The following is a 56,190-nucleotide window of genomic DNA, read 5'->3' on the forward strand; positions in this document are numbered from 1 at the left end:
AGCCTTCATCGCACAGAAGCCCGCGACGGCGGCCTCCGAGATGCTAGCCTCCGTACCGCCGGCGACGGCGACGTCCGCCTTGCCGATCTCGATGGCGCGGAACGCATGACCGATGCAGTCCGTACCCGTTGCGCAGGCCGTCACGATGCACGCTGAAGGACCGTGCAGGCCATAAGTGATGGCGACCTGTCCAGCTGCCATGTTCGCAATCATCATCGGAATGAAAAACGGGCTGATCTTCGACGGTCCCTTGTCGAAAAGTTTCTGGTACTGGCTGTGCATCGTCTCGATGCCGCCGATGCCGGCGCCAATGAACGTACCGATGCGCTCCCTGTCCTCTTTTTCGAGATCGAGCTTCGCATCCTCGATGGCGAGCTTCGCCGCTGCAACAGCGAACTGCGTATAGCGATCCATACGCTTCGCTTCCTTCTTGTCGATGTACGCGGCAGGATCGAAGTCCGTGACCTCGCCCGCAATCTGCGCGTGGCAGCCCGATGCATCGAAATGCGTGATCTTATCGATGCCGTTCTTTCCTGCAAGAAGCGCCTGCCAGAAGGCTTCCTTGCCGATGCCGATCGGCGTGATCGCACCCAGACCCGTTATGACTACACGATTGCTCAAGCTATGACACCTCACTCTGTCTTTCCATAAAAACTATTTCCTCTGTCTCATGAAACTTCCTAACCGATGGCCGCAACCTCGGCGGTCAACCGGTGGAAGATCTCCTTGACCGAAAGGATCTCCTTGATGCGGGAGATGTACTCGCCCGTGAATACGAGTCCTGTTTCCACATCGCCTTGTTCGGCACGAATGAGCGCACGAATGATGCAGAAATTGTGCGCACATTCCTTGAGACAGTTGTCGCACTTCTTGGGCGGCACATTGCCCTTGAGGATGCGCTCCGCGAAAGGATTGCGGACAGCTCGCCCCGGCAGCCCCACGGGGCTGTGGATGAGGACGACGTCCTCGGGCTGCGCCTTCAAGTAAAACTCCTTCAATGCGGGAGCCGCATTCGATTCCTCGCTCGCGGCGAAGCGCGACCCCATCTGCACGCCGTTGGCGCCCATCTTTATGAGATCAACAATGTCCTGACCCGTGAGAACGCCGCCCGCCGCTATGACGGGGATGTCTACGGCTTTGCGGACGTCGGGTATCAGTTCGCGCACGGAGGTGTCCGTACCGAGGTGACCGCCGGCTTCCTTGCCTTCGACGACGATCGCCGAGGCGCCAAGACGCTGTGAAATTTTCGCAAGTTTAACAGAGGAGACAATGGGCACGATCGGCGTTCCCGACTCCTTGCCCAGACCGAACACGTCGCGCGAAAAGCCTGCGCCCGCCACGACGAGGTCGATGCCCTCGCTGATTGCCGTCTTCACAACTCGGGCGAATTCCCGCGCCGCCACCATGATGTTAATGCCGATGACGCCCTTCGTCAAAGAGCGCGCCAGTCGGATCTCATAGCGCAGTTCTTCATCGCTCAAGCCCGAAGCGGCGATGAGGCCGATGCCCCCCTGACTGGCCACAGCGGCCGCCAGTTTTGCCGTCGATAGGCGAATCGCCATGCCACCTTGGATGATGGGAATCTTTGCTATCTTTTCGCCAATTTTCAGCTCCGGAAGCTTCAACTTCACTCCTCCAATCGAGGGAAGGTCTGATATCTGAGCTTCCCTAGAATATTTCTCTTTCTTGCGGAAGCTCCGATAAATTCAGCCACCCATCTTCGCACATCTGCACTATTCTCTCGTCGTCGACAAATCTTCGACGTAGCACCGCTACGCCTGCGGTTTGTCTCCTCGATAGATACAGCGCATCTGTGCAAATCTGGGCGACCTCATTTTATCATCGCTTCCTTGAGAAAATCCCGTGAAGAAACTTCACGGGATTTTCTTCAAGAAAGGCAAGACGAGCATAAGAATTTACTTGCCCTCGTCTTCTTTGTGCTGGTCAATGTAAGTTACGACATCCTGAACGGTCTTGATCTTTTCCGCTGCCTCGTCCGGAATCTCGATCCCGAACTCCTCCTCGAATGCCATGATGAGCTCAACGATGTCAAGGGAATCTGCTCCCAGATCGTCAATAAAAGTAGAATCGATGGAAACCTCATCCGCCTCAACGCCGAGCTGCTCCACAACGATATCTTTCACTTTATCAAAAGTCGCCACTACAATTCACCTCCCTCCGTTGCCTCTTCTCGGGATTCACTGCCTTTTTCAATGTTTCCCTCTATATTTATATCACATGACCATGCCGCCGTCTACATTGACGACCTGTCCCGTGATATAGGACGCTTGATCCGATGCGAGGAAAAGGACGGCACTCGCCACATCCTCCGGCTCTCCCATTCTGCCGAGCGGGATGTCCGTGAGCATCTTCTCCTTGACGGATTCCGGCAATCCCGCCGTCATATCCGTACCGATGAAGCCCGGCGCGACGACGTTGACCGTGATACCGCGCGACGCGAGTTCCTTCGCCGCCGACTTCGAGAAGCCGATGACACCAGCCTTTGCTGCCGCATAGTTCGTCTGTCCAGCGTTGCCCACGAGGCCGACGACGGACGCCATGTTGACGATGCGGCCCGAACGCTTCTTCATCATGAGCTTTGAGATCGCCTTCGTGCAGTAGAACACACCCTTGAGATTCGTATCCAGAACCTTCGCGAAGTCCTCATCCTTCATGCGCATGAGCAAGGTGTCGCGCGTGATACCAGCATTGTTCACAAGGATGTCGATCGTGCCGAATTCCTTGACCACATTGGCGACCATCGCCTCGACAGCCGCGCTGTCTGCAATATCCGCCTGGCAAAGGATCGCCGTGCCGCCCGCCGCCTCGATTGCAGCCTTGACTTCCTCGGCGGCCTTGACATTACCCGCATAGTTGATGGCAACGCGTGCGCCCTCAGCCGCGAGGCAGAGGGCGATAGCGCGTCCGATGCCGCGCGACGCGCCCGTCACGAGCGCCGTCTTGCCGTCTAAAAGCATATTAGCGAACCTCCCTGAAATAGTCAAGCGTTTTTTGCAAAGTTTCCAGATTTTCGACGTTCATGCTCGTGAGTTTGCGGTCGATACGCTTGTTGAAGCCACAGAGCGTCTTGCCGGGGCCCGCCTCGATAAAGGTGTCCGCGCCGAATTCCTTCATCTTCAAGACGCAGTCCTCCCACTTCACGGGGCTTGCCGCCTGCTTGACAAGACTCTCCTTGATGTCCGCCGCCTTCGTGAGGATCTCAGCCGAGACATTGGCGACGACGGGAATCTTCGCATCGCGAATCTCGACCTTGTCAAGTTCTGCGGCAAGCTTTTCCGCCGCCGGCTGCATCAAGGTGCTGTGGAACGGCGCGCTGACGGGCAGGATCACGCTCTTCTTCGCGCCCGCCTCGCCCAAGAGAGCCGCCGCCTTCTCGACGCCCGCCATCGTTCCCGCGATGACGATCTGCCCGGGGCAGTTGAAGTTGACCGCCTGCACGGCGCCGACGTCCGCCGAGACCTTCTCGCAGACCTCGACGATCTTTTCGCGCTCAAGCCCCATGACGGCTGCCATGCCGCCCTCGCCGACCGGGACGGCTTCCTGCATGAAGGAGCCGCGCTTATGGACGAGGAGTACGGCATCGGAGAAGTCGAGCACGTCGGCTGCGACGAGCGCCGAGTATTCGCCAAGGCTGTGTCCGCCCGTGATCTCGGGCTGGATTCCATGCTCCTTGAGGATCTCGTTCGCGATCACGCTGACGGTGAGGATCGCCGGCTGCGTGTTCGCCGTCAGGCGCAGATCCCCTTCCGGGCCATTGAAGCACATCTCCATGATGGAATAGCCGAGCGCCTCGTCCGCCTCGCGAAACAATTTCTTCGCTACATCATACTTCTCGTAGAAATCCTTGCCCATGCCGACCTGCTGGGCGCCCTGCCCCGGGAATACGAATGCGAGCTTGTTCATCGAACCGACCTCTCTTTCCTTTAGGAATGGCTGATACATTCAGCCAGCCACCTTCACGCACCTGCGCAAATCTGGGCGGCTTCATTTTATCAGCACTTCCTTAGCTGAACACCTCTTCTTTGCCTTTATTTGCAATGCGCCTCGGCGCTTTTGACGGCACCGGGCAACCCCTCCACGATGTTATGGATGATGTCTGCGACGGGCAAAATATCATTGAGCATGCCCGAAATCTGTCCGATCATCACGGAGCCGTTCTCGACGTCGCCCTTGTGCGTCGCGAGGTTGAGCTTGCCTACACCGAGCTTGTCGAGCTCTTCCGTCGAAGCGCCTCTTCGTTCCATCTCTTCGAACTCGCGCGTGAGCTTATTCGCAAGGACGCGCACGGGATGCCCCGTCGAGCGCCCCGTGACGACCGTCGAGCGATCGCGCGCCTTCAGGACGAACTTCTTGTAGTTTTCGTGCGCGATACACTCCTTCGACAGTACGAAGCGCGTGCCCATCTGCACGCCCCATGCGCCGAGGGCGAACGCCGCCGCCATGCCGCGCGAATCACCGATGCCGCCCGCCGCGATGACAGGAACATCGACGGCGTCGACGACCTGCGGCACGAGCGCCATCGTCGTGATCTCGCCGACGTGCCCGCCCGACTCCGTCCCCTCAGCAATGAGCGCGTCAACCCCCGTCCTGACGAGGCGTTTGGCAAGCGCGACGGAAGCGACGACGGGGATGACCTTGCTGCCGATCTCCTTGAGCGCCGGGATGTACTCACCGGGGTTGCCCGCTCCCGTCGTCACGACGGGCACGCGTTCATCGACGACGACCTGCATGACCTCCTTGACGAAGGGCGACATGAGCATGATGTTGACGCCGAACGGCTTCTCGGTCCAGCCCTTGCACTTTTGAATTTCCGCGCGCAGGACGTCGGGCGGCATGTGTCCGGCGCCGATGATGCCAAGCCCCCCGGCGTTCGAGACGGCAGAAGCAAGCTCCGCCGTGCCGATCCAAGCCATGCCTCCCTGGAAGATTGGATACTTTATCCGCAGCATCTGACAAATACGATTTTCTTCAAACATCCCTGATCCTCCTATACACCCATCTCACGACCGGACGGCTTCTGCGGCCGGCCCTTCCCCGTTCGCCGCAGGACACTTCCCACCGTCGTCCAAAGCCTCTTCACGTGCCAGATTCTCCTTGATATGAGCGAGGACGTCGCTCTCCACGTAGTCCTTGGCGACACGTATGGCGCTTGCGATGGACTTCGCGTTGGACGAGCCATGCGCGATGAGGCAGCAGCCGCGCACGCCAAGAAGCGGCGCACCGCCGTATTCCGACACGTCGATCGTCTTGCCGAGCTTCTTCAGCGCCGGCAGCAATAGGAACGCGCCGAGCCTCGCGAGAATCCCGCCGTTCTTCACGGCATCCTTCGCGAGACGCACGAGCGTCTTCGCCAACCCCTCCGCAAATTTTAGCACAACATTACCGACAAATCCATCACAAACGACGACGTCGAAATTCCCCTTGGGAATGTCGCGCCCTTCCGCGTTGCCGCAGAAGTTCACCGTCGTCATGGACTTCAATAGCGGGTACGTCGCCTGCGCCTGCTCATTTCCCTTCGTCTCTTCCTCGCCGATGTTCAAAAGACCGACGCGCGGCTTCGCTATGCCGAAGACATGCTCGGCGTAAAGCGCGCCCATGATGGCGCCCTGCACGAGATGCTTGGGCTTGCTGTCGACGTTCGCTCCCGAATCGAGGAGGAGCGTCACGCCCTTTGGCGTCGGCATCGGCGTCGCGATTGTCGGGCGATCCGCGCCAGCAATGCGTCCGAGAATAAACTGCGCTGCCGCCACTGCGCCGCCTGTCGAGCCAGCGGAAAGCACGGCGTCGCAGACGCCTTCCTTGACGAGCCGCGTCGCGACGACGACGGAGGAGTCCTTCTTTTTGCGCACGGCAGTGACGGGATGCTCGCCCATCTCTATGACCTCGCTCGCGTGCAGCACAGAAATGCCCAAGTTCTGCCAGCCTTCCTCTTTGGCAAGGACTCGCATGATCTTCTTCTCATCCCCGACAAGAACGATCTCGCAGCCATATTCCTTCGCAGCCCGAACTGCACCGAAGACAATTTGCTCCGGCGCATAATCCCCGCCCATGGCATCCACTGCAATCTTCACGAACGATCTTTCCTCCCCAGACACATGCCTCATTCTAGTATCTTCGCTGTATTTGCGATAATTCCTTTTAAGAATATAAAATAAAAGAATGAGCAGGACATAATCACTTACATCCTGCTCACCCCAAATTTCTTACTCGTCCGCAGCAACGACTTCTCTGCCATCGTAGTAACCGCACTCGGGGCAAACACGATGGGGCATCTTCGGCTCATGACATTGCGGGCACGAAACGAAGCCGGGAGCTGTGAGCTTCCAATTCGCACGGCGCGAATCGCGGCGGGCTTTCGACATCTTACGCTTAGGTACTGCCATTCGGGAAACACCTCCTTACTGTGTGCATCAAATCTTCTGCTTCTTCAAAAGCTGCTCCAAAGCCGCAAGCCTCGGATCAGGCACAGCACGGTCACAGCCGCACTCACCCTCATTGAGGTTTGCACCACATTTTGGGCAAAGCCCGAGACAATCCGGCCGACAAACATTGTGAATCGGCTGAGCAGCAAGAAGCGTATCCCGAATCAGCGGCGAAATGTCCATCTTGTCGTCAACGATAGAAAGACCGCTTTCGTCGTCCGTTCGTCGGACTTCTTCATCAAACGCATAACTCTCCTTAGCGGAGAAATGCTCAAGGCATCGATCGCAGACGGCGTTTCTTTTGCAGCGCACACAGCCCGTGAGCCGGTAGGCCTCGCCCGTGCAGAGAATTTCGCCCGTGATCTCGACAGGCCCTTCTATGCGGCAATCCTCCGGCTCGGCGTCAAGCGCTTCTGCCGTCGTGACAAACGAAAAAGAAACGCCCCTGCCCATCGCGGCGTTTGCATCAGCAATACAAACCATCATCATTCTGCATCGACCTCAAGGTATTATAGCAAGGCGTATTTTATTTGTCAAGAAAATGCCGGGAGACCTTCCGCTTTCCACTCCTGCGGATGCCTGCCGCTCATTCTTCCTCAATCTCGCGACTCGTCAGCAGATACTCGACCTTGACATCTGTGCGCAGGTTGAGATCCATAAACTCGCCATCCATCGTCTGCACGACGGGAAGTGCCGCGAGGCGTGACTCGTCGATGTAAATGATCTTGCCCGCTTCGCCATTCGAAAGCTTGACCCAATTTCCGTTCAAGGAATGGCAGACGCGGCGAATGAAACGGAAGCCGAATTCCGTGTCGAGCTGCCCATTCATGATGTCGTCCGACAAAATGTTAAACACTTCGAAAGGCGAGCGTTTCTTCGCGTAGGAGCGGTCCGACGCCATCGCATCGTACATGTCCATGATGGCGAGGACGCGTGCGAATTTGCCGATCTCTTCCTTGACGAGACCTCTCGGATAGCCCGAACCATCACCTCTCTCATGATATTGCAGCACAGCCTCGGCGATCTCCTTGTCCTCGCCCAAGCCTCCCGCCATGATCAGCTCATGTCCGAACTTCGGATGTTCCTGCATGATCTTGCGCTCATCAGGCGTCAAGACGCCCTCCTTGTCGAGCATCGCCTGCTCGATGCGCAAATTGCCAATAAGGATGAGAGAGCCCGCCGTAATGAGGCGCAGCTGATCTTTCTGCGGCATCTTGAGCCACTTGCCCATAAGCCCTGCCAAAATAGCCACATGGAGGCTATGATGGATGGTGTACTCGCCTTTCGCCGTCATGTTGTGGATGTGCGCGACAGCTTTCGCACCCGAACAAAGCGGTAGGATATTCTGTGCCAGAGTTTCTGCTGAATCTTTGTCGACAGAGCCGTGCGCCTTCGTGACTTCAAAGAGAGATTTCAGCTCGATGAAGCAATCGCCATAGTCCTTGACGTACCCTTCGTCGAGAATCGGCTCCTTCAGCGGAATGATTTTCGCGGCTGCCCCCTGCACTCCCTGCGGCTTCTGAGGCATGGGAGATGGACCTTCTTCCTCTCCTTCTTCCCGAATTTCCACGGAGACAATGTTCCTCTCAGACAAGGAGTCAATCATCTGCTGATTGAGCACCGTACCCTCTCCCAAGAGGACAGACATATCTTCCTTATAGACTGCCTGTCCGACGACCATGCCTTCCTTGAGCTGGTCTACCGCATACTTCTTCAGCATTCCGCCTGCACTCCTTCGCTTGAAAACCAATTCTTACATCCCTAGGTTCGCAGTCCCAATTATAACATAAAAATTTTTCTAATGCTACAAATCCTTCATAGATTATGAAAAAATTCCGTGTGCAAGTATCCTTAATATGATTCATTTGCAGTCTCCTATGCAATCTGCTATGATGAGGGCATAAGTATAGATCCTGCAAGCGAAGGAGGCCATTCTCCATGAAGATGCGAACAAAACTCCTGCTCTTCTCTCTCGTGCTGCTCGTAGCGGGGAGCGGCGCGTACCTCTATCATGCGCACGAATCCGCCATGCAGCACGAACGTGCAGCACACCTCAAGCTCTCAGGCAACGTCGACATCCGCGAGGTCACGCTCGCTTTCCGTCCGAGCGAACGCATCTCCGAAATCCTCGTGGACGAAGGCGACTCCGTCGAAGAAGGCCAACTTCTCGCACGGCTCGACTCGGCGGAACTTGCACTGAACCTGCAAAAAGCAAAGGCGCAGACTAAGGCGCAGGAGGCCGTCTTGGAGAAGCTGAAAAACGGCACGCGCAGTGAAGAGATCCTCCAGGCGCAGGAAAACGTGCGCGCCGCAGCGGCCGCTTCCGCCAACGCCAGGGGCATCTACGCACGCATGTTGGAAATCTACGAGACGAGCGAGGGCATCAGCCTGCAGGAGCTTGACAACGCGCGCGCCGCAGCCGATTCCGCCGAAGCGAAGACGAGAGCCGCCGAAGCTGCACTCGAAGAAGCGCGTACAGGCGCACGAGGCGAGGACATCCAACAGGCGGAAGCGACGCTTGCCGCACTCCGCGCAGAAGAGGAGCGCCTCGCCCACCTGCTCACACAGTACGAGCTTCGTGCGCCGTCGGCGGGCGTCATCCGCTCGCGCCTCCTCGAAGTCGGCGACATGGCTTCGCCCGCCATGCCTGTCTTCAAGCTCTCCCTCATCGAGCGCAAGCAGGTGCGCGTCTATGTGTCGGAAGCCGATCTCAGCCGCATCCACGAAGGACAAAAGGCGCTCATCACGACGACGAGTGAAGCCGACAAGCCGCTCACCGGGACGGTCGGCTTCATTGCCTCAACGGCGGAGTTCACGCCCAAGACAGTCGAGACCGAGGATCTTCGGACATCTCTCGTCTACGAAGTGCGCATCTCGGTCGACGATCCCGACAACCGCCTGCGCCTCGGCATGCCCGTGAATGCGCGGATAGACCTATGAGGGGCAAAACTGCACCCGCCGTAGAGGCCACGGCACTCGTCAAGACCTTCACGCCGAAGAACGCCCGCACCGTCACGGCGCTCAGAGGTCTTGACTTCTCGGTGTCCGCAGGCGAGCTCACGGCGCTCGTCGGCCCAGACGGCGCGGGCAAGACGACACTGCTGCGGCTCATCGCGGGGCTGCTCGACAAGACGGCAGGAAACCTTCTCGTCCTCGGACACGATGTCGCAAAAGAGCCGCAGAAGGTTCAGAGCCGCCTCAGTTACATGCCGCAGAAGTTCGGTCTCTACGAAGATCTGACCGTCAAGGAAAACATGCAGCTCTACGCCGATCTGCATGGCATAGCGCAAGAGGAGCGGCTCACGCGCTTCCCGCGCCTCCTGCACATGACGGGGCTCGCTCCGTTCACCGGTCGGCTCGCGGGCAATCTTTCGGGCGGCATGAAGCAGAAGCTCGGACTCCTCTGCACCCTCGTGCGCTCGCCCGACCTCCTGCTGCTCGACGAGCCGACCGCCGGCGTCGACCCCCTGTCGAGGCGCGAACTGTGGGAAATCCTCCAAGAGCAGGCGAGAGAAGCCCGCCTTTCCGTTCTCTGCGCGACCGCCTACATGTCGGAGGCGGCTCTTTGTCAGAAGGTCATCCTCCTCGATCGCGGGCGCATCCTCGCCGCCGGGACTCCCGACGAGGTGCGCCGCCCCCTGCACAGCATATTCGGCACATCGCCGACAAGCGTGGCACAGGCGCAGTTCGAAGACACCGCTTCGGGAGAAAAGCGCTCCGCCATCATCGAGGTGCGCGACCTCGTAAAAAAATTCGGCGACTTCACGGCCGTCAACAACACCTCGTTCCAAGTGTATCAAGGAGAAGTCTTCGGCCTCCTCGGACCGAACGGCGCAGGCAAGACCACGACCTTCCGCATGCTTTGCGGCCTCTTGCCCGCGACATCGGGCAAACTGCGCGTGGCGGGCGTCGACCTCGCGTGCGCACGCACGGAAGCTCGCGCACAGATCGGCTACGTCGCGCAGAAGTTCTCCCTCTACCAGAACCTCACGGCACTCGAAAACCTGCGCTTCTTCGGCGGCATCTACGGGCTTCGTCCCAAGGCTCTTGCCGCACGCATCGAAGCCGTCCTCGCCGAATTCGATCTGAAAGAGCGCAAGAACGACCGCGCAGGCGATCTTCCCGGCGGCTACAAGCAGCGGCTCGCCATGGCGGCGGCGCTCCTGCACGAGCCGCCGCTCCTCTTCCTCGACGAGCCGACGAGCGGCATCGACCCGCGTGCGCGCCGCCTCTTCTGGCAGAAGATCGACGCGCTTTCAAAGAGGGGCACGACGGTCATCATCACGACGCACTTCATGGAAGAAGCCGAATACTGCACGCGCATCCTCATCCAAGATCACGGCACGATGCTCGTCCTCGGCAGCCCCGCTGAGATACGCGCGCGCATGAAGATGCCCGCTGCCGACATGAACGATGTCTTCATCAGCATCGTCGAAGAAGCGCGCAAACGGGAGGAGGCAATAAGATGAATTTCCGTGCTTTTCTTCGGCGGCTCTTCGCCCTCACGCGCAAGGAATTTCAGCAGATGAAACGCGACCGCGGCAGCATCCTGCTCGGCGTCGTCCTGCCGCTCGCCCTCATCCTCATCATCGGCTATGGCCTGTCGCTCGACGTGAAAAACGTGCGTACCGCCGTCGCCTTGGAAGACAGCTCGCCCACGGCGCGCGCCGCCGTCCAGTTTCTTGACGGCAGCGACTATTTCGCCCCTGCCTACGTTCACTCGAAACAGGAAGCGGAAGCGATGATGCGGCGCGGCGAAGTCGACGCCGTCCTCATCATCCCCACGGATTTCAGCCGAAATCTTCCTCGCGGCACGGCCAGAATCGAGCTGCTGCTGAACGGCATCGAGGCGACGACTGCCGCCTCGGCGCAGGGCTACTTCGAGTCGGTCGTGCTGAAAAAAGCGGCAGAAAGCTCCTTGGCGAAACAAAACGTCGGGCGCGCCGAAATCGTCAGCCGCGTCTGGTTCAACGACGCCAACACGAGCACATGGTTTTTCGTTCCAGGCCTCTTAATGCTCGTCCTGACCATCGTCGGCGTCTTTCTCACCTCCGTCGTCATGGCGCGCGAATGGGAGCGCGGCACGTTCGAATCGCTCTTCGTCACGCCTGTACAGCGCCTCGAACTCATTCTCGCCAAGATGATTCCCTACTTCCTCGTTGCCATGACGGGCATGATCCTGTGCCTGATCACAGGACACCTGCTCTACGAGCTTCCTATGCGCGGCTCCCTCATCTTGATTCTCGGCACGACGATGCTTTACCTCGTCATGGCGCTCGGTCTCGGACTCGTGATTTCCGCCATGACGAAGAATCAATTTCTCGCATGCCAGATGGCGCTTCTTCTAAGTTTCCTGCCCACGATCATGTTGTCGGGCTTCCTCTACGATCTGCATACGGCACCGCTCGGCATCCGCATCATCAGCCGTTTCCTGCCCATGCCCTACTTCCTGCAAATGTTGAAGTCCCTGCTGCTCACGGGAAACTATTGGCCGCTCATCATCAAAAACACAGCCGTGCTTGCGAGCTTTGCCGCACTCTTCGTCGGCGCTGCCTTTCATCTGACGCGAAAGAAGGTAGGAGAATGAACATGCAGCGCATCCGCATCTTCTTCACACATCTCTACTACCTCGGGCACAAGGAGCTTCTGGCCATTTTGAAAGATCCGCGCATGCGCATCGCTCTGATCGTGCCCGTCTTCACCCAGGGGCTGCTCTTCGGCTACGTCGCCAACTACAATCTCGACTCCGTACCCTACGCCGTCGTCGACGCTTCGAGAAGTGAAGCCTCGCAGAGCCTGCTCGCGCACTTCGACGGCTCGCCCGCATTTTCGCGCACGGCGACGCTTGCCGTCCCTGCCGAGATTGAGCCTTTGATCAACTCCGAGACCATTCTCATGGCACTCATCATCCCCGCAGACTTTGAAGCGCGTCTCGCTCGCGGCGAAACCGCCCCCGTCGAGATTATCACCGACGGCCGCAACGCGCTCACATCGACGCTCGCCACAGGCTATGCAGCAGCCATCATCGCGCGCTGGAACGCAGAGAGACTGCATGCCGCGCCCGCCATCACACTGACGAGCCGCACATGGTATAACGCGAACCAGATCACGCGCTGGACCTTCCTGCCGAGCATCATCGCCATGATCTCCTTCGTGCAAGTCATCATGCTCGCCGGACTCTCCATCGCCCGAGAGCGCGAACAAGGCACCTTCGATCAGCTTCTCGTCACGCCGCTTGCCCCCGTGGAGATCCTCATCGGCAAGGCGCTTCCGCCCATGCTCATCGGACTTGTGCAGAGCACGCTTCTCCTGCTCATTTCCCTCTTTTGGTTCGAGATTCCGTTTGCCGGCTCCTTCCTTACGCTCTATCTGACGCTCTTCCTCTTCATCCTCAGCTCGACGGGCATCGGGCTGTGCGTCTCCGCCATCGCACGCAGCATGCAGCAAGTCCTCGTCTACCTCTTCGTCCTCCTGCTGCCGCTTGCCCTTCTCTCAGGGATCGCAACGCCCGTCGCCAACATGCCGCGCATCCTGCAGATCCTCACCTACATCGACCCTCTGCGCTTCGCCGTCGAGGCCGTGCGGCGCGTCTACTTGGAGGGCGCCGTCGCCGCCGACCTCATCGGCGACTACATCCCCCTGCTCCTCATCGCCGGCGTCACTCTGCCCTTTGCCATGTGGCTGTTTCGGAACAAGACAATGTAAGCTGCGTACCAGCCTCCACCTACGGTCATTATGCGTACAGCTTACAGCAAGCAAAATATTGTGCGCGCGGATCCTTCTCATCGTCTTCCAGTTCAATGTCGCTGTACTTCCTGCGGCCGATGTACTTCTCTGCACCTCGGTCGGCAGGGCGCGCTGCCTTGATCTGCGCTTTCTGCTTAATGTACAATGGAATGACCAAAAGCCAGCGAAGATGCTATAATATGAACAGCAAGAGGAGACATGGCAAGCGCAGGGTCGCCTGCCACAGGAAAGGAGCGTCGTCATGAAATACATATCAGGACTTCATGCGCTCAATATTCCCTGCCGTTTGGAAACTGTGCGAGACAGCACACTGGACAGACATCGACCGATTCATGGAAAAAGAGTATCGAATGAAGTGGGGTCTTTTCAGAAAGGAGCAGGAAGCGAATGGATGCCGCACAAATGCGCCATATAGGATCGATAAGGACGCATTGGCAGGACTTTATCTGAATATGTTCGAGAAGCTGGATCTTCTCTATTCGGAGGAGGAAGCAGAAACTCTTTCCGTAAAGGAAAATGTCGCAAAAAAAGAAAACGATGACCAAGAAGAATGAAGCCGCTGAGACCGGCGGGCAGAAGATTTCCTGTCGCGCTTCTGTACGACGGCCGCCCCATCGAAGGCGATACGCTCAAAGAACTGCAGGCATTGATCGAAAAGTGTCGCTGGGAGGGCGGCCTTCATCTGCAGTTCGACGCAAACATCCCGCATGACACCTGGTCATAACGCAAACGAAACACTCCCCCGCCTGCGGCAAAAGCCTGTCGGGGGAGTTTTCTCGTTTATTTTTGCTACACCGCTTACGCCTTTTCGGGCTGCAGCGCGCCGTAGTGGAAGGAAGCCGTCGCGCCGCCGTCGATGAGAAAGGTCGCGCCCGTGATGAACCGGGCGCGCTCAGGCAAGGGAAGCGCTGATAAAATGAATTCTCCCAGATTTGCACAGATGCGCTGTGCCTATCTAGGAGACAAACCGGAGGCGTAGCGGTGCTACGTCGAGGATTTGTCGACGACGAGAGGACAGTGCAGATGTGTGAAGATGGGCGGCTGAATTTATCAGTGATTCCCAAGATTCCGCTTCGCCCAAGCGGCGACTGCTTCTTCCGACTGCGCGGCTTCCGCGCCCTTGACGGCAAGCCCCTCGCCGACTGTCGCGCCCTCGCAGTAGCTTTGAAGCGCCGAGGCGCTGCCGGCCAGCCCCGAGCCTTCGTGCGTCATGACGGGGAACACGCGCTTGCCATGAAAATCGAGCGCTTTTAGCTGCGTGACGACCGCCATCGGATAGGTGCCCCACCAGCAAGGTCCCGCCACGACGATGTTGTCATACGTTGCGATGGAATCGAGCATACGCACGAGCTCCGGCAAAGCGTGCGCCTTGAGCTCCTCCTTCGCCTCCCGCGTACATTCATTGTAGTCCGCCGCATACGCTTTCTTCGTCTCGATCTCGAAGATGTCGGCGTCCACCGCCTTTTGAATAAATTCGGCGACGATCTCGGTATTGCCCTTCGTCAGCTTTTCAATCCTGCCGTTGACATAATTCTCGCCCTTGCGCGAGTAGTAGATAACGAGTGTCTTTACCATTTCCAATTTCCTCCCACAGTTCCCTCGGTTTGCTTCTGCAAACCTCTGTCTTTCATTTTATTTCTTGAAGTCAACTTCAAGTCAATGCGTATGGAGTCAAACTTTCTCAGGCGAGCGTTTTGTCGAGCAGCGCGGCGAGGAAGTCCGGCTCTTCCTCGAAGCCCTGCGCGTACCAGTCCGCTTTCAGCTGATAGAGTCCACCGATAAGGAACGATTTCATCAGATCGAACTCACGCTCGGAAAGCGCCGCGAAATGCGGGCGCAGGATGTCGAGCTTCTCGCGCATGATTTCTCCGTAGCGCGCGATGAGCCACGATTCGACGTGCCCTTCGCAAACGATGCGCAAAAAATCCGCATTCTCGCGCCAGAAGGAGAGATACGTCGCAAAGATCTCGCGGCGCGTCGGCTGCTGCAAGCTTTGCAGACGCTCGGTCACGCCGTCGGCGATCCTCTGCAGCATGGCGGCAAGGATCTCGTCCTTCGAGCGAAAATGGCGGTAGAATGTCTGACGCGACACGTCCGCCTCCTGCACGATGCGCAGGATCGTGATCTCGCCGTAGGGCGTCGTGCGCGTGAGCGCGGCGAAGGCGTCGAGAATCATCCGACGGTAGCGCAGCGCGATGGGATTGGCGGTTTCCTGCATAAATCCACTCCTTTCCTATCCTCCATTATAAGCCTTCTTTCAACATGTTACAAGAGTAACACTCCGCACAAGCCCATCTGTGACAAAGCGCCGCCTTTGTATCACTTGCTCGCATACCATTGACACATGTAACACCTTGCCGCTATAATAAAGTCAAGATGTTACATGTGTAACACGAACGAAGGAGGATTCCCATGCTGACATTGCTGACGCTCGCATTCGGTTTCTATTGGAGCTCGCGCAGGTCGAGCATGACCTGCTTGAAGCGCGCACTGTATACCGCACGGTCAAGCGCATCTTTCTGCTGAACGGCGACGCCTTTTCGCTGGGCTTTTCGCGGCTTGAGGCCATCGGCAAGAAGATCATCGAGATCTTCCCCGAGGTCGAGACGATCGCTTCCTATGCCTCCATCGAGAGCATCGCGCGCAAGACGGACGAGGAACTGCAGGAGCTTCGCCGCCTGCGCTTCAACGGCATGAACGTCGGCCTCGAATCGGGACATGCGGAAACGCTCACGCTCCTCGGCAAGAACTACACGCTCGAGAAAGCGGAGCGCGAACTTCTGCGTGAGGACTTCCTCGCCGCACGTCCCAAGCGCGGCATGGAAGGACGCTACATTTTTTAAGAACTCACGGATACATTCAACGCTTCCTATAGAAAGGAGTTTCTCCATGGATTTTCAAAGCGTTTTGGAAAAGCGCCGCAGCATACGAAAGTTCGATACGCGCCCCATCCCGAAGGAGATCGTCGAGGCGATCCTCGAAGCTGGCAGGCGCGCCCCCTCGGGCGGCAACATCCAGCCTTGACACTACGTCGTCGTCGAGGACGAAGCCGTGCGAAAGCGGCTCAAGGAAGCCTCGCCGCTCTCCTTCTTCGCCGAAGCGCCGCTCCTCATTCTCGCATGCTTCGACCGCGAGGCGATCAAGAAAATGCCCGAACGCTTCGCCGAACTTACAGCGTCCGACGCCTTCGAGGACGTTACAATGGACGCGGGCAAGGTGGAAGCCCTGCGCGCTCAGCGCGCCAACGACGAAGTGGAAAAGGCGTCCTACGCCGTCTACAACACGGCGATCTCCGTGACGCACATGGATCTTACCGCCGTTGCGCACGGCCTCGGCACATGCTGGATCGGCATGTTCGACAAGGAAAAAGTGCGTGAAATCCTCGGCATCGACGCGCGCTTCGGCATCGTCTGCGCCCTGCAGATCGGCTACGCCCTGCAGTCCCCGCCGCCGCGCCCGCGCCTTTCGATGGATGACATCATTTTGCAGCGTTTCTGATGCGCTGTATTTATAAGTACCTCACAGCAGCAAGAAAGAAAGATTTCCATGACAGAATCCATCAAGACCCCCATGCCCGATACGGCGGAGTGGAACGCCTTTTTCCCCTCGCCCTACTCCCTGTCCGTCTACACCGCCGCAAAGACCGACTTCGACGGCGCAAAGTACGATTCGCGCTACGGCGGCAAGAAGAAGGTGCTTGTCATTCTTTCGGATGAGCGCTACCTTGCGATGGAAAACGGCAAGCTTTTTTCGACCGGCAACCACCCCGTCGAAACGCTTCTGCCGATGATGCACCTCGCGGCGGCGGGCTTCTCGTTCGATATCGCGACGCTTTCGGGCAGGCGCGCCAAATTCGAGCAATGGGCGATGCCCTTGGGCGACGACGCCGTCATGGCCTTCTACGAAGAAGTCCTGCCGCAGATGGAAGAACCGCAGAAGCTTGAAGAAACGCTCAAAGCCATGACGGAAGCGGCGGACGTTCCCTACGCTGCCGTCTTTATTCCCGGCGGTCACGGCGTGCTCAACGCCATCCCCGAAAGCCGCGAGGTGCATGACGTCCTGCACTGGGCGTTCGCCAACGAGGTGTTCATTATCAGTCTCTGCCACGGCCCCGCCTCGCTTCTCGCGGCGAACGATGCGAAGGGCTTCCCCTTCGTCGGCTACGAGCTCTGCGTCTTCCCCGACAGCCTCGACGAAGGCGCGAACATCGCCATCGGCTACATGCCGGGGCGCTTGAAGAAGCTCGTCGGCAAAAATCTCGCGGCGCTCGGCGTGAAGATCCTCAACTCCGACATCACCGGCAAGGTGCATCGCGACCGCACGCTCCTGACGGGAGACAGCCCGCTCGCCTCCAATGCCCTCGGCAAACTGGCAGCAGAAACTCTGCTTGCGGAAGTCAAGTAGATACATCGAAAGAAAGAGGCGATACCCATGAAAGCTGTTTTGATCGGCGCGACGGGCGCGGTCGGCAAAGACTTGCTGCAGGCGCTTCTCGAGGATGCGCGCTATACGGAGGTCGTCGCCTTTGCGCGGCGCGCGCTCGGCGTACAGCACGAAAAGCTCCGGGAGCATACGATCGACTTCGACGCGCCCGCGACGTGGCAGGAGCTTGTCAAAGGCGACGTCCTCTTTTCGACGCTCGGCACCTCGCTCAAGCAGGCAGGCTCCAAGGAAGCGCAGCGCCATATCGACTACGATTACCAGCTCACCTTCGCGAAAGCCGCCAGGGCAAACGGCGTGAAGAGCCTCGTACTGCTGTCCTCCATAGGCGCGAACAGCAAGTCGAGCATCTTCTATCTGCGCCTGAAGGGCGAGCTAGACGACGCCGTTCAGTGTCTTGGCTTCGATTCGCTGAGCATCGTGCGTCCGCCGAGCCTCATACGCGCGAAAAGCAAGCGCTTTGGTGAGACCGCCTCCGTCAAGTTCCTTCAGGCCGCCAATGCCATCGGCCTCGCCAAGCGGCTCGCGCCGATGGAAACCGCCGTCGTTGCGCGCTCGATGGCCGCGTTGGGTCTGGATTCCGCGAGCGGCACAAGAATCATCGAAGGGCAGGATGTCCGCGATTTCGCGTAAAAAAGATGCCCCATAAGCCATCCATGCGGCTTATGGGGCGTCTTTGTCTTATTTGGGAGCACTATGCCCATCCAGCTATACGTTGCTCAATCACTGTTCTCATGCGCAGCTGCACGCAGATAGTCAAGTTTATTATCTCTTCGCTCTACAGAGTCAAATTTCGACAACGGCATATAGTATTCATCCGTATCCTTCTTATAGCGGAACACGACGGTATGCTGCGGCTCTACCGTCATCTCGCCGATGCGGCTGTCCCACACGACGGCAAAGGAGAGGAACGCGAAGTCTTCGTAGTCCTCTCCCTCGCTCATGATGTACGCCGAACTCACATCGGCCACCGATTTCACATGAGAGCCGCAGTCCCATACGATGAAGTTGGGATCGCCGTCGTAGCTGTAGATGCCGGGAGCTACATCGGCTTCAGGCAGATCGGCAAAAGCCGTCGATGTGCAGATCGCAAGGCAAAATGTAAAAACGGCGGCAAAAACTTTCCTGCTGAGATTCAGATTCATACAAATCCCACCTTTTCTCGAAGAACCTTACAAAATAAACTGACTCAAATCGCGGTTGACGGCGATGTCCTTGAGCTTCTTGTCGACGTAGGCGGCGTCGACGCGGACTTCCTTTTCTTCCATCTCGGGAGCGTCGAAAGAGAGATCCTCCAAGAGCTTTTCCAAGATCGTATGCAGGCGGCGTGCGCCGATGTTCTCGGTCTGGGTGTTGACGTCGCAGGCGAGCTGCGCGAGGCGCTCGATGGCGTCGTCCGCAAAGTCGAGCGCGATGCCCTCAGTCGCGAGAAGCGCCTTGTACTGCTTCAAAAGAGCGTTCTGCGGCTCGGTCAGGATGCGCTGGAAGTCTTCCTTCTGCAGCGACTTCAGCTCGACGCGAATCGGGAAGCGTCCCTGCAGCTCCGGAATGAGATCGGACGGTTTCGCCGTGTGGAACGCGCCCGCCGCAATGAAGAGGATGTGATCGGTCTTGATCGGGCCGTACTTCGTCATGACGGTCGAGCCTTCGACGATCGGCAGGATGTCGCGTTGCACGCCTTCACGCGAGACGTCGGGACCTGAGCCCTGCCCCTTGACGGCGACCTTGTCGATCTCGTCGAGGAAGACGATGCCGCTCTTTTCCGCCGCGCGGATGGCGGCGTCCTTGACCTCCTCCATGTCGACGAGCTTCGCGGCTTCTTCTTGTTGAAAGAGCTTGCGCGCCGCCGCCACGGAGACCTTGCGCTTCTTCTGCTTCTTCGGCATGAGGTTCGCCATCATGTCCTGCAGATTGTCGCCCATGCTCTCAAGGCTCGAGCCTGCGAACATGCCGACCATCGGCTTGCCCGAGTCCTCGATCTCGATCTCGATGACTTCTTTTTCCAGCTCGCCTTTCAGCAGGCGCTTTCTGACCCACTCGCGCCCCGCCGCATACTTCGGCTCCTTATTTTCCTCCGACGATTCCTTTTCCTCGTCGTCAGAGCCGCCAAAAAGCTTGCCCAAGGGGTTCTGCGACTTCTTCGGCTGCGGCACGAATACATCGAGGATGCGCTCCTCGGCCAGCTCGGCTGCCCTTTCCTGCACCTTTTCCATGCGCTCCTGGCGCACCATGCGCACGGCCGTCTCGGCGAGGTCGCGCACGATGGACTCGACATCGCGTCCCACATAGCCGACTTCCGTGAACTTCGTCGCCTCGACCTTGATGAACGGCGCCTTGACGAGTCTCGCCAGACGACGCGCGATCTCGGTCTTGCCGACGCCCGTCGAACCGATCATCAGAATGTTTTTCGGTATGACATCGTCCTGCATGGCGACGTCAAGCTGTCGGCTGCGCCAGCGGTTTCTGAGCGCGATGGCGACGGCTCGCTTCGCTTCCTTCTGCCCGACGATGTAGCGGTCAAGTTCCTCGACGATCTGGCGCGGCGTCTGCTCGTTCAGCATGCTCTCTTCCATTTCGACCTTTTCCTGCAAGTCAATCCAGCTCCTCTACCTTGATGTTGTGATTCGTAAAGACGCATATATCGGCGGCGAGCGTCAAGGCTTCCTTGGCGATTTCCGCCGCTTCCATGTCCGTGTGCTTGACGAGGGCGCGCGCTGCCGCGAGCGCGTAGAAGCCGCCCGAGCCGATCGCCGCAACGTCGCCGTCCGGCTCAATGACCTCGCCGCCGCCCGAGATCATCAAAAGCGTCTCGGCATCGGCGACGAGAAGCAGCGCTTCGAGCTTTCGGAGCACGCGATCCGTGCGCCACTCCTTGGCAAGCTCGACCGAAGCGCGCATCAGGTTGCCGTTGAATTCCTCCAGTTTCGCCTCAAACTTCTCGAAGAGCGTGAAGGCGTCGGCGACCGAGCCAGCGAAGCCCGCGACGACCTTGCCGTGGTAAAGGCGGCGCACCTTGCGCGCCGTCGATTTCATGATGGCGCTCTGTCCGAACGTAACCTGACCGTCGCCCGCGATCGCCGTCTTTCCCTTCTGACGCACGGCGACGATGGTCGTCGCGTGAAATGTCTGTTCCATAGCTTGTCCTCCTACTCCATCTCGCCGCGAAAATCTTCAAGCGCGCAAAGCGCACGCTCGGCGAGCATTTCCTTCTTGCGCTTCTTGTCGCGGATGCGTCCCTCCAAGGGAGGCAACAGCCCGAAGTTGACGTTCATCGGCTGGAAGTGACGCGAATCTGCCTCCGTGATGTAGGCAGCGAGTGCGCCGTGGCACATCTCGCGCGGAAACACGAGCGGCCTCTTCCCCTTTGCGAGCCGCGCGGCATTGATTCCTGCGACAAGACCCGAGGCCGCTGACTCGACGTAGCCCTCGACGCCCGTCATCTGTCCGGCGAAGAGAAGCTCCGCCTCCTTCTTGAGCTGATACGTCGGCGCGAGAAGACGCGGCGAATCGATGTATGTGTTGCGGTGCATGACGCCGTAGCGCATGAACTCGGCATTTTCCAGTCCCGGGATCATGCAGAAGACGCGCCGCTGCTCGCCCCATTTCAAATGCGTCTGAAAGCCCACGATGTTGTAGAGCGTGCCCGCGGCATTGTCCTGGCGAAGCTGCACGACGGCATGCGGGCGCACGCCCGTCTTCGGGTCTTCGAGGCCGACGGGCTTCAAAGGGCCGAAGAGAAGCGTGCTTTCCCCGCGCGAAGCCATGACCTCTACGGGCATACAGCCCTCGAAGAACACGGGCTTTTCAAAGCTGTGCAGCTCCGCCGTTTCCGCCGTCGTCAGCGCCTGCCAGAAGGCGCGGTACTCCTCTTCTGTCATCGGGCAGTTGATGTAGGCAGGCTCGCCCTTGCCGTAGCGCGAAGCGCGATAGGCCTTCGTCATGTCGATGGATTCGAGCGTCACGATGGGAGCCGCCGCATCGTAAAAGTAAAAGGACGCATCGCCCATCATCTCGCGCAGGCAGGCGGCGAGCGCACCGTCCGTCAGAGGGCCGGACGCCACGATGGTCACGGCATCCTCTTCTCGCGGAATCGTCTCGACGCGCATCCGCACGACCTCGACGCGCGGGTGCGCCGTGAGCTTCTCAGTGATAAAGCGTGAGAATCCCTCACGATCGACGGCGAGCGCACCGCCCGCCGGCACGCGAGTCGCGTCCGCTGCTGCCATGACGAGAGAGCCGAGACGGCGCATCTCCTCCTTGAGGACGCCGACGGCGTTCTCAAGACCCGCGCCGCGCAGAGAATTGCTGCAAACGAGCTCGGCGAAATCCGCCGTCTTGTGCGCGGGACTTGAGTCGGCAGGGCGCATCTCATAGAGCGTGACCTGAGCGCCGCTCTCGGCCGCCTGCCATGCAGCTTCGCTGCCCGCAAGTCCCGCGCCCACGACAATGACCTTCTTCACGTTGTTGCCTCCGCTTCCGCCGCCTTTTCCGCCGCTGCAGCTTCCTTCGCCTTCTTCGCTTCCAAGCGTGCGCGGCTCCTCTCAATCTCCTTGTTGATCGGGTGATCGATGCGCGTCTTGCATTCCTCGTTGCTGCAGTAGGGCAGGATTCTTCCGTTCTTGTAGCGATGGCGCAGCATGAAAGCGCCGCATTCCGGGCACTTTTCCGTCAATGGCTGGTCCCATGTCACATAGTCGCACGCGGGATAATTTTCGCAGCCGTAGAACGCCTGCCCGCGCCTTGAGCGGCGCTCGACGATCCTGCCGCCGCACTTGGGGCACGGCACGCCCGTATCTTTCAAAAGCGGCTTCGTGTTGCGGCAGTCGGGAAAGCCTGGGCAGGCGAGGAACTTGCCGTAGCGTCCCTGCTTGACGACCATGTTCCTGCCGCACTTCTCGCAGATGACGTCGGAAACCTCCTCGGGGATCTCTACCTCGCCAATCGCCTCGTCCGCCTCTTCGAGCGTCTTTTCAAACGGCTCGTAAAAGCCGCGCAGAAGGTCGTTCTTGTCCACCTTTCCCTCGGCGATTTCGTCAAGCTCGTTTTCCAGTCCCGCCGTGAACTGCACGTCGACGATGTCCTTGAAATGTTCTTCGAGCATGTCGTTGACGAGGAAGCCGAGGTCGGTCGGCTGGAAATGCTTGTCCTGGCGCACGACGTAGCCGCGCGCCAAAATCGTCTCAATGATCGGCGCATAGGTGCTCGGACGGCCGATGTCCTCTTCCTCAAGTGTCTTGACGAGCGACGCCTCATTGTATCGCGGCGGCGGTTCCGTGAAGTGCTGCTCGGGCAGAAGATCCAAGAGGGAAAGCGCTTCCCCTGCCGCAAGTTCGGGCAGGAGCACGTCCTTTTCCTTCTTGTTGTCGGCATAGACGGCGAGGAAGCCCGGGAACTTCAGCGTCGAGCCGGAAGCGCGCGCGATGTAGCGCTCGCCTGCCGCCACGCTGACGCTCACCGTATCGAAGACGGCGGGCGTCATCTGGCTCGCGACGAAGCGCTGCCAGATCAGGGTGTAGAGACGAAGCTGCTCACGCGACAAATATTTTTCCATAAGCTCAGGCGTGTTCTCGACACTCGTCGGCCGAATCGCCTCGTGCGCGTCCTGCGCCTTCTTGCCCGCCGCATAGATATTGGGCTTTTCAGGCAGGTAATCCGCGCCGAACGACGTGCCGACGTAGCCGCGCACCTCATCGAGCGCGAGGTCGGAAAGGCGCGTCGAATCCGTGCGCATGTATGTGATGAGGCCGACGGGGCCGCGCCGACCAAGTTCGACGCCCTCATAGAGCTGCTGGGCGATCATCATCGTGCGGCGCGACGTGAAGCCGAGCTTCCTCGATGCGTCCTGCTGCATGCTGCTCGTCGTAAAGGGCGCGACAGGATTGCGCCTGCGCTCGCGCTTCTTGACCTCCTTAACCGAAAAGATCTGCTTCGCCATATCCTTGACGAGAGCTGACGTTTCTTCTTTCGAGTGCAGCGCGAGCTTCTTGCCGTCGACGGTCGCGAGTTCAGCGGCAAACTGTGCGCCGCGCCCCTTCTTGAGCTTCATGCCGACCGTCCAGTATTCCTCGGGCACGAAGGCCTGGATCTCCTTCTCGCGGTCGCATATAAGCTTGACCGTCACCGACTGCACGCGACCGGCGGAAAGCCCCTTCTTGATCTTGCGCCAGAGGAGCGGGCTGAGCTTGTAGCCGACGATGCGGTCGAGCATGCGGCGCGCCTGCTGCGCGTCTACGCGGTCGATGTTGATCGGGTACGGCTCCTTGACTGCCGCCTGTATGGCCGGCTTCGTGATCTCGTTGAAGACGATGCGGCAATTCTCGTTCGGGTCGATGCCCAGAATGTGCGCGAGATGCCAAGCGATCGCCTCGCCTTCGCGGTCAGGATCGCTTGCCAGATAGATCTTGGCGGCGCGCTTCGCATCCTTCTTCAGCGCCTTGATGAGATCGCCCTTGCCGCGGATATTGATGTACTTCGGCGCAAAGTCGTTCTCAACGTCAATGCCGAACTGGCTCTTCGGAAGATCGCGCAGATGCCCCATGGACGCTCGCACCATGTATTTCTTGCCGAGATACTTCTCGATCGTCTTCGCCTTCGCCGGCGACTCGACAACGACCAAGGTCTGCGGAGCTTCCTTCTTCGCTGCAGTCTTTTTCGCCGCGGTCTTCTTCGCAACGGTCTTCTTCGCAGCAGTCTTCTTCAGCGCTGACTTTTTTTCGGCAGGCCTCTTCTCAGCGGCAGATGCCGTCGCGGCGGACTTCTTCGCAGCGGATTTCTTGGTCGCCGTCTTCTTCGCCGAAGCCTTCTTTACGGCAGCCTCCTTCGCTGCCGGCTTTTCCACGGCGGCTGTCTTCGCCGCACCCTTTCCAGCGGCTCTCTTCCCTTCTTTTTTCTCCGCTTGCCCTGCGACTTCCCTATTCTTCTCTTGCGGCGTCTTTTTCTGCGCTGTCGGCAAGATCGCCCCTCCTCAACTCTTAGATACTCAAACACTCTTCCCCTTGGCGCTGCGGATGTATGTGCGCATGGGCGTCTCTTCGACAAGACCCTTGACGCGCAGTCCCAGCAAAAGGAATGCGACGTTCGCGGCCTTGCCCTGCAGGCGGCAGATCAGCTCGTCGAGAGAAAGCGCCGCCTCACGCGAAAGGAGCGCGTAGACCGCCGCTTCCTCCTCAGTCAACTCCTGCGGGGGCGATGCGCTCGTTCGCGGCGCGTCGTCCTCGTACTCAGCGGCAACGTCGGCGGCCGAGACGACAAGCCGCGCCCCCTGCTGAATCAGGCGATGGCAGCCACGGCTCGTCGCCGAGTAGATGCTGCCGGGCACGGCAAAGACGTCGCGCCCCTCGCTCAGGGCGAACTCCGCCGTGATCAAAGAGCCGCTCCGCTCCGCCGCCTCGACGACGATTGTGCCATGCGCGATGCCGCTGATGATGCGGTTCCGCGCGGGGAAAAAGGCCGCGAGCGGCGCCGTGCCCGGCGCATACTCGGAAATAACCGCACCCTTCTCGGCAATCTCCGCCAGAAGCCGCGCATTCTCGCGCGGATAGGCGACATCGACACCGCAGCCGAGCACGGCGACCGTCTCGCCCGCCTGCAAAGCGCCCTTGTGCGAGGCCGTGTCGATGCCGCGCGCCGCGCCGCTCACGACGACAAAACCGCGCTCGGCAAGACCGAGCGCGATGTCCTCCGCCGCCCCCTTGCCATAGGCGCTCGCGTGCCGTGCGCCGACCATGGCGACGACGGGATGCTTCAGGCAATCGAGCGAGCCGCGGCAAAAGAGCGTCTGCGGCGGATTGTAGATTTCCTTCAACAGAGCGGGATATGCCTCATCTAACGGAACGAAGAGCGAGATGCCGCCCTTTTCGCACGCAGCCGCAATCTCCTCGGGCAGAGCTTCGTTCCTGCGGCAAAAATCATGCAGCGCCGCCGCACGCTCGGGCGAAAGATGCGCTGCACGAAGCGCCTCGGCGCGCGCGTGCCACGCGTCCTGCGCCGACCCAAAAACGCGCACGAGGGAGGCCGCCACACGACTCCCCACGCCCGGAGCACGGCAAAGAGCCGCGAGGAAGAATCGCTCCATGAAGTCACTCCTCTCCACCTCTTTACGCCTTCATGTGTCACGTGAATCCCGCGAATGATGCTTACGCCCTGCGCGTGACCTCGACCTCGACGTAATCCAACGGGCCATGGATGAGCACGGCATGCTTGCGCACGCGTGTCGTAACCTCAACGACCTGCGGGAACTTCTTCAAGATGCAGTCACCCGTCTTCGCCGCAAGAGTCATCAAGAGGTTGACCTTCGTCTCCTCCACAGTGTCCTCGATCAGAGGATAGACCGCCGCTGCATCAATCGCACCGTCTTCGATCCGATCCGTATCGCAGGCCTTGTCGTCGCGCGTCACCATCTCGACATCGACGTTAAGCTTCGCGCCCTGCTCCTTCTCATATTCATAAACGCCCTGAAAGCCATAAAACATCATGTTCATCATTCTGATCTTTGCCATGAAAATCCTCTCCTTCTCCCACGTTTTACATCTCCAAAAGCGCCAGGATATCGCGCGCCAAGACCTCAAGCCCCCACGGCTGACGCAGAAGCACGGCGGCGGCCGCACGGTACTGCGCGAGCGTCGCGAAGAGCAGTACATCCGTGCGCTCCTCGCTGAGGTCGACGGCATGGCGCGATACGGCGGCGTCCGCCCCCTTCGACAGGAACGTCTGCTTGACGACATTCGCCGCCTTCGTCGGCAGATCATGCACGCGGATCACGCAGAAGACAGCCTTGTCACGCATGATCGCGACGCCCGCTTCCGTGCAGCCGATCTCGCGCATGGCCGCCGCCGCCGTCTCCCTGCCCCAAGGCTCCATGCGCTCAAGCGCAAAACCTTTCCGCTCCACGAAATCCCCCCTTGCGCTTCATTTCCTCTCATTGTATCATAAAGAGAACGGAAAAGGTACGAAAAATTTGCAAAGCAGCGACAAACGGGGTGAACTCCATGAGCGACGTCTTCCTGCTCTTTCTCATCTTCCTCATGCTCGCCTATACATTCTGGGACGAGCTTTTCACACGGTAATCGTACAGGACGGGGCTGTGCACACAATGAAGTGAGCGCAGCCCCGTCCTGCCGTTTCCGTGAGAATCACCCGATACATTCAAAGATACCGCCCCGTGATACTCTGCGGCTCCCTGTGGATGTCCTCGTGCGTGCCGCAGGCGACAATCTCGCCCCCTGCATCCCCGCCGCCCGGCCCCATGTCGAGGATGTAGTCGGCGTTCCGGATGACATCGAGGTCATGCTCGATGACGATGACGGTCGCGCCGCTCGCCAAGAGTGTCTGAAATACGCCGAGCAGTGTCTCTACATCGAGCGGATGCAGACCGATCGTCGGCTCATCGAAGACGAATACGGAGCCCTCCTGCCCTCTTCCCATATCGCTCGCGAGCTTCAATCGCTGTGCCTCGCCACCCGACAGCCCCGGCGTCGCTTCGCCGAGCGTCAAATAGCCTAGACCGAGATCGTGCAGGATCTGAAGCCGCCGCTGCACCGCCTTCAAATCGCCGCAAAGTTCCAGCACCTCATCGACGCTCAGCGACATCAGCTCGGGCAGAGAACAGGCCTGCTTCCCCTTGCGCTGCACGCGAAGAAGATCGGCGGCTTCCCTGCAATAGCGCGAGCCGCCGCAGTCGGGGCAGTCAATCGTGACATCGGGCAGGAATTGGACATCGAGGCTGATCGAGCCTGTTCCGTCGCACGTCGGACAGCGAAGTTTCCCCGTGTTGTAGGAAAAATCCCCCGCCTTATAGCCATGCGCCTTCGCCGCCTCCGTGCGCGCATAAATCTTTCGCAACTCGTCGTGTACGTTCGCGTAGGTGGCGACGGTAGAACGCACGTTGGCGCCGATCGGCACAGCGTCGATCAGCCGCACCTGCCGCACGCCGTCAGCGGCGATTTCTCGAACGTGCGCGGGAAGCGCCGTGCCGTTGATCTTCGCTTCGAGCGCCGGAATGAGGCTTTCAAGGATCAGCGTCGTCTTGCCCGAGCCGGAAACGCCGGTCACGACGCTCAGTCGTCCCAGCGGAAACACGGCGTGAAGAGGCTTCACCGTATAGATCTGCTCCGTCTTGAGCGCGATCCTGCCGTGACGGAACATATCCTCAGCCGGCGCAGGCGTATGGACGCGCACCTTTTTTCTGCCGGACAGAAAGGTGCCAATGCGCGAGTCCTCGTTCTTTTCCAGTGCCGTGAGCGTCCCCTGCGCGATGATCGTGCCGCCGCCCGCTCCCGCCTCCGGCCCCATCTCAATGAAGTGATCGGCGCTCTTCAAAATCTGCACGTCGTGATCGACGAGGATGATGGAGTTCCCGTCAGCCATAAGCTCCTGCATGACGTGCAGCAGTCCTTCGATGTTCGACGGATGAAGTCCGATGGACGGCTCATCGAGAACGTAGAGCACGCCCGTCGTCCGCTTGCGCACGGCGCGCGCAAGCTGCATGCGCTGCCGCTCTCCCGTCGAGAGCGTCGATGCCGCGCGATCGAGCGCGAGGTAGCCGAGACCGAGTTCCATGAGGCGCGCCGCCGTATGCCGGAACGTCTCGCAGATGCTTTGCGCCATCGGAACCATATCCTGCGGCATCGCCCGGGGAACATCCGCGACCCACGCCGCAAGCTCCGTCAGCGTCATGCGGCAGACATCCGGCAGGGAAAGTCCCGCGAGGCGCGGCGCACGCGCTGCATCCGAGAGGCGCGTGCCGTGACACGACGGGCAGATCTCCTGGCGCAGGAATTTTTCCACGCGCTTCATGCCCTTTTCATCCTTGACCTTCGCAAGCGCATTTTCTACGGTATAAATCGCGTTGAAATAGGTGAATTCCATCTCTCCCGCCGCACCAGTCTTTTTGAGCTGATAGACCATATGCACTTTGTCGGGCGGCCCGTGAAAGACGATGTCCCTCTCTTTCGCGGTAAGCTCGCGGAACGGCACGTCCGTCCGCACGCCCAACTTCTGCGCAATCTCCTTCATCAGCGACCACATGAGCGTCTGCCACGGCAGCACCGCGCCCTCGTCGATCGAGAGAGATTCGTCGGGCACGAGCGTCGACTCATCGACGACGCGCACGATTCCCGTGCCGCCGCACGCCTCGCAGGCGCCGCCGCTGTTGAATGCCAGCTCCTCCGCACCTGGCGCGTAGAAATGCACGCCGCACGTCGGGCAAGTGATCTCCTGCTCCGCTGCGACCCTGCGCGTCGGCGGCACATAGTGACCGTTCGGGCAGCGATGGCTCGCCAGACGCGAGAACATCAGCCGCACGACGTTCAGCAGCTCCGTCGCGGTGCCGAACGTGCTGCGCATCCCGGGCACGCCCGGGCGCTGATGCAGCGCGAGCGCCGCCGGAATATAGCGCACCTCGTCGACACGCGCCTTCTCCGCCTGTGTCATGCGCCGCCTCGTGTACGTCGACAACGCTTCCAGATACCGCCGCGACCCTTCGGCGTAGAGCACGCCGAGCGCGAGAGAGGACTTGCCCGATCCCGAAACGCCCGCAATGCCGACGATTTTATGCAGCGGAATGTCGACGGATATATTCTTCAAATTGTGCACGCGCGCCCCTCGGACTTCGATAGCCAATGGAACCGCCCGGCTTTCACTTCGTTCTTTTGTCATTTCGTCTCCCATCTTGCCGGCCTCGGCTACTTTCTCCTTCCTGCAACATCTTCCCGTTCCTCGCAGATGGGATTCGCGGCAAAAAGCCGATTCACCCGCTCGCTGAATAGATCTTTGATTTCCTCGAACGAATGATGTCGGAAGTAACTGGGGGACAGATCTCTCAACGCTTTTCTCTTGATTTCACGGAATTTTTGGCGATTCCTGTACAAAAAATCCGCCGCACAGTTGACCTCATAATAGGTTTCGTATTTTGTTCTCTCGGTGAATTGCATGCCGCTGTAACAAGAATCCCATTTTATGTTGTATCGGTTTATCAGATATTTCTTGCAAATCAGTTCATGCCAGATTTCACTGCCGACAACAGACATATTAATGACCATCGTGCTTTTTCCGGGATGATTCCCGTCACATGACCCTCCGGTGAAAATGCAACAGGCAGATATGGCTTTGATGTAACGGGCGATGAAGCTATCGAGGCATGATACGCCGACTTTCCATGCATGCTCCCGGCGTTGGAAGTACTGCCAGTTATAGCCATTGCACCACGACTCCCCTCCATACGGAGGACGAGCGTCGAACAGAGCTTCAAAGGCGGCGACGTTCAAGTCAGACGAAGGGACGATCTCGCTTCCGCAAAGACTGCCGCATTCGGATTCAGCCAACAGCCTATTCAAATACCGGGCATCATCCATATACCTTTCATCATGTAAGCAGGAATTATCACTGAGGCATGGTTTGCCATCTATGATTTCCACTAAAAAACCGCGGGCTTTGATCAATGCGATCAAATAATCCTGTTCACTTTTACAGCTTTGCCGTATTCTTGCAAAAAAGTCCGCTCTATTCACGATACCCTCTCCCTATATAATCTTAGATCCGCTTACCCGTCTCTACGTTGATTCATTGCCGTTTCCACGCCGGCTCTGTTGTCCTTGGAATATGCAAAGATTGAAATCTTAAGTTTATTATAAGATATTCACAAACAATGTCAACATAAAGCAAAACAGCGATTTGCATGGATACGGCAAATCGCTGTTTCTTCTCCCCCCTCCGCCTCAGGCCAATCCTTGCAGGAAGTTCCGCATGATCTTCTCGCCGTCGGGCGTCAGGATGGACTCGGGATGGAACTGGATTCCCTCGATGGCGTACTCCTTGTGGCGCACGCCCATGATTGTGCCGTCTTCCAGCTCGGCGGTGACGGTGAGGCAGTCGGGCAGGGATTCGCGCTCGATGACGAGCGAGTGGTAGCGGCCTACTGCCGCTTTCTCGGGCAGTCCTGCGTAAAGGCCCTGACTGTCGTGGCGAATCGGCGAAGGCTTGCCATGCACGATCTCCTTGGCGCGCACGATGCGGCCGCCGAAGACTTCGCCGATTGCCTGATGCCCGAGGCAGATGCCGAGGAGCGGCACCTTGCCCTTCGCCGCTTCGATCAGCATCTCAAGATTGCCCGCATCCTTCGGCAACCCCGGCCCCGGCGAGAGGATCACGGCCTCGTAGTGCGCCGCCAACACGTCCTCGGGCGTCACGGCATCGTTTCGCACGACCTCAACCTCTGCGCCGAGGGAAGCGAGAAGTTGATAGATATTGTATGTAAATGAATCGTAGTTGTCAAAAAGCAACAACATCGTTTTCCACCTCCTCGACAACTTCAAACAGCGCCCGCGCCTTCTGCAGAATCTCCCGATATTCGTTTTCGGGCACGGAATCCGCGACGATGCCCGCCCCCGCTTGGATCACGGCGGTTTCGTCGTTTTCGATGCGCATCGTGCGCAAGGTGATACACATGTCCATATTGCCGTAGAAGTCCATATAGCCGACCGTGCCCGCATACGTGTCGCGCTTTACAGGTTCAAGCTCGCGGATGATCTCCATGGCGCGCAGCTTTGGCGCACCGCTGACCGTGCCTGCGGGAAATGCCGCCGCCAAGACGTCCAGAGGGCGGCATTCCTTCTTGAGCCGCCCGACGACCTCGGAGACCATGTGGAGCACATGGCTGAACTTCTCGATCTCCTTGAACTTCGTCACGCGCACGCTGCCCGCCTCGCTGATGCGCCCGATGTCGTTGCGCGCGAGGTCGACGAGCATTGCGTGCTCAGCACACTCCTTCGCGTCCGCCTTGAGCTCGGCGGCGAGCGCCGCGTCCTCCTCGTCGTTCCTGCCACGCCGGCGCGTGCCCGCAATCGGATAGGTGAAGATCTTGTCTCCCGCCACCTTCACGAGCATCTCGGGCGAAGCGCCGACGAGTTTGACGCTGCCGAAGTTCAGATAGAACATGTAGGGCGACGGATTGACCTGTCGCAGGCGGCGATAGAAGTGGAAGCTCGGCTTCGTGATCTTCTCGCGGAACTGGCGCGACGGCACGACTTGGAAGATGTCGCCGGCGAAGATATGCTCCTTCGCCTTTTCGACGGCGGCAATAAAGTCACCGGAATCGCTTTCATACTTCGCGAGGAAGTCGAGCGGCTTCCTTCGCTTCGCAGCCGTTTTGGCGGCAGGCGCGACGGGCGCGCGCAGCCGTTCTGCGATCGTTTCCATCTTCCACGCCGCCTCTTCGTACACAGTATCTGCCGTTTCCTCCGTGACGCGCGCGAGATGGATGAGCCGCGCCGTATTTTTCAAGGCGTCGAAGACCACTAGGTGACGGCAGACCATGAACTGGCCGAGAAGTTCATCTTCGTCGAGCGTCATTGTGCGCACACGGTCGAAGGTCGCGGCGATTTCATAGTTCAGATAGCCGACCATACCGCCGTTCGCCAGCGGCAGCTCCTCGTCCTCCACCGCAGGGCGGAAGCCTTCCATATATTTTTTGAGCGTTTCCTGCGGCGTGCCGTCAAGGCATTTCATCAAATCGTTTTCGCGGATCATCAGGCGCTCCTTGAAAACCTGCAGGCGAATGAACGGCTCAGCGCCGATGAACGAATAACGCCCGAACTGCTGATGCGTCGTATCGACGGATTCGAGGATGAAACCCTCCGCCTCGCCGACGAGCTTGCAATAGACGGAAACGGGCGTATCGAGATCCATGGAGATCTCCGCCGTGACGGCGATGAGATTCGCCGTCTTTGCCAACTCCTTAAAACGCGCCAACGATGGCTGCAAAGTCATCATTTTCTGCACCTCCCTCAGCCATGATATGCCGCATCGAGAGCTTTGCGCATCGCCGCGATCAAGTCCGCAGCCTCATCCCGCCTGTCCGCGAGCAGGAGCTTGACGACGGCGCTGCCCACGATGACGGCGTCGGCTTGTGCCGCCGCTTCGACAGCCGCCTCGGGCGAGCCGATGCCGAAGCCGACCGCTAATGGCGTCTTCGTATAGGCGCGCGCACCCTTGACGATCTTGCCGATCCGACTGTAGTCGACCTTCTTGACTCCCGTGACGCCATTGTTGGACACGCAGTAGATGAAGCCTGCAGCGCTCGCGCACGTCTCCTTCATACGCTCGGATGTCGTGCCCGGTGTGATGAACTCCATCAAGGGAAAATCGTGTGCCGCGCAAATTTCGCGCATTTCACCCGACTCCTCGTGCGGCACATCGGGGATGATGACGCCGTCCATGCCCGCCGCCTTGAAGTCCTCGACGAAACGGGGGAAGCCGTAGTGCAACATATTGTTGACATAGCCCATGCCCACGAGCGGCATCTCGGAGAAACGGCGAATCGCCTGCACGATTTCGCGCACTTTCGCGAGCGTCATGCCGCCCTTCAAGGCGGCGACGGAAGCCGTCTGGATGACGGGACCGTCCGCCATCGGGTCGGAAAACGGCAGCCCGAGCTCTATGACGTCGGCTCCCGCCGCCTCTGTGCGGCGCACCGCATCGATCATGCCTTCCGCATCGGGCATGCCCGCCGTCAGATAGATGATGAGCCCTTTCCTGCCCTTTTCTTTCAGACCGTTCAATACATGTTCCAAACGCGTGCTCATTCGCTTTCCCTCCCCAATGCTTTTGCCACCATCTGCACATCTTTGTCGCCGCGCCCTGAGAGGCAAACAACGACGACCTCATTCTCCTTCGTCCCGGGCATCAGTTTCTCAAGATACGCGAGCGCATGGGAGCTTTCCATGGCGGGCACGATGCCTTCCAGGCGGCAAAGCCGCTGAAACGCCGCGAGCGCTTCCTCGTCCGTGACCGAAACGTACTCCACGATGCCTTGATCCTTGAAGTAAGAATGCTCGGGGCCGACGCCCGGATAATCGAGCCCTGCGGAAACGGAATACGCCTCGACGACCTGTCCGTCCGCGTCCTGCAGCAGGTAGCTGTAAGCGCCGTGCAGGACGCCCGGCTCACCGGCGCCGCTCAAGGTACGCGCGTTGTCGACGGGAGCCTCGCCGCGCCCGCCGGCCTCGACGCCGTACTTCTTGACGGAAGCCTCGTCCTTGAAATCATAGAACGTGCCGATGGCGTTGCTGCCGCCGCCGACGCAGGCGACGAGCGCATCGGGCAGCTGCCCGCACGCCGCCTTGACCTGTGCGCGGATCTCCTCGCCAATCATCTTCTGGAAGTCACGCACCATGCTCGGGTACGGGTGCGGCCCGACCGCCGAGCCGATGATGTAGTAGGTGTCCGTGATATTCGTCGCCCAGTAGCGGATCGCCTCGCTCGTCGCATCCTTGAGCGTGCCCGTGCCGCTCGCGACGGGAATGACCTTCGCGCCCAAAAGCTCCATGCGGAAGACGTTGAGGCTCTGGCGCTTGACGTCTTCCTCCCCCATGAAGACATGGCACTCCATGCCGAAGAGCGCCGCGACCGTCGCCGAGGCGACGCCGTGCTGCCCTGCGCCCGTCTCGGCGACGATGCGCTTCTTGCCCATGCGTTTTGCGAGCAATGCCTGCCCGAGCGCATTGTTGATCTTGTGTGCGCCCGTATGCAGAAGATCCTCGCGCTTGAGGAAGATGCGCGCCTTGCCGTAATGCTCGGTAAGCTTCTCGGCAAAGTACAATCGCGTCGGACGGCCTGCGTACTCTTGCAGATAGCGCCGAAACTCCGCTTGAAACTCCTCGTCCTCCCTGCATCTCGCATAGGCGGCTTCCAATTCCTGCAGCGCCGGCATGACGATTTCCGGCACATACTGTCCGCCGTATGCCCCGAATCTCCCCTTCTTTTTCATGTAAATCCCTCAACTTTCTTCTATAATCAATAGCAATAATTTCCTTTGCGCTTCTTCCCCGCTCAGGCGCTCTCCTGCGCCAGTGCACGCGGCTCCGCCAGGCGCCGCGTCATCTCCGCAACATCATCGGCACGCACGAGCCCCTCGCCCACGAGAATGCCGCCGCAGCCCGCCTCCTGCAGGCGGCGCGCATCCGCAGCGCTGAAAATGCCGCTCTCACTGATCCATGTGCGGCTTTCCTCCGCCTTGGGCAGAAGCTCCAATGTGTTCTCGATCGAGGTCGTGAACGTCTGCAAATTGCGGTTGTTGATGCCGATAAACTCGGCCGGCGTCGCCAGGGCGGCCTTCATGTCCGCCTCATCGTGCACCTCGACGAGCACATCTAGGCCGATCTCCCATGCTCGGAACACATACTCTAAAAGCTGGGCAGGCGAGAGGATGCGCGCGATCAGCAGCACGGCGTCCGCGCCGAGCATGCGCGCCTCGAAGATCTGATACTCGTCGATGATGAAATCCTTGCGCAAGAGCGGCAGATCGACGAGAGAACGCACGCGCGCCAAGTCCTCGTTCGAGCCGAGGAAATGCGGATCAGTATGAACCGACAGCATCGAAGCGCCGTTCTCCGCATAGATGCGTGCGAGTTCATCCACCGTATGCGTGCGGCACAGCCTTCCTTTGGCAGGCGACTGCAGCTTGCACTCGGCAATAAGATTCCAGTCGCGCGCCTGAAAGCGCTTCGTCATATAAAAGCCGCCGCAGCGCTCCCTCGCCCTCGCCTTGAGCTCGGCAAACGGCAGCCGCCGCTTCGCCTCCGCCACCAAGTCACGCTTCTTCTCCACGATTTCCGCTAAAATATCTTTCATTCCGGAATCCTCCGTTTCTGCACAACTGCCATAAATGCTCGTATCCTCTCGACGGATTTCCGCTTCTCGATCTCAAGACTGCCCGAAACATCGACGCCGTAGGGGCAGAAGACCTCTTCCGCCTCGCGCACATTGCCGCTCGCAATGCCGCCCGCGACCAACAGGGGCTTTTCGAGACGCGCCGTTTCCTCCGCAGCCTCACGCCAGCGGAAGCGCTGCCCCGTACCGCCGACAGCGTCTTTGGAAAAGCTGTCGAGCAGAATGATCTCCGCCGGATACTCGTTCGCCTTCTCCACCGAGAAGTCGTCGCCCCAGCGAAACGCCTTGATGACGGGACGGCAGACCGCACGCGCATAGGCGGCGCTCTCATGCCCGTGGAGCTGCACGAAGTCAAGACTGCAGAAATCTGCGGCGGCATTGACCGCGTCGAGCGGTGCATCGACAAACACCCCAACCGTCTTGGCGCGCTGCACATGCTTCGTCAGACCGCGCACCTCTTCCGGCAAAACATGGCGATGGTTCTTCTCGTAAAAGATAAAACCCAAAAAGTCCGCCCCCGCGTCCTCCGCCGCCAACACCGCCTCTTCTGTGCGCAAGCCGCAAATCTTGACCTTCATACCACTCACTCCTTCAAAAAAAATCGCCCCTTGCAGGAATCACAAACCTGCAAGGGGCGAAATATTTCGCGGTGCCACCCTTTTCAAGTCAAGTTCAGAAAACAAAAAAGCCACTTCGCCGCCTCGGGACGAAATGGATTCGCAGCCACCCTGAAATTGACCTCTCGTTTCAGGTACAGGAAAAACCGATACCCTAGCCCTCTAACGGTGGCAGCCGTTCCAGCCTACTCGGCACAGCCTTTCGGTGGACTCTCACAGGACCATTCACCATGCGCTTCCCGCCGATCATCACACCTCCCCGAAGGGTCATCGGCTCGCTGTAGGAAAGTTTACAAGGCTACTATTTCCTGCTCTACGATTTACATATATACACTTGACGATTTGAAAATCGATGTTGCCATTATAAAACAGAGCTGCACACTCTGTCAAGCACTTTATCCCATTATTTTTCTATGAAACCCAAGAAATCAAACTGAAGGCGCAGAGCGATTGGCGAGATTTCATTAAGGGCGGCGCACAATGTCCACGAAATGGGCGTTTGTGCGTGTAGTTTTCTATGCTTCTCGTATTTTCCGAGACAAAGAAAAGCATGACGCGCACGCCATGCTTTTTCTTTTCCAGCTCCTCTGCCCTTACGCCTGAATCGCCGCATATCGCTCGCTTGCCAGCACCTTTTCCATATATTCATACGGCGTGATGCGATCCTCCACCACCATGGAGAATACGCTGGGACTGCAGCCGGAAACGAGCATGACGCCTTGCTCGTTCATCTTGACGGGCTGCTGCTGGCGGCGGCTCTGCACGTTCCAGAAAACGATGCGCGGCAAGCGATAGCCCGCTTCGGCAAACATCTTCTTCGCCTGCTCAAAATTTGTCACAGAGGCATTTTCCGTACAGGCGTCAAACTCCATGTCCGTGATGATGTAAAGCACCTCGGGCATCTCCTGCTGCGACACGCCGCCCGAAACCGCCGCATGTAGCAGAAGGCGGAAGACGCCTTCGAGATTCGTATTTGCCACCTCGTTAAACGTCCTGCAATAGCTGACCTTGTCCGCAATCGTCGTGCCCTTGATCTGAAGGATGCGCGGTTTACGAGAAAACGTGATGAAATGATCGCGGAACGCGCCCTCATTGCGCTCTGCAAAATAGACGGCGAGCGAGAGCGCGACGCAGGCCGGCAAAGGCTCTCCGCCCCCATACATGGAAGCGGAACCGTCGAGCACGACGAGCGCGTTCTCCCCACGCGTATAGTCGGGAAGCGCCTTCCATGTGATGTCGAGGGTACGCGATTCCTCCGCCGAAAGGCCTCTTCCACTATCCCAATGGCAAAGCGGGCGAATGACTTCGTAAGGATAGAGCGTCCCCGTATGAAGAGTCTCATTCCCGCGCGCCACGCGCTCCAAGAAGGCCTCGTAGCGCTTCGCATCGTTGCGCCGAAAAGCCTCGCGGTACTTGAACATCGCCTTGGACGGCTGCTTCGCATAATCAAAGCTGTAGTCCTTCGTGCGCAAATGATCTTCGATGATCCGGATGCAGCGACGCAGACGGACGAGCATCTTTCGATATTCCGCCTCCTGCATCCCGAACGACGCCGCCAGATGACGCGCCTTAGCACGCGCCTCACGCGACGAGGTGTTGACGGACGGCAGCCACTTCGCTAGGAGGGAGACATCCTCCCCTTTTTGCGACGCGCCGAGATCGCTTTCTAGCTGCTTACGAATCAAGCGAATGGCGGCAGACTCCAACGGCGTGCCAAAGAGCGCGAGCACATCGTCCCAGCGCCCGTACTCGGGGATGAGCGGCAGATTCTTCTCCACGCACGCAGGCGCATACGCGGCAAGATGGCGCAGAAGCACGCGAAAGACGCGACGCTCGCCCAGCCCGCCGCGAACATCACGCGCATAGAAGAGCGTGCGCAGCGCACGCACAGGATCCTCGGCAAAAGCGCGCGTGAAGCGCGCGACGATCTCCGCCTCCTTCGCAGAGCGCAAGGCGCCGACCGCCGCAAAGAAGTCGAGCACGTCCGAACCTGAGCCAGCGTAGGTCGCGGCATCGTTCTCCGTCCGCGTGTACGTCTTATTGCTTTCCTCTTTGAGCAAGTCGAGCATCGTGCTTCCTCCTTCGCGCAAAAAGCCCGGCGCAAAGTGCAGATGCAAATGTGCCGGACAGATTCATTCTCCGCAGCATACGCCGGGAACATATACAAAAACAAGATGCCGCGGACGGAAACAGCAAGCCGCTCCGCCCGGTGAGGTCGTGCCTCACTATTGTGACTATACGGATCAGGATTGCTGTTGGCATCTTATGCGAGACGCCTTTCCGGGGGTGCCCGCAACGGGGTACCCACGGCCTCCAAGAATAGCTGTACGCGTCTCCTGTATATGATACCATGATATGCAGCATTACACAATAGCTTTTCCAATATTCAGACGATAACTTCATCGAACTGCAGCGGGCATTCTTCCTTTCTCTGCTCCATAACGGAGGAAATGTACTACGAAACAGTCAATACCTGAAAATTCACCATGTGAAAGGAAACATCCCCATGCAGTACACAGCTCAGTCCCATCACAATCGCCAGCTTGACGCTCGAAGGCGTGAATATGGCGCGGTTCTTTGTACCTTAATTCTCGTAAATACTGAGCATGACATAGCTTCCATCCAGTCCGAAGGAAAGATTCTCGCCGGGAGTGATGCGATAAACTGCAATGCTGCTTCTCGACGACTCCTCAGGAATTTGCGGCAGACGGTAGGCGCTGGCGTACGCCTTCCGCGAATCGTTTACCCCGAGGCCTGAGCGGTCAAAGTGCAGCTTGCTCCCCCGGAGAAGCACGAGTCCTGTCACGATTCCGTTTTCGCGAAAAATGATGAGCCTCTTATCCGGATAATACAAGCTCTGGGAAAAGCTCATGTCTCCTGCATGACAGGGCTCCTCCCGACGCAATTCCTTCCCCACTCCGAGAATCTCCTGCACGGCGCTCATGCGCATACCGAAATGAATGCCGCCGACAGACTCAAAGTAGTCCGGAGTCAGCGTGCGCTGCAATGCATCGCCGCCCGCCAACGTGATATAATCCCCCGCACCGCCGAAAAGCTTCCAGCCGATATGAAGCGTGCGCTCTCCGCCCGCTTCTTTGACGCGGAACTCCGCGCCGCCGGATTCAACACCGCCTACCCATTGTCCCCAGCCGACGACTTCACAGCCGTTGATCGTGCGCTCCCCAATCGTGAGCGCCGCGCCTCCGTCTCCATCGTACCAAGTGCCCGCCATGCGCTCCAAAATCACATCGAGATCGTCGCGCGGCTCCGCCGCCGCACTCTGTCCCAAAGCGAGCAGCACGAACGCACATAAGGCGAACATCGCCAATCCTTTCATCTCGCACCTCCCAATCCTGCAAAGATTCCACTATCACCAAAAATCAATGCGCCACAGCGCTGAACCTGACATAGCTCCCATTCTTTCCGAACGAGAAGAACTCCCCGGGAGCGATCTCATAGAACGCCAGCGGATTGTTGTACGTCCTTTCCTCGGGGATCTCGGACATCTTATAGGCGCGCGCGTATGCCGCCCGCCCGTCGTTTGCCCCGAGGCCGGAGCGGTCAAAATACAGTTTGCTCCCTGGCAGCAGAACAAGGCCTGTCACGATTCCGTCTTTATGGAGAACGATAAGCCCCTTGCCCGGATAATACCAGCCGTAAGCAAAAGTATCATCGCCTGCACGGCAAATATTTTCCCTGCTCAATTCCTGCCCCGCACCGAGCCTTTCCCGCACGGCGCGCGTGCGCATACCGAGGCGAACGCCCTCGACGGATTCGGAGCAAGCAGGATTCAGCGTACGCTGCAGCGCTTCCCCATCGTTCAGTCGGATGTAGTCCCCCGGCCCGCCGAAAAGTAGCCAACCAATACGCAGCGTGCGCGTGCCGGCCGCCTCTCGAATGCTGAAGTCCAGAGAGCCGCTGCCGGGTCCGTTTGCCAGTCGATCGCCGCCGACAACCTCGCAGCCGTTGATCGTATTGCCCTCAATCGTGAGCACCGCACGCCCCTCTTCATCGTACCATGTGCCTGCCAGACGCTCCAAAATTCGATGGACTGAATCCGGCGAAATTCCCATCGCTGCCTCGCTCTGCCCCGAAACGAGCAGCACGAGTGCGCATAAAATAAACAAAGCAAATCGTTTCATCTCGCACCTCCATAAAAACAAAAATGCATCCATTCAGAAGCTTCGCTTCATGAATGGATGCGTTTTTTCGAACATTCACTTGCGATGCAAAGGATGTCCCCAAAGTTCTCCGTAAATCCTCATATCAACCGAATGCACCGCAGTCTGCCCCATATCTTCCTTACATTTATATCCAATCATGAAACACATATAGGCATTCCTTGATGTACTCAAAGAATCCGTCTCATGTCTGCACGACAGAATTGAGACTAAACATATTCCTTTACGCGCTTCAAATCCGTAAGCAGAAGCGGATTATCTTGCCGCATGCGGTCTACAAGCATTTTTCCTCTTGCAACCGTCGGTTCTTCACACAGCCAGTCAAGCTCCTTTTGCGTAACGCCCACCATTTGCAGGAACTCCACCCTGCCATGCACGGTATCCATCCCACCCAACTGCAGATCGGGAGCCATGATAATCCCCACCAATTTCGTATCCGACTCCAATCGTATTGGTGAGTTCGCAGGCATGAAATGATACGCCTCGAAGTAATTTCCTGTATCGTATACATATCTGGCAATATTCTGCATCAAGTTGATCACCCAGCGCGGCTCATTATGTGCCATGCTTCCATCCTTATTTTCCGCATCTTTATCATCTACAAAAGGCACGATGCGCATGGTAAATTCGCATCCCCAACCGCTGAATTCCTTGTTCGCACTATCGGGATCATAATACAAATCCGACATACCGTAGCTTACAACATGACGATGAAATTCCTGCTCACTGTTGTCATATATACTGATTCCATCAAGCGGATCCTTGCCGCCCAACATAAATTTGATGATCGTACCGTAATGCCTTGCCTCTGTATTCGGGTAGATCTTTTTCAAAGCAGCATCAATCGCATCCCAGCCCGGCGCCGCATCATCCGCACCGTCATACCTCTCGACATACTCCTTTTTATTGGGCAAAATCTTTTCCTCCTTCCTATCGTCTTCACTCGATTCATCCACGATGCCATCATCATTTTCCTGATCTTTGTTGTTTTCCTTACTGTTAAGGCAATACCGATAAATTCAACCGCCCATCTTCAATCTTCTTTCCATATGATATCATGATATATAGTATTGTTCAACAGAATTTCAATAATATTCAGACGATATTCTCATAAAAATACAACTGGGCTTCCTCTCATCTTTGCTTTATAATAATTAGAGAACATTGCGTCAAAATATCTGAAAATTCCACTATACGAAAGGAAGCATCTCCATGCAATACACAGCACATTACAATTCGCCATTCGGCTCCATGACCCTCGCCAGCGACGGCACGGCGCTCGTCGGCCTTTGGTTCGACGGGCAGAAATACTTCGCCGCTACGCTCGAAGAGGAGCACAAACAAAAAAGCCTCCCCGTATTCCAGGAGACATGCCGCTGGCTCGACCTCTACTTCAGCGGAAAGAAACCCGACTTTCTGCCGTCGCTCGCACCGAAAGCCACGCCGTTTCGTCAAAAAGTCTGGGATGTCCTGCTCTCAATCCCCTACGGCGAAACGATCACCTACGGCGAAATCGCCCGCCGCATCGGCATGGAAAAAGCAGCCCACGCCGTCGGCGGCGCCGTCGCGCACAACCCCATCTCAGTCATCGTCCCCTGCCACCGCGTCGTCGGCACGAGCGGCAGTCTCACAGGCTACGCCGACGGCATCGACAAGAAGGTGCAACTCTTGACGCTCGAAGGCGTAGATATGACGCAGTTCTTTATGCCGTAAAAAAGCCTCCCATCAAAAGATGACGGGAGGCTCGTTGAATCCTACTCGTTTTCATCACTCGAACTCAATTCTTATATTTTAGCTGCTCTTGTGAAGCCTTATATTTCAAGGCTTCCCGTTCTCCCCATTCCTCTCATTCTCCTTATTATGTGCCTTTTTGAGATTTTTGGGGGGCATACGGGGGGCACGCTTCCGTCCGCTCTTATCGTTCTGCACCTTGTTCACTCTCATGCTTAACGCCCATAACACGCCCTTTCTTCCGAACAAGCACTCCTGTTGTCTTGCCTGTTTCTTTCTCCAAAACCCGTTTCAATGCCGGTAGTAAAATTTTTTGATACCGTAGCTCAAGACTGCGTTTGAGATACGTTTTATAAACCTCAGAAATCACCGGCGTCGTTTCTATAATTTTAGAAATATCTCCCTGTTGTTTTTCTATCTTAGGCACAATACGAAGAATCGCTTCCTGCAAATCTTTATGGGGATTTTTCAGATATTCGGAAAAAAGAATCCTCTTGCGATCCTCCCGATAACACGAATAGACATTGAATTCCTCTCGTTTGAATTCCTGCCCTCCATTCAATCGCTGCTGCATGAGTTCTTCAGGCAGCAACGCCGACAAAGATGAACCACAATCATAGATGGGTGCAAACGAAAGCTCATTTTCAGCATTCAACACGCCACCCCAATTATCCATATTTCGATCTCGGTTATTGATATACCCATCAACAATGAACATATCCCAAAATTTTCTTTTAAATTCTTCCTTGTCAACAATTTGCTTTGTTTGCTCAATGACCATCATCACATTATCCACGTTAGCCTGCGTTCGCAAACTGTCGCTTTCCACCTCCTGTAAAACAAGCTTGTGGAACTCAATCAATTTCTTTCCGTCTTGCGTGAAATCCTCGCAGGCAACAACAATCTTCTCTTCTCCATTCGGCATTTTATAGGTTGCCAGAAAAGTATTTTGCGTTTCAAACCCCAATGTCTTGAATATCTTGCAGCCGATATCCTCAGAGAATTGATTGTTCATGTAGCTCAAAGAATTATGAAGCTCTCTCACTGGATCAGGAAATTTCACCATGTATATCCGATGATCATAAAGAATTCTCTTCTTTTTCTCTGATCCTCCAAACGTGTTGATGATCTCCTGGCAATGCGTCAAATCAATCATGGACAAGCCCCCAAAAAAAGCGTTGGATTTCCTGCCCCTTGATCGGATCAATCTCACGGAATTTGACAGCTTCCTTCACGCTCCAATGAACGTCAACCACCGCTCCATATAAAGAAAGCTGATTGTCCTGCTCGGCCAACTCATAAGCGCGATTCATATCATACCGCAAACCCGCTTCATAGTCATCCGGATTGTATCTTCGCTCAATTTTCATTTTCCGCTGCCCTCCTCGCATTTTCCCGCACATATCGCGAAAGCGTCGATACACTCAGGTTCGTCACAGCAGCCACATCCTTATAGGAACGTCCCTCTCGCAGCAGGGCAAGCGCATGTTCCTTCCTCGCCCTATCGATCGGAGGCCTGCCCTCACGAACCCCCTGTTTCGTCCTGGCAATCGCCTTGCCTTCCTGCATACGTTCCAGAATCATGCTCCGCTCAAGCTCGGTCACTGCAAGAAGCGTCGTAATAAAAAACTTTCCCATAGGCATCTGATCGAGCAACCCTACGTTCAAGACATTGACTTTCACGCCGCGCTCAATAAGAGAACGGATTACATGAATCCCCTCCTCCGCATTGCGGGCAAGGCGATCCAGTTTCGTCACAATCAAAACGTCGCCCGCTTCCATGCGGCCAAGCAGACCTTGAAGCTTCGGACACTCCATGGATGCTCCGGAAAACTGCTCCGCCGTAACCGAAGAGGCTCCATTTTCTCTCAGGCGTTGCTCCTGTTCCTCCAAGGAATTTCCATGAGCCTTCTGCCCCTTTGTCGATACACGGGCGTAGCCCCAAACCGTCATTTCATTATACCGTGTCACCACGAAGTTTTTCTCATAAGCCAAGAACTCATACCCATCCTGTATCCCCAACTTATTTCTCAAGACCCCGTTGGGTTGCAGATATGGATCACTTGCGCTCATACAATCTTCGCCTCTTTTTCCCCGCCAGCTTCTCACGGAATATCTCTCTTGCCTCCTCCGTCGTGATCTCGAGATTCGCAATGCGATCGAAAACCGCCAGTTCCTCCTCCGTAAACTTAAAACCTTCCAATTCATGCACCTTGATTGCCGAGTCCACGTTTTTTCTCATTTCTTCCTTAGATTCCATATCCATTCCCCCATTCATACAATAAGACCACTTATATTATACCACTCAAACTCCACACATCAAAAACATTCTACAGGCCTTGAAAATATTGACTTTATATCAAAGAAAATACTCCCTTTATGCACATTTTCGTAGTTTTTGCGACAACAGTCTGCTGGGCGAGTTTTCGCTGCTTGCCGCCGTTGGAACGCGGTTGGTCGATGTAACTCATATACTTTATGCTCTAAACTTTGAAATATGATATACTATCACTGCCATGGCCCTCATCAAGCCAATCCGGCTAGGAGGGAGGTTGACACAATGTCATTGATTGATTTCATGGTTTCCCTGCTCATCAGTATCCTTGGGAGCATCCTCGGGACGCTGATCCTGCAGATGCTGGCGCAGTAGAAACCAGCTGCGATGTGACACCAGCAAGATGCGCCTCATCAGCGCACCAAAAAGCCCCTTCGGGTCATCACTCCCGTCGGGGCTTTTCGATTGGTTGACGTATGTCATCAACTGATTTCTTTAAGCATTTTATCACTACCGAAAACAGAAGTCAAGATATGAATATGCAGTTCCATGGATGGTCACGATGCAAAACAAAACGCCGCAACTCCTTTCATATCAAGGGGTTGCGGCGTTTTGGCAACTACTCGAACTCGATCGTCCCCGGCGGCTTGCCGGTGCAGTCGTAGAGCACGCGGTTGACGCCCCTGACCTCGTTGACGATGCGGCTCGTGACCTTCTGCAGGACGTCCCAAGGGAGAGGCGCACTCTCGGCGGTCATGAAGTCGCTCGTGAGGACGGCTCTGAGCGCGATGGCATGGTCGTACGTCCTGCCGTCGCCCATGACGCCGACGCTTCTCATATTCGTGAGCGCGGCGAAGTATTGGCCGAGGGTCTTGTCGACGCCGGCCTTGGTGATCTCTTCGCGATAGATGGCATCGGCCTCCTGGACGATCTTGACCTTCTCCGCCGTGACCTCGCCGATGATGCGGATGCCGAGGCCGGGGCCAGGGAACGGCTGGCGATTGACGAGATGCTCGGGGATGCCAAGCTCGCGGCCAGCCTTTCGCACCTCATCCTTGAACAAGAGACGCAGAGGCTCGATGATTTCCTTGAAGTCGACGCAGTCGGGCAGTCCGCCAACGTTGTGATGGCTCTTGATGACGGCGGACTTACCGAGACCGCTCTCGATGACGTCGGGATAAATCGTCCCCTGCACGAGGAAATCGACCTTGCCGATCTTCTTCGCTTCGGCTTCAAAGACACGGATGAATTCCTCGCCGATGATCTTGCGCTTCTTCTCCGGTTCTGTCACTCCCTTGAGTTTTTCATAGAAACGCTCCTTGGCGTCGACGCGGATAAAGTTCAAGTCGTACGGACCTTCCGCGCCGAACACGGCCTCGACCTCGTCGCCCTCGTCCTTTCTGAGGAGGCCGTGATCGACGAAGACGCACGTCAGCTGCTTGCCGATCGCCTTCGAGAGCAAGACCGCCGCCACGGAGGAGTCGACGCCGCCCGAAAGCGCACAGAGCGCCTTGCCCGCGCCGATCTTCTCGCGCAGAGCGTCGACCGTCGTCTTGACGAAGGCCGACATCTGCCAATCGCCCTTGCACAGCGCGACGCGGCGCACAAAGTTTTCAAGAATCTTCGTGCCGTATTCCGTGTGCATGACCTCGGGATGGAACTGCACGGCATAGAGCTTTCGTGCCGCATCTTCCATCGCCGCGACGGGGCAGTTCGCGGTCTTTGCCGTCACGCGAAAGCCTTTGGGCGCTTCGGCGATGTAGTCGGTGTGGCTCATCCAACAGATGCTCTTTTGCGGTACATCAGCGAAGAGCACGGACGCCCCGTCCGCAATTTGAAGCTCCGTCCTGCCGTACTCGCTGACAGGCGCCGTCTCAACCTTGCCGCCGAGTTTGTGTGCCATGAGCTGCGAACCGTAGCATATACCGAGGATGGGGATACCGAGGGAGAAAATTTCCTCGCTGTACGTCGCGGAATCCTTCTTGTAGACGCTCTCAGGGCCGCCCGTAAAGATGATCGCCTTGGGCGCGAGCGCACGAAGCTTCTCCAGAGGGATCGTATGCGGATGCACCTCGCAGTAGACGCTGCACTCGCGCACGCGGCGTGCGATCAGCTGGTTGTACTGACCGCCAAAGTCCAGTACGACAATCAATTCATGGCTATCCTTCTGCAAGGCAAATCCTCCTTCAATCCTCTTCCTCTTCGGTGAAGTCAGCAACGGCGGCGCGGCAGACGGCAGTCGAGAAGCCGCGCCGATAAAGATGCTGCAGCATCTTCTGTGCATCGGCATTTTTCTTGAAATGCAGGGCAAGGCATCGCCCCGCCGCATCCCGCTCGCGCTCAAATGTATCGTCCGGCACGCAGTCAGCGATGAGCGCCGCGGAAAACCCCTTCTGCATGAGTTTCGCCGTAATCTGGCGCACACTCTGGCGGCTCTCTTCGTAAAGAAACGCAAACTGGTGGCGGCACGCCTCTTCGTCGTCGAGATAGCCGCGCTCCGTCAAGGTGGCGAGCGCCGCTTTGATTTCTTCCTCCTCATAGCCGCGCTGTGCGAGTTTTCGCGCGAGATGCGCCGTGCTGTGCTCGGCACGCGCGAGGAGGTCGACCGCCTTCATCAGCGCCGTCTTCTCAATCTTCGTCCGCTGCCGCTTCCGACTGTTTTCCTGCGGTTTCTCGCTCATTCTCGTCATCGGGGACACGCTCTACCTCCCCATCTTTTGCTGCCGTCGCCTGTTCCATGAGCTTGGCACGCACCTTCTCCTCGATCTCAGCGGCCAGCTCGGGCTTTTCTTTTAGAGCCTTCTTCGCATTTTCCTTGCCCTGGCCGAGGCGCGAACCGTCGTAGGAATACCACGAGCCGCTCTTTTCGATGATGTCAAAGTCTGTCGCGATGTCGAGCACCGTGCCGACGCGCGAGACGCCCTCGCCATACATGATGTCGAACTCTGCCGTCTTGAAAGGAGGCGCAACCTTGTTCTTGACGACCCGGACTTTCGTGCGGTTGCCGATCATCTCCTGCCCCTGCATGATCTTGTCCGTCTTGCGCACGTCGAGGCGCACGGTCGAATAAAACTTCAGGGCGCGGCCACCCGTCGTCGTCTCGGGGCTGCCGAACATGACACCGACCTTCTCACGAATCTGGTTGATGAAGACGGCGACCGTGCGCGACTTGCTGATGAATCCCGTGAGCTTTCGCATGGCGCGGCTCATGAGACGCGCGTGCATGCCGACGACCTGATCGCCCATATCGCCGTCGATTTCCGCCTTCGGCACGAGTGCCGCCACGGAGTCAACGACGATGATGTCGATCGCGCCGCTGCGCACGAGAGCGTCAACAATGTCAAGCGCCTGCTCGCCCGTATCGGGCTGCGAAATCAAAAGCTCGTCGATATTGACGCCGAGCTTCTTCGCATAGACGGGATCGAGCGCGTGCTCGGCGTCGATGAATGCCGCGATGCCGCCATTCTTCTGCGCCTCAGCGATCATGTGCAAGGTGACCGTCGTCTTGCCCGAGCTTTCAGGGCCATAAACCTCGACGATGCGCCCGCGCGGCAGGCCGCCGACGCCGAGCGCGACGTCGAGCGGCAGAATGCCCGTCGGAATCGTCTCCACGTTCATGTTTGCCGACGCCTCGCCAAGGCGCATGATCGATCCTTTGCCAAATTCTTTCTCTATATGCTTTAAGGCATTTGCCAAAGCTTCTTCTCTATCCATAAAAGTATGATCTCCTCCTTCGATTGACTCTTTCCCCTATTATATAGAACAGCGATTCTTTACGCAACGTCTTCAAAAAAGAAATCACTTGAAACGCAGTGATATGCGCTATTCCTCCCCCGCAAGCATCTTCTCCTGCGCGAGGAAGAAATTCTTCACGGCTTCCGCTGCGGGAAGCGTCATACCGTCGACGGCGGCAAGCTCCTCGACGCTCGCCGCCTTGATCTTCGCGATCGTGCCGAAATGATTCCAGAGCACCTTGCGCCGCTTGGGTCCGATGCCCGCGATATGGTCGAGCACGGAGACGAGATTGCGCTTGCCGCGCAGTTTGCGATGGTATGTGATGGCAAAGCGGTGCGCCTCGTCGCGAATGCGCTCGATGAGGTAGAGCGCCTGGCTGCGGCGCGGCAGGATCACGGGATCGGAACTGCCCTCGGTGAAGATGTACTCGAACTGCTTGGCAAGCCCGACGACGGGCACATCGAGATGCCCCGCGCCGCGGATGATTTCCAGCGCGGACGAAAGCTGTCCCTTGCCGCCGTCGATGATGATGAGGTCGGGCATTTCGTCTTCCGCGAGCTTGGTGTAGCGACGCTCCGTCACCTCGCGCATCGAGAGGAAATCGTCGGGCTTTCCCTCGGCGCTTCGTATCTTGAAGCGCCGATAGTCGGACTTCTTCGGCAAGCCGCCCTCGAAGACGACCATCGAGGCGACCGTCTCCGAGCCTTGATTGTGCGAGATGTCGAAGCACTCCATGCGCATCGGCTCTTCCTTGAGTCCGAGATAGCGTCCAAGCTCCCGGACCGCACCGAGCGTCTGATCGTTCGCCTGCTCAATGCGTGCCGCCTCGTCCGCGATGTACTTCTCCGCGTTGGAACGAGCCATTTCGACGACGTCGTGCTTCGTGCCGCGCTGCGGTACGGCGAGCGCCACCTTCGCTCCCTTGCGCTCGGCGAGCCACCCCTCCAAAAGTTCCGTCTCCTCGATGGGAAACGGCAGCAGGATCTCGCGCGGTACGAACGCTGCGCGATGGTAGTACTGCTTCAAGAATGCCGTAAGAAGCGCCTCGTCCGTCTCCTCCTCACTGCCCGAGAGCAGGAAGTGCTCGCGCCCGACCATCTTGCCCGCGCGTATGAGAAAGACCATGACGACCGCGCCCAGCCCCGATCGCGCCATGCCGATGGCATCCTGGTCGCCCGATCCCGTCACGATGTTCTGCTTCTCCGCCACCTTGCGCACGGCGGCGAGCTGATCGCGCAGACGCGCCGCCCGCTCGAAGTCGTAGTCCTCCGCCGCCTCCGTCATGCGGCGCGAAAGCTCCTTTTCCACCTGCTCCGTCCGACCTTCGAGGAACAGACAGACCTCGCGGATCATCGCGCCGTACTCCTCCTTGTCAACCGGCTCGCAGCACGGCGCAAGACAGCGCTTGATGTGATACTCCAAGCATGGACGTTCGACCTTCATGTTCTTGCATGTGCGCAGCGGGAAGAGTCTCTTCAGGAGCTTCACGCTCTCGTGCATCGCGCCCGCTGACGTATAGGGGCCGAAGTAGCGCGAGCCGTCCTTCGTGACGCGCCGCGTGACCACGACGCGCGGATACTCATCGGCCAGCGTGACCTTGAGGTACGGATAGCTCTTGTCATCCTTAAGGCTGATGTTGTAGCGCGGGCGGTGCTTCTTGATGAGGTTGCACTCCAAGATCAGCGCCTCGACCTCCGAATGTGTGAGGATCGTCTCGAAGTCGGCAATCTTCGCGACCATAGCTCGCACCTTCGGCGCTTGGTGCTTGCTGCTCTGAAAGTACTGCCGCACGCGGTTCTTGAGGACGACGGCCTTGCCGACGTAGATGATGCGCCCCTTCGCGTCCTTCATGATGTAGACGCCGGGCGAATCCGGCAGCAGCTTGAGCTTCTCTTCCACGATTTCCGTCACTTGCTTCCCCTCGCTTTCCGCATGCGCTCTCTGCTCTTGAAAGATTTCTATTCGCCGCACGGCAGGAAATTCCTGCCACGGCAGAAGTTCGTGGACAAAAGTGCGCCGCCCTTAATGAAAGTTACCCAATCAGTCTGCGCCCTTCGGGCTTGACTTCTTGGACTTTCATAGTACTATATAAATACAACATTAGTGGGGAGGCTTGAATCATGGGCTTGGAAATGCTGCTCTTCATCTGCATCATGGGCTTTTTTTCAGCGTTCATCGACGCTGTCGTCGGCGGCGGCGGGCTGATCTCTATCCCTGCGCTGATGATGACTGGGCTGCCGCTCCTAGAGGTGCTCGGCACCAACAAGGCGGCTGCCGTCATGGGCGCGTGCACGAGCTTCATCTCCTTCATCAAGAGCGGCAAGGTCAATATGAAGCTCATCCGCCTGCTCTTTCCCATCACGCTCCTCGGCTCCGCCGTCGGCGTGCTCGTCGTGCGGCAGGTGCCGCCCGACTTCCTGCGCCCTCTCGTCGTCGTCATGCTCGCACTCGTGCTCCTCTACAGCATATTCCGCCGCGACTGGGGACGCGAGAACAAGTACCGTGGCATGACGCGCCGCGTTCTCCTGCTCTCCGCCGTCGTCGCCTTCACCTTCGGCTTCTACGACGGCTTCTTCGGACCGGGTACAGGCTCCTTCATGCTCTTCGCCTTCCTGCTCGTGGGCTTCGACTTTCTCGGCGCGGCGGCAAACGCGCGCGCACTGAATTTTGCGAGCAACCTCGCCGCCGTCGTGCTCTTCGCCTACTTCGGTCTCGTCGATTTCACCTACGCCATCCCCATGGGCATATCCATGATCGTCGGCGCCTGGTGCGGCGCGCGCCTCGCCATCAAGAAGGGAAGTTCCTATGTACGGCCGCTCTTCATCGCCGTGACGACCGTGCTCATCGGCAAGCAGCTCTTCGACCTTTTTGGCAAATAACGGAGGATTCCCATGATACACGCAATCATCGACATCGGCTCCAACACCGTGCGCATGGCGGTCTACCAAATCAAGGACAGCGCCGTGGAGCAAATCATGAAGAAAAAGGACACGACGGTGGGACTCGCCTCATTTATGCACGACAACGTGCTCGAAGAGCGCGGCATCAAGCGGCTCGTCTACGCGCTCGAAGATTTCCAAAAGTTCCTTGCGGCGCTGCACATCGAGAACGTCTCAATTTTCACAACGGGCGCTCTGAGGAACGCCGCGAACAGCCGCGAGGCAATCGCGGAAATCAAAACACGCACAGGACTGGATATTTATGTAATACGCGGCGAAGAAGAAGCGGAGCTTGACTTCATCGGCGCGACGCACGACCTTGCCGCTGAAGAAGGACTGCTCTTCGACATCGGCGGCGCAAGCACGGAGATGGTTCACTACAAGGCGCAAAAAATCGTGCGCAAGACGAGCCTTCCCGTCGGCTCTCTCTACCTGCACACGAAATTCACGAAAGAGCTCCTGCCGTCTCGCGAGGAAGTCGCGAGGATGCGCACGGACGCCGCACGCATCCTCGATTCCGCCGCAGATTTCACAGGACTCCAGGGGCTTCCCGCCTGCGGCATCGGCGGCACTTTCAAGGGCGCAGCGGCGCTCTCTGCCGCTCTCTTTTCCGCCTCGGACGGCCGGACGATCACACGCGCGGCAATCGATGCGCTGCTCGCGCGCTTCCTGCGCGATCGCCATCTCACAGAAGATGACGCCATGCATCTCATGCGCACCGTTCCCGACCGCATGCACACGCTCCTGCCCGGTCTCGTCATCGCCGGCCTTCTCACCGAACGCTTCGCACTTTCTTCCATCGCCTACAGCGACTCGGGCGTGCGCGAAGGCTACATCTACGACCGCATTTTGAAGGAATCAAGCAGGAGAACGATATGAATCGAAGGAGAGACATGACCGATGGCAAAAACAGGCAAGGCGGCAGAAGACACGGAAAGCATCCTAGAACGCCTGAGACGCGAGAGCTTTTCGAGTGAAGCGGCGCTCGAAGAAATGCTGCTCCCTTCGAAAAAAGCGAAAGAATCACCGACAGACGACAGCGATGGCTCTGAGGATATAGACGAGCTGGACGAGCTGGACAGGCTGGACAGACTAGGCGGGCGAACCGACACGAACAGCCTTGACACGACAGAGATATCGGCAGAAAGACAGACACAGGCAGAAAAAGACGGCATCGAGGAAAGAACACCGCCGAACGGCGAAGCGCGGCCGCGCCAAAGTGCCGCCGAACTCTTGCAGGAATTGCTCGCAGACGAGGAAAAGCGCAGCGAGATGGCAGCCGAATTGGAAGAAGAGGTGAAGCCGCCGCCGCGCGGCGGCTTCCTGCAGGGGCTTTTCGAAAAATGGCTCTCGCCCGAAGGCCGCATGGGGCAAAAGCTCTTCGTCCTGCACCTCATCGGCAGTCTGCTCGCGGCGGCAGGCCTCGCCGCGCTCGTCACGGGTGTGACGGCTGCCGTCCTCTCATGGCTCGGCGCAGGCCGCCCCATGCCGTCGGAAAACATCTCGCTCGCGGCCGCTTTCGCCGCCATCCTCCTCATCAGCGTGCCTCTCGCACTTCTGCTGATCGTATTCTTGCGCGCGGCCATGCGGCGCTGGCATGACCTCGGCTACGGCGATACAGCATGGCTCATCGCCGTCATCTGCCCGCTCATTATCCTCGCGCTCGCCGAAGAGGGTCGTATACTGCTCCTCTTCCTCGATCTGCCGCCGCTTTTGGGCGTCGCTCCCGATCATCTGCTGCTCAAGAGCGTCCTGCCCTATGGGGGCGCGGCACTCGCCTTGCTCATCCTCCTGCACGTCTATCTGATCTTTGCCGAAGGAGAGTTTTCGAGCAATGCTTCCGGCTCACCCGAGAGCGCCGCTGATTTGCACCCCCATATCGCGGAGCGCCCCAAGGAGGACTATCCGTTCTTCCTGCGCATGATCCAACTCAAGGGGCGCATGAACCGCAAGCGCTTCTTACTGCGCCTGCTCTTCCTCCTCTTCTTCGTCTCGCTGCTCGTCTTCGTCGTGCTGGAAACGGCGGAGCGCCTGCCGCAGCCTCTCGGCAATCTCGTCGCTCTCTACGGCACATCGGTCTCCTGCGCCCTCGCTGCCATCCTGCCCATCGGCATCGTCACACAGCGTCTGCACGACATCGGCAGAAGCGGCTGGCTCGCGGGCGTGCCGCTCGCGCTCACGCTCGCCTTCATCGGCTGCCTCGCGTTCTTCGGCGGCGACCCTCGCATCCTCGCACGCGAACCGTTCGGTCTCGAAATCATCGCCGCCGCCTTCGCCCTCGAAATCTACGAAGTCTTCCTGCTCGCCGCCCTCGTCTTCGTCAAAGGCTCCGTGACCGTCAACGATTATGGCGAATCGACGCTGGAGCGGCAGTAGGCAAAAAGAGAAGCACAAACCTTCATAAAAAGGCTTGTGCTTCTCTTTTTGCCAACATGTCGCAGATCTCATTATACTTGTGCCCCGCATGACCCTTGACCCAGCGGAAGATGATGCTTCGCCCGGCAATCAGGCCATCGAGTTCCTGCCAAAGCTCCTGATTGAGGACGAGAGTCCCGTCCGCTTTCTTCCAGCCGCGCCGTTTCCAACTGAAGATCCACTTCGTGATGCCGTTCTTCAGATACTGGCTGTCCGTCGACAGCACGATCGGCTCTCGCTTGGGCAGATGACGCAGCGCCTCGATCGCCGCCGTCATCTCCATGCGGTTGTTCGTCGTCGAAGGATTGCCGCCCGAAAGCGTCTCCATCTTCTCGCCCGGGCGCACGATACAGACCGCCCAGCCGCCCGGCCCGTTCGGATTCCGAAGGCACGAGCCGTCCGTATAGACATGGCAGAGGCTGTCATCGTCTGCCGCTTCATTCGCTGCGCCGCCCCTTGCGGCGCTTTTTTTGAGCACGGGCGCACGGCGCGTCGGCGCGGCTTCCTCTTCCTCGAAGAGCGCCGACAAAGGCTGCGCCGCCGTAAGCCAGGCGCGGGCTTCCTCCTCCGTCGGAAAGCTCTTATAGCGTGCGCCGCGAAAGCCTTCTACCTGCGCGCGGCAGTCCTCCCATGTAAGAAAGATTCCCGTCGCACGTCCCGCACGCACGGCATAAAATTTTTGAGTCATTTTCTTATTCACACCCAAACCTTTTTTACTATGAAAGTCCAAGAAGTCAAGCCCGAAGGGCGCAGACTGATTGGGTAACTTTCATTAAGGGCGGCGCACAATGTCCACAAGGTGGACGTTTGTGCGTGTAGTTTACACTTCTTCCGGAAAGCCGTCCCATCAAGACTTCGCAGTCTCCTGTTCTCTATAGGACATCGCCAAAGCCGCCAGTTCCGGCCTCCTCCTCTGCAACTCCGGCACATCCATGTGCAGGGAATACATCGTGAAGAACGCCTCCAATTCCCTCTCCATATTCTGCTGCAGCAACTGCAAGAACGACGTAAGACGCCCGCCCACGGAATACTCTTCCAAAGCAGCGAAATACGCGCCTCGGTTCTTCAACTTGATGGAAGTCGGTGGAAAACCCTGCGCCAGCAAATGATAATTCATAAGAAGGCGCGCCGTCCGCCCATTTCCATCTTGAAACGGATGAATCCTGACAAACTCCGCATGAAGCCATGCCGCCTTTTCGAGCGGATCGGCAAAATCGTCATGCTCCATGCGATAGGCGAAATCCTTCATCGCCTCCCACACCTTGCGCGGATTCGGCGGCACATGACGCGCACCGCGGATATACACGGGAATATTGCGATAAATGCCGCCGATGCCCCGCGCGGGAACGACTCTTTCATGAATGTCCTTGATGATGCCTTCCGTCAGAGGAACGTGCCGCTTCACGCAATCCTTAACAAACTGCCACGCTTCTGCGTGGCCGCGCACTTCATCCAATTCGCGCAGTGTCGTTTCCGTCGGAACGATCTTGTCGGCAAGAATCATCTTCGTTTCAATCAAGGTCAAGGTGTTTCCCTCGATGGAGGTCGAATCGTGCGTAAATTCCACGAGAAAATTTTCTTCCCAATCCTCCTTCTCAAAGTCGCTGAGTTTGGGAAAGACCTCGCAAAAAAGCTCGACCTTCTTCTCCAAACTTCCCATCACGCCTCACCTCCGTCTCTTGCATCTCACAACTCCAGACATATCTCCCACATTGGTTTTCATTTAGGCAAAAACAACCAATTCATTGCTTCTCCACAAATTTCCCCCACTCCCTGTGGATAACCAGTGAATGATTGAGCGTATTTCAAGGTTTATCCACAGAGTCACCTTTTTTATCCACAAAAAAATGTGCATAACGGCGATTTTTTTACTTTTCAGGGCTAGTCAAAGGACAAAAAATCGTGTATAATACATCTTATGTTCAACCCAATACTGCTCATGTAACTCAGTTGGTTAGAGTGTCACCCTCACATGGTGGAAGTCGGGGGTTCGAGTCCCTCCATGAGCACCAGAATCTTCGCCGCTGCGCCTCGCGCAGCGGCTTTTCTTTTATATCCGACAGGCTTTGCTATCCTTGCGCCGCCCGATAGAGCAGAAGCGCCTGCCGCACGGTCTGCCTGAGATTGCGGCACGCCGTTTCTTCCTCCATCGCTTCTGCGACCGTCATCGGCAGGTGGAGAATCGGGAAGTAGGCGTCAATGCCTTCTTCGTTCACCGCCTCGGCATCGGGCAGGGCGCAGCCGCACAGCGCAATCGCCTTGAGTTTCGGACTCTTCATCTTGGCGAGCTTGGCGACGCCGACCGGCGCTTTTCCCATCGCGGTCTGCCGATCCATGCGCCCCTCTCCCGTCAGGAGGATGTCTGCGTCCGCAAGCGCCTTCTCTATGCCCAGAGCGTCGAGCACGAGCGTGATGCCGGGCTTCAACTCCGCCTTGAGAAACGAGTGAAAAGCAAAGCCGAGCCCGCCCGCCGCTCCCGCGCCGGGCACCTGTGCACCCTCGATGCCAAGTTCCCTTTCCGCCAATCCGGCGAAAGCCCGGATCGCCGCATCCATTTCCTCGACGATCTCAGGCGTCGCCCCCTTCTGCGGACCGTAGACATGCGAGCAGCCCAAGGGGCCATAGAGCGGATTCGTCACGTCGCAGGCGACGTGGATGCGGCACTCCTTGAGCGCAGGATGAAGCCCCGCAAGATCAATGCGCCGCACGGCGGCAACATCGCCGCCCGTCCTTCCCACAACCTTTCCCGCCGCATCGAAAAAGCGTGCGCCGAGCGCCGTGAGCATGCCGAGTCCGCAGTCGTTCGTCGCACTGCCGCCGATGCCGATGATGAAGTCACGGCAGCCGCGATCGATGGCGGCGAGCATGAGTTCGCCGAGTCCGTACGTCGTCGTGCGACGCGGATCGCGCTCGCCTTCGGGCACGAGCGGCAATCCTGCCGCATCTGCCATTTCGATGACCGCCGTATGCAACTCGGGCAGGAAGCCGAAGCGGCTCTCGACG

General features: G+C 58.0%; 56 protein-coding genes, 1 tRNA gene and 1 pseudogene (2 of these 58 running past the window's edge). 15 read left to right on the forward strand and 43 right to left on the reverse strand.

Annotation, left to right across the window (positions count from 1 at the left end):
* The 10 genes from fabF to HMPREF1153_RS00490 form a co-directional block, all read right to left on the reverse strand.
* Positions 1-621 carry the start of a beta-ketoacyl-ACP synthase II gene (gene fabF / locus HMPREF1153_RS00450; RefSeq protein ID WP_009645024.1) on the reverse strand. The gene continues 624 nt to the left of window position 1, outside the view, so the window shows 621 of its 1,245 coding nt (coding positions 1-621); its start codon is at positions 619-621; its stop codon lies beyond the left edge, outside the window.
* Positions 622-680: 59 nt separating this feature from the next.
* Complete coding sequence (locus HMPREF1153_RS00455) at positions 681-1,625, reverse strand: NAD(P)H-dependent flavin oxidoreductase (protein WP_009644958.1); 945 nt, start codon at positions 1,623-1,625, stop codon at positions 681-683.
* Between the two features lie 291 nt (positions 1,626-1,916).
* Positions 1,917-2,162, reverse strand: a complete 246-nt coding sequence (locus tag HMPREF1153_RS00460; protein ID WP_006191257.1) for an acyl carrier protein — start codon at positions 2,160-2,162, stop codon at positions 1,917-1,919.
* Positions 2,163-2,234: 72 nt separating this feature from the next.
* A complete protein-coding gene (gene fabG, locus HMPREF1153_RS00465) occupies positions 2,235-2,978 on the reverse strand; it encodes a 3-oxoacyl-[acyl-carrier-protein] reductase (RefSeq protein ID WP_009644971.1) in 744 nt (247 codons plus the stop codon).
* A gap of 1 nt (position 2,979) precedes the next feature.
* Positions 2,980-3,924, reverse strand: a complete 945-nt coding sequence (fabD, locus tag HMPREF1153_RS00470) for an ACP S-malonyltransferase (protein WP_037369294.1) — start codon at positions 3,922-3,924, stop codon at positions 2,980-2,982.
* Between the two features lie 125 nt (positions 3,925-4,049).
* Positions 4,050-4,997 (reverse strand): enoyl-[acyl-carrier-protein] reductase FabK, encoded by a 948-nt coding sequence (fabK, locus tag HMPREF1153_RS00475; protein WP_009644914.1) that lies wholly within the window; start codon positions 4,995-4,997, stop codon positions 4,050-4,052.
* 24 nt (positions 4,998-5,021) lie between these two features.
* Positions 5,022-6,092 (reverse strand): phosphate acyltransferase PlsX, encoded by a 1,071-nt coding sequence (gene plsX, locus HMPREF1153_RS00480; protein WP_009644983.1) that lies wholly within the window; start codon positions 6,090-6,092, stop codon positions 5,022-5,024.
* 132 nt (positions 6,093-6,224) lie between these two features.
* Complete coding sequence (gene rpmF, locus HMPREF1153_RS12175) at positions 6,225-6,404, reverse strand: 50S ribosomal protein L32 (protein ID WP_009644988.1); 180 nt, start codon at positions 6,402-6,404, stop codon at positions 6,225-6,227.
* 27 nt (positions 6,405-6,431) lie between these two features.
* On the reverse strand, positions 6,432-6,932 hold the full coding sequence (locus HMPREF1153_RS00485; protein ID WP_009645031.1) for a YceD family protein: 501 nt from the start codon (positions 6,930-6,932) through the stop codon (positions 6,432-6,434).
* A 97-nt stretch (positions 6,933-7,029) separates the two neighbouring features.
* Complete coding sequence (locus HMPREF1153_RS00490; RefSeq protein ID WP_009644950.1) at positions 7,030-8,163, reverse strand: HD-GYP domain-containing protein; 1,134 nt, start codon at positions 8,161-8,163, stop codon at positions 7,030-7,032.
* A gap of 218 nt (positions 8,164-8,381) precedes the next feature.
* On the opposite strand from HMPREF1153_RS00490, the gene HMPREF1153_RS00495 reads away from it, so the two are divergent.
* The 6 genes from HMPREF1153_RS00495 (at position 8,382) to HMPREF1153_RS12620 (ending at position 13,914) form a co-directional block, all read left to right on the forward strand.
* Complete coding sequence (locus HMPREF1153_RS00495; protein WP_009644975.1) at positions 8,382-9,383, forward strand: HlyD family efflux transporter periplasmic adaptor subunit; 1,002 nt, start codon at positions 8,382-8,384, stop codon at positions 9,381-9,383.
* Positions 9,380-10,912, forward strand: coding sequence for an ATP-binding cassette domain-containing protein (locus tag HMPREF1153_RS00500; protein ID WP_009644897.1), 1,533 nt, complete (start codon positions 9,380-9,382; stop codon positions 10,910-10,912). The genes HMPREF1153_RS00495 and HMPREF1153_RS00500 overlap by 4 nt, the downstream gene beginning before the upstream one ends.
* Entirely contained in the window at positions 10,909-12,030 is a 1,122-nt protein-coding gene (locus tag HMPREF1153_RS00505; protein WP_009645010.1) for an ABC transporter permease, read from the forward strand. The genes HMPREF1153_RS00500 and HMPREF1153_RS00505 overlap by 4 nt, the downstream gene beginning before the upstream one ends.
* Positions 12,027-13,148 (forward strand): ABC transporter permease, encoded by a 1,122-nt coding sequence (locus tag HMPREF1153_RS00510; RefSeq protein WP_037369298.1) that lies wholly within the window; start codon positions 12,027-12,029, stop codon positions 13,146-13,148. Before HMPREF1153_RS00505 ends, HMPREF1153_RS00510 begins: the two co-directional genes overlap by 4 nt.
* Positions 13,149-13,522: 374 nt before the next feature.
* A complete protein-coding gene (locus HMPREF1153_RS12860; protein WP_232208142.1) occupies positions 13,523-13,744 on the forward strand; it encodes a hypothetical protein in 222 nt (73 codons plus the stop codon).
* The gene (locus HMPREF1153_RS12620) at positions 13,741-13,914 is read left to right on the forward strand and encodes a hypothetical protein (protein ID WP_009644913.1); all 174 of its coding nucleotides are present in this window, start codon (positions 13,741-13,743) and stop codon (positions 13,912-13,914) included. The genes HMPREF1153_RS12860 and HMPREF1153_RS12620 overlap by 4 nt, the downstream gene beginning before the upstream one ends.
* Before the next feature lie 326 nt (positions 13,915-14,240).
* On the opposite strand, the gene HMPREF1153_RS00520 is transcribed toward HMPREF1153_RS12620, so the two are convergent.
* Both HMPREF1153_RS00520 and HMPREF1153_RS00525 read right to left on the reverse strand, forming a co-directional pair.
* Complete coding sequence (locus HMPREF1153_RS00520) at positions 14,241-14,765, reverse strand: flavodoxin (protein ID WP_009644970.1); 525 nt, start codon at positions 14,763-14,765, stop codon at positions 14,241-14,243.
* Between the two features lie 106 nt (positions 14,766-14,871).
* Complete coding sequence (locus tag HMPREF1153_RS00525; protein ID WP_009644980.1) at positions 14,872-15,408, reverse strand: TetR/AcrR family transcriptional regulator; 537 nt, start codon at positions 15,406-15,408, stop codon at positions 14,872-14,874.
* 229 nt (positions 15,409-15,637) lie between these two features.
* On the opposite strand from HMPREF1153_RS00525, the gene HMPREF1153_RS00530 reads away from it, so the two are divergent.
* The 4 genes and pseudogenes from HMPREF1153_RS00530 to HMPREF1153_RS00545 all read left to right on the forward strand — a co-directional run bounded on the left by HMPREF1153_RS00530 (position 15,638) and on the right by HMPREF1153_RS00545 (position 18,263).
* Complete coding sequence (locus HMPREF1153_RS00530; protein ID WP_009644901.1) at positions 15,638-16,033, forward strand: hypothetical protein; 396 nt, start codon at positions 15,638-15,640, stop codon at positions 16,031-16,033.
* Between the two features lie 46 nt (positions 16,034-16,079).
* Positions 16,080-16,688, forward strand: a pseudogene (locus HMPREF1153_RS00535) (nitroreductase family protein).
* Positions 16,689-16,736: 48 nt separating this feature from the next.
* Positions 16,737-17,594: a glyoxalase III HchA gene (hchA, locus tag HMPREF1153_RS00540; RefSeq protein WP_009644900.1), complete on the forward strand. Its 858-nt coding sequence runs from the start codon at positions 16,737-16,739 to the stop codon at positions 17,592-17,594.
* Positions 17,595-17,621: 27 nt separating this feature from the next.
* Positions 17,622-18,263: an NAD(P)H-binding protein gene (locus tag HMPREF1153_RS00545; protein WP_009645018.1), complete on the forward strand. Its 642-nt coding sequence runs from the start codon at positions 17,622-17,624 to the stop codon at positions 18,261-18,263.
* Positions 18,264-18,349: 86 nt separating this feature from the next.
* Here the strand turns inward: HMPREF1153_RS00545 and HMPREF1153_RS00550 are convergent, their stop codons facing one another.
* From HMPREF1153_RS00550 to HMPREF1153_RS00645, 20 genes are all read right to left on the reverse strand, one after another.
* Complete coding sequence (locus HMPREF1153_RS00550; protein ID WP_009644939.1) at positions 18,350-18,775, reverse strand: hypothetical protein; 426 nt, start codon at positions 18,773-18,775, stop codon at positions 18,350-18,352.
* 27 nt (positions 18,776-18,802) lie between these two features.
* Positions 18,803-20,203 carry an ATP-dependent protease ATPase subunit HslU gene (hslU, locus tag HMPREF1153_RS00555; RefSeq protein WP_037369327.1) on the reverse strand — a complete coding sequence of 467 codons (1,401 nt, stop codon included), beginning with the start codon at positions 20,201-20,203 and terminating at the stop codon, positions 18,803-18,805.
* Positions 20,204-20,222: 19 nt separating this feature from the next.
* On the reverse strand, positions 20,223-20,765 hold the full coding sequence (gene hslV / locus HMPREF1153_RS00560) for an ATP-dependent protease subunit HslV (protein WP_009644931.1): 543 nt from the start codon (positions 20,763-20,765) through the stop codon (positions 20,223-20,225).
* A gap of 11 nt (positions 20,766-20,776) precedes the next feature.
* Positions 20,777-22,090 (reverse strand): methylenetetrahydrofolate--tRNA-(uracil(54)-C(5))-methyltransferase (FADH(2)-oxidizing) TrmFO, encoded by a 1,314-nt coding sequence (trmFO, locus tag HMPREF1153_RS00565; protein WP_009644911.1) that lies wholly within the window; start codon positions 22,088-22,090, stop codon positions 20,777-20,779.
* Entirely contained in the window at positions 22,087-24,582 is a 2,496-nt protein-coding gene (topA, locus tag HMPREF1153_RS00570; RefSeq protein WP_009644989.1) for a type I DNA topoisomerase, read from the reverse strand. Before topA ends, trmFO begins: the two co-directional genes overlap by 4 nt.
* A gap of 27 nt (positions 24,583-24,609) precedes the next feature.
* Entirely contained in the window at positions 24,610-25,704 is a 1,095-nt protein-coding gene (dprA, locus tag HMPREF1153_RS00575) for a DNA-processing protein DprA (protein ID WP_009644921.1), read from the reverse strand.
* Between the two features lie 61 nt (positions 25,705-25,765).
* Positions 25,766-26,128, reverse strand: a complete 363-nt coding sequence (folB, locus tag HMPREF1153_RS00580; protein ID WP_009644917.1) for a dihydroneopterin aldolase — start codon at positions 26,126-26,128, stop codon at positions 25,766-25,768.
* A gap of 25 nt (positions 26,129-26,153) precedes the next feature.
* The gene (locus HMPREF1153_RS00585; protein ID WP_009644987.1) at positions 26,154-26,519 is read right to left on the reverse strand and encodes a hypothetical protein; all 366 of its coding nucleotides are present in this window, start codon (positions 26,517-26,519) and stop codon (positions 26,154-26,156) included.
* Between the two features lie 255 nt (positions 26,520-26,774).
* Complete coding sequence (locus tag HMPREF1153_RS00590) at positions 26,775-29,285, reverse strand: excinuclease ABC subunit A (protein ID WP_009645006.1); 2,511 nt, start codon at positions 29,283-29,285, stop codon at positions 26,775-26,777.
* Between the two features lie 26 nt (positions 29,286-29,311).
* Positions 29,312-30,136, reverse strand: a complete 825-nt coding sequence (locus HMPREF1153_RS00595) for a hypothetical protein (protein WP_037369301.1) — start codon at positions 30,134-30,136, stop codon at positions 29,312-29,314.
* A 207-nt stretch (positions 30,137-30,343) separates the two neighbouring features.
* Positions 30,344-30,913 (reverse strand): anthranilate synthase component II, encoded by a 570-nt coding sequence (locus tag HMPREF1153_RS00600; RefSeq protein WP_009644923.1) that lies wholly within the window; start codon positions 30,911-30,913, stop codon positions 30,344-30,346.
* Positions 30,897-32,393, reverse strand: coding sequence for an anthranilate synthase component I (trpE, locus tag HMPREF1153_RS00605; RefSeq protein ID WP_037369332.1), 1,497 nt, complete (start codon positions 32,391-32,393; stop codon positions 30,897-30,899). Before trpE ends, HMPREF1153_RS00600 begins: the two co-directional genes overlap by 17 nt.
* A gap of 17 nt (positions 32,394-32,410) precedes the next feature.
* Positions 32,411-33,208: a tryptophan synthase subunit alpha gene (trpA, locus tag HMPREF1153_RS00610; protein WP_009644965.1), complete on the reverse strand. Its 798-nt coding sequence runs from the start codon at positions 33,206-33,208 to the stop codon at positions 32,411-32,413.
* Positions 33,205-34,392, reverse strand: a complete 1,188-nt coding sequence (gene trpB, locus HMPREF1153_RS00615) for a tryptophan synthase subunit beta (protein ID WP_009645021.1) — start codon at positions 34,390-34,392, stop codon at positions 33,205-33,207. Before trpB ends, trpA begins: the two co-directional genes overlap by 4 nt.
* Before the next feature lie 62 nt (positions 34,393-34,454).
* Positions 34,455-35,255 carry an indole-3-glycerol phosphate synthase TrpC gene (gene trpC, locus HMPREF1153_RS00620; RefSeq protein ID WP_009644943.1) on the reverse strand — a complete coding sequence of 267 codons (801 nt, stop codon included), beginning with the start codon at positions 35,253-35,255 and terminating at the stop codon, positions 34,455-34,457.
* Complete coding sequence (locus HMPREF1153_RS00625; protein ID WP_009644916.1) at positions 35,252-35,872, reverse strand: phosphoribosylanthranilate isomerase; 621 nt, start codon at positions 35,870-35,872, stop codon at positions 35,252-35,254. The genes trpC and HMPREF1153_RS00625 overlap by 4 nt, the downstream gene beginning before the upstream one ends.
* Positions 35,873-36,504: 632 nt before the next feature.
* Positions 36,505-37,980 carry a DUF2828 family protein gene (locus HMPREF1153_RS00630; protein ID WP_037369305.1) on the reverse strand — a complete coding sequence of 492 codons (1,476 nt, stop codon included), beginning with the start codon at positions 37,978-37,980 and terminating at the stop codon, positions 36,505-36,507.
* A 515-nt stretch (positions 37,981-38,495) separates the two neighbouring features.
* Positions 38,496-39,248 (reverse strand): hypothetical protein, encoded by a 753-nt coding sequence (locus tag HMPREF1153_RS00635; protein ID WP_009644933.1) that lies wholly within the window; start codon positions 39,246-39,248, stop codon positions 38,496-38,498.
* Between the two features lie 43 nt (positions 39,249-39,291).
* Complete coding sequence (locus HMPREF1153_RS00640; protein ID WP_009645008.1) at positions 39,292-40,053, reverse strand: hypothetical protein; 762 nt, start codon at positions 40,051-40,053, stop codon at positions 39,292-39,294.
* Positions 40,054-40,301: 248 nt separating this feature from the next.
* Positions 40,302-41,048 carry a suppressor of fused domain protein gene (locus tag HMPREF1153_RS00645; protein ID WP_009644945.1) on the reverse strand — a complete coding sequence of 249 codons (747 nt, stop codon included), beginning with the start codon at positions 41,046-41,048 and terminating at the stop codon, positions 40,302-40,304.
* A 256-nt stretch (positions 41,049-41,304) separates the two neighbouring features.
* On the opposite strand from HMPREF1153_RS00645, the gene HMPREF1153_RS00650 reads away from it, so the two are divergent.
* The gene (locus tag HMPREF1153_RS00650) at positions 41,305-41,805 is read left to right on the forward strand and encodes a methylated-DNA--[protein]-cysteine S-methyltransferase (RefSeq protein ID WP_009644976.1); all 501 of its coding nucleotides are present in this window, start codon (positions 41,305-41,307) and stop codon (positions 41,803-41,805) included.
* 202 nt (positions 41,806-42,007) lie between these two features.
* Here the strand turns inward: HMPREF1153_RS00650 and HMPREF1153_RS00655 are convergent, their stop codons facing one another.
* The 8 genes from HMPREF1153_RS00655 to uvrC all read right to left on the reverse strand — a co-directional run bounded on the left by HMPREF1153_RS00655 (position 42,008) and on the right by uvrC (position 49,744).
* Complete coding sequence (locus HMPREF1153_RS00655) at positions 42,008-42,979, reverse strand: HipA domain-containing protein (protein ID WP_009644893.1); 972 nt, start codon at positions 42,977-42,979, stop codon at positions 42,008-42,010.
* Positions 42,972-43,193 carry a hypothetical protein gene (locus HMPREF1153_RS00660; protein WP_009644967.1) on the reverse strand — a complete coding sequence of 74 codons (222 nt, stop codon included), beginning with the start codon at positions 43,191-43,193 and terminating at the stop codon, positions 42,972-42,974. Before HMPREF1153_RS00660 ends, HMPREF1153_RS00655 begins: the two co-directional genes overlap by 8 nt.
* Positions 43,183-43,797 (reverse strand): recombinase family protein, encoded by a 615-nt coding sequence (locus HMPREF1153_RS00665; protein ID WP_232208143.1) that lies wholly within the window; start codon positions 43,795-43,797, stop codon positions 43,183-43,185. The genes HMPREF1153_RS00660 and HMPREF1153_RS00665 overlap by 11 nt, the downstream gene beginning before the upstream one ends.
* Positions 43,798-43,882: 85 nt before the next feature.
* Entirely contained in the window at positions 43,883-44,083 is a 201-nt protein-coding gene (locus tag HMPREF1153_RS00670; protein WP_037369308.1) for an antitoxin VbhA family protein, read from the reverse strand.
* Positions 44,084-44,717: 634 nt separating this feature from the next.
* Positions 44,718-46,271 (reverse strand): glutamine-hydrolyzing GMP synthase, encoded by a 1,554-nt coding sequence (gene guaA / locus HMPREF1153_RS00675; RefSeq protein ID WP_009644904.1) that lies wholly within the window; start codon positions 46,269-46,271, stop codon positions 44,718-44,720.
* A 13-nt stretch (positions 46,272-46,284) separates the two neighbouring features.
* Positions 46,285-46,779: a regulatory protein RecX gene (locus HMPREF1153_RS00680; RefSeq protein WP_037369309.1), complete on the reverse strand. Its 495-nt coding sequence runs from the start codon at positions 46,777-46,779 to the stop codon at positions 46,285-46,287.
* On the reverse strand, positions 46,727-47,812 hold the full coding sequence (gene recA, locus HMPREF1153_RS00685) for a recombinase RecA (RefSeq protein WP_009644930.1): 1,086 nt from the start codon (positions 47,810-47,812) through the stop codon (positions 46,727-46,729). Before recA ends, HMPREF1153_RS00680 begins: the two co-directional genes overlap by 53 nt.
* A gap of 108 nt (positions 47,813-47,920) precedes the next feature.
* Positions 47,921-49,744 (reverse strand): excinuclease ABC subunit UvrC, encoded by a 1,824-nt coding sequence (gene uvrC / locus HMPREF1153_RS00690; RefSeq protein ID WP_037369344.1) that lies wholly within the window; start codon positions 49,742-49,744, stop codon positions 47,921-47,923.
* A 209-nt stretch (positions 49,745-49,953) separates the two neighbouring features.
* On the opposite strand from uvrC, the gene HMPREF1153_RS00695 reads away from it, so the two are divergent.
* Genes HMPREF1153_RS00695 through HMPREF1153_RS00705 form a run of 3 tightly spaced genes read left to right on the forward strand, consistent with a single transcriptional unit; the run spans position 49,954 to position 53,148 of the window.
* Positions 49,954-50,712: a TSUP family transporter gene (locus HMPREF1153_RS00695; protein ID WP_009644984.1), complete on the forward strand. Its 759-nt coding sequence runs from the start codon at positions 49,954-49,956 to the stop codon at positions 50,710-50,712.
* Between the two features lie 12 nt (positions 50,713-50,724).
* Complete coding sequence (locus HMPREF1153_RS00700; protein WP_009645017.1) at positions 50,725-51,651, forward strand: Ppx/GppA phosphatase family protein; 927 nt, start codon at positions 50,725-50,727, stop codon at positions 51,649-51,651.
* 21 nt (positions 51,652-51,672) lie between these two features.
* Positions 51,673-53,148 (forward strand): DUF805 domain-containing protein, encoded by a 1,476-nt coding sequence (locus HMPREF1153_RS00705; protein WP_009644949.1) that lies wholly within the window; start codon positions 51,673-51,675, stop codon positions 53,146-53,148.
* Positions 53,149-53,170: 22 nt separating this feature from the next.
* Here HMPREF1153_RS00705 and rnhA read toward each other — a convergent pair whose 3' ends face one another.
* Both rnhA and HMPREF1153_RS00715 read right to left on the reverse strand, forming a co-directional pair.
* A complete protein-coding gene (rnhA, locus tag HMPREF1153_RS00710; protein ID WP_037369347.1) occupies positions 53,171-53,875 on the reverse strand; it encodes a ribonuclease HI in 705 nt (234 codons plus the stop codon).
* A 159-nt stretch (positions 53,876-54,034) separates the two neighbouring features.
* Complete coding sequence (locus HMPREF1153_RS00715) at positions 54,035-54,847, reverse strand: Fic family protein (protein ID WP_009644902.1); 813 nt, start codon at positions 54,845-54,847, stop codon at positions 54,035-54,037.
* 275 nt (positions 54,848-55,122) lie between these two features.
* On the opposite strand from HMPREF1153_RS00715, the gene HMPREF1153_RS00720 reads away from it, so the two are divergent.
* Positions 55,123-55,199: transfer RNA gene (locus HMPREF1153_RS00720), tRNA-Val, on the forward strand.
* Positions 55,200-55,256: 57 nt separating this feature from the next.
* Here the strand turns inward: HMPREF1153_RS00720 and HMPREF1153_RS00725 are convergent.
* Positions 55,257-56,190 carry the 3' portion of a glycerate kinase family protein gene (locus HMPREF1153_RS00725; RefSeq protein WP_037369348.1) on the reverse strand. The gene runs 215 nt beyond the window's last position, so 934 of the gene's 1,149 nt are visible here — the last part of the coding sequence; its start codon lies beyond the right edge, outside the window; it ends in the stop codon at positions 55,257-55,259.

This window comes from Selenomonas sp. CM52 (genome assembly GCF_000292955.1).
Classification (GTDB): Bacteria; Bacillota; Negativicutes; order Selenomonadales; family Selenomonadaceae; genus Selenomonas.

What these genes read in the sequence shown, in the direction of transcription:
- fabG (WP_009644971.1), bottom strand. Translation starts at nt 2,978, where the DNA reads ATGCTTTTAGACGGCAAGACGGCGCTCGTGACGGGCGCGTCGCGCGGC.
- fabD (WP_037369294.1), bottom strand. Translation starts at nt 3,924, where the DNA reads ATGAACAAGCTCGCATTCGTATTCCCGGGGCAGGGCGCCCAGCAGGTC.
- fabK (WP_009644914.1), bottom strand. Translation starts at nt 4,997, where the DNA reads ATGTTTGAAGAAAATCGTATTTGTCAGATGCTGCGGATAAAGTATCCA.
- rpmF (WP_009644988.1), bottom strand. Translation starts at nt 6,404, where the DNA reads ATGGCAGTACCTAAGCGTAAGATGTCGAAAGCCCGCCGCGATTCGCGC.
- HMPREF1153_RS00485 (WP_009645031.1), bottom strand. Translation starts at nt 6,932, where the DNA reads ATGATGATGGTTTGTATTGCTGATGCAAACGCCGCGATGGGCAGGGGC.
- HMPREF1153_RS00490 (WP_009644950.1), bottom strand. Translation starts at nt 8,163, where the DNA reads ATGCTGAAGAAGTATGCGGTAGACCAGCTCAAGGAAGGCATGGTCGTC.
- HMPREF1153_RS00495 (WP_009644975.1), top strand. Translation starts at nt 8,382, where the DNA reads ATGAAGATGCGAACAAAACTCCTGCTCTTCTCTCTCGTGCTGCTCGTA.
- HMPREF1153_RS00500 (WP_009644897.1), top strand. Translation starts at nt 9,380, where the DNA reads ATGAGGGGCAAAACTGCACCCGCCGTAGAGGCCACGGCACTCGTCAAG.
- HMPREF1153_RS00505 (WP_009645010.1), top strand. Translation starts at nt 10,909, where the DNA reads ATGAATTTCCGTGCTTTTCTTCGGCGGCTCTTCGCCCTCACGCGCAAG.
- HMPREF1153_RS00510 (WP_037369298.1), top strand. Translation starts at nt 12,027, where the DNA reads ATGAACATGCAGCGCATCCGCATCTTCTTCACACATCTCTACTACCTC.
- HMPREF1153_RS12860 (WP_232208142.1), top strand. Translation starts at nt 13,523, where the DNA reads ATGGAAAAAGAGTATCGAATGAAGTGGGGTCTTTTCAGAAAGGAGCAG.
- HMPREF1153_RS12620 (WP_009644913.1), top strand. Translation starts at nt 13,741, where the DNA reads ATGAAGCCGCTGAGACCGGCGGGCAGAAGATTTCCTGTCGCGCTTCTG.
- HMPREF1153_RS00520 (WP_009644970.1), bottom strand. Translation starts at nt 14,765, where the DNA reads ATGGTAAAGACACTCGTTATCTACTACTCGCGCAAGGGCGAGAATTAT.
- HMPREF1153_RS00525 (WP_009644980.1), bottom strand. Translation starts at nt 15,408, where the DNA reads ATGCAGGAAACCGCCAATCCCATCGCGCTGCGCTACCGTCGGATGATT.
- hchA (WP_009644900.1), top strand. Translation starts at nt 16,737, where the DNA reads ATGACAGAATCCATCAAGACCCCCATGCCCGATACGGCGGAGTGGAAC.
- HMPREF1153_RS00545 (WP_009645018.1), top strand. Translation starts at nt 17,622, where the DNA reads ATGAAAGCTGTTTTGATCGGCGCGACGGGCGCGGTCGGCAAAGACTTG.
- HMPREF1153_RS00550 (WP_009644939.1), bottom strand. Translation starts at nt 18,775, where the DNA reads ATGAATCTGAATCTCAGCAGGAAAGTTTTTGCCGCCGTTTTTACATTT.
- hslU (WP_037369327.1), bottom strand. Translation starts at nt 20,203, where the DNA reads ATGGAAGAGAGCATGCTGAACGAGCAGACGCCGCGCCAGATCGTCGAG.
- hslV (WP_009644931.1), bottom strand. Translation starts at nt 20,765, where the DNA reads ATGGAACAGACATTTCACGCGACGACCATCGTCGCCGTGCGTCAGAAG.
- dprA (WP_009644921.1), bottom strand. Translation starts at nt 25,704, where the DNA reads ATGGAGCGATTCTTCCTCGCGGCTCTTTGCCGTGCTCCGGGCGTGGGG.
- folB (WP_009644917.1), bottom strand. Translation starts at nt 26,128, where the DNA reads ATGGCAAAGATCAGAATGATGAACATGATGTTTTATGGCTTTCAGGGC.
- HMPREF1153_RS00590 (WP_009645006.1), bottom strand. Translation starts at nt 29,285, where the DNA reads ATGACAAAAGAACGAAGTGAAAGCCGGGCGGTTCCATTGGCTATCGAA.
- HMPREF1153_RS00600 (WP_009644923.1), bottom strand. Translation starts at nt 30,913, where the DNA reads ATGTTGTTGCTTTTTGACAACTACGATTCATTTACATACAATATCTAT.
- trpE (WP_037369332.1), bottom strand. Translation starts at nt 32,393, where the DNA reads ATGACTTTGCAGCCATCGTTGGCGCGTTTTAAGGAGTTGGCAAAGACG.
- trpA (WP_009644965.1), bottom strand. Translation starts at nt 33,208, where the DNA reads ATGAGCACGCGTTTGGAACATGTATTGAACGGTCTGAAAGAAAAGGGC.
- trpB (WP_009645021.1), bottom strand. Translation starts at nt 34,392, where the DNA reads ATGAAAAAGAAGGGGAGATTCGGGGCATACGGCGGACAGTATGTGCCG.
- trpC (WP_009644943.1), bottom strand. Translation starts at nt 35,255, where the DNA reads ATGAAAGATATTTTAGCGGAAATCGTGGAGAAGAAGCGTGACTTGGTG.
- HMPREF1153_RS00625 (WP_009644916.1), bottom strand. Translation starts at nt 35,872, where the DNA reads ATGAAGGTCAAGATTTGCGGCTTGCGCACAGAAGAGGCGGTGTTGGCG.
- HMPREF1153_RS00630 (WP_037369305.1), bottom strand. Translation starts at nt 37,980, where the DNA reads ATGCTCGACTTGCTCAAAGAGGAAAGCAATAAGACGTACACGCGGACG.
- HMPREF1153_RS00635 (WP_009644933.1), bottom strand. Translation starts at nt 39,248, where the DNA reads ATGAAAGGATTGGCGATGTTCGCCTTATGTGCGTTCGTGCTGCTCGCT.
- HMPREF1153_RS00640 (WP_009645008.1), bottom strand. Translation starts at nt 40,053, where the DNA reads ATGAAACGATTTGCTTTGTTTATTTTATGCGCACTCGTGCTGCTCGTT.
- HMPREF1153_RS00650 (WP_009644976.1), top strand. Translation starts at nt 41,305, where the DNA reads ATGCAATACACAGCACATTACAATTCGCCATTCGGCTCCATGACCCTC.
- HMPREF1153_RS00655 (WP_009644893.1), bottom strand. Translation starts at nt 42,979, where the DNA reads ATGATTGATTTGACGCATTGCCAGGAGATCATCAACACGTTTGGAGGA.
- HMPREF1153_RS00660 (WP_009644967.1), bottom strand. Translation starts at nt 43,193, where the DNA reads ATGAAAATTGAGCGAAGATACAATCCGGATGACTATGAAGCGGGTTTG.
- HMPREF1153_RS00670 (WP_037369308.1), bottom strand. Translation starts at nt 44,083, where the DNA reads ATGGAATCTAAGGAAGAAATGAGAAAAAACGTGGACTCGGCAATCAAG.
- HMPREF1153_RS00680 (WP_037369309.1), bottom strand. Translation starts at nt 46,779, where the DNA reads ATGAGCGAGAAACCGCAGGAAAACAGTCGGAAGCGGCAGCGGACGAAG.
- recA (WP_009644930.1), bottom strand. Translation starts at nt 47,812, where the DNA reads ATGGATAGAGAAGAAGCTTTGGCAAATGCCTTAAAGCATATAGAGAAA.
- HMPREF1153_RS00695 (WP_009644984.1), top strand. Translation starts at nt 49,954, where the DNA reads ATGGGCTTGGAAATGCTGCTCTTCATCTGCATCATGGGCTTTTTTTCA.
- HMPREF1153_RS00700 (WP_009645017.1), top strand. Translation starts at nt 50,725, where the DNA reads ATGATACACGCAATCATCGACATCGGCTCCAACACCGTGCGCATGGCG.
- HMPREF1153_RS00705 (WP_009644949.1), top strand. Translation starts at nt 51,673, where the DNA reads ATGGCAAAAACAGGCAAGGCGGCAGAAGACACGGAAAGCATCCTAGAA.
- rnhA (WP_037369347.1), bottom strand. Translation starts at nt 53,875, where the DNA reads ATGACTCAAAAATTTTATGCCGTGCGTGCGGGACGTGCGACGGGAATC.
- HMPREF1153_RS00715 (WP_009644902.1), bottom strand. Translation starts at nt 54,847, where the DNA reads ATGGGAAGTTTGGAGAAGAAGGTCGAGCTTTTTTGCGAGGTCTTTCCC.